General features: G+C 62.0%; 41 protein-coding genes and 1 riboswitch (1 of these 42 running past the window's edge). Of the genes, 12 read left to right on the top strand and 29 right to left on the bottom strand.

Annotation, left to right across the window (positions count from 1 at the left end; all coding sequences use genetic code 11):
* On the top strand, positions 1 to 203 hold the final stretch of the coding sequence (locus VJR29_12410; protein ID HKY64209.1) for a phosphotransferase. Its footprint begins 841 nt before the window's first position; 203 of the gene's 1044 nt are visible here — the last part of the coding sequence; its start codon lies beyond the left edge, outside the window; its stop codon occupies positions 201 to 203.
* 8 nt (positions 204 to 211) lie between these two features.
* Positions 212 to 1057, top strand: a complete 846-nt coding sequence (locus VJR29_12405) for an NDP-sugar synthase (GenBank protein ID HKY64208.1) — start codon at positions 212 to 214, stop codon at positions 1055 to 1057.
* A 9-nt stretch (positions 1058 to 1066) separates the two neighbouring features.
* On the opposite strand, the gene VJR29_12400 is transcribed toward VJR29_12405, so the two are convergent.
* Positions 1067 to 2599: a diguanylate cyclase gene (locus tag VJR29_12400; GenBank protein HKY64207.1), complete on the bottom strand. Its 1533-nt coding sequence runs from the start codon at positions 2597 to 2599 to the stop codon at positions 1067 to 1069.
* 49 nt (positions 2600 to 2648) lie between these two features.
* On the opposite strand from VJR29_12400, the gene VJR29_12395 reads away from it, so the two are divergent.
* Positions 2649 to 3386, top strand: a complete 738-nt coding sequence (locus tag VJR29_12395; protein HKY64206.1) for a biotin--[acetyl-CoA-carboxylase] ligase — start codon at positions 2649 to 2651, stop codon at positions 3384 to 3386.
* Positions 3387 to 3499: 113 nt separating this feature from the next.
* Complete coding sequence (locus VJR29_12390; protein ID HKY64205.1) at positions 3500 to 4315, top strand: type III pantothenate kinase; 816 nt, start codon at positions 3500 to 3502, stop codon at positions 4313 to 4315.
* Positions 4316 to 4455: 140 nt separating this feature from the next.
* Here VJR29_12390 and ald read toward each other — a convergent pair whose 3' ends face one another.
* Together ald and VJR29_12380 are read right to left on the bottom strand one after the other, a co-directional pair.
* Positions 4456 to 5553 carry an alanine dehydrogenase gene (gene ald, locus VJR29_12385; GenBank protein ID HKY64204.1) on the bottom strand — a complete coding sequence of 366 codons (1098 nt, stop codon included), beginning with the start codon at positions 5551 to 5553 and terminating at the stop codon, positions 4456 to 4458.
* 95 nt (positions 5554 to 5648) lie between these two features.
* Positions 5649 to 7454 (bottom strand): hypothetical protein, encoded by a 1806-nt coding sequence (locus VJR29_12380; protein HKY64203.1) that lies wholly within the window; start codon positions 7452 to 7454, stop codon positions 5649 to 5651.
* Between the two features lie 106 nt (positions 7455 to 7560).
* On the opposite strand from VJR29_12380, the gene VJR29_12375 reads away from it, so the two are divergent.
* Positions 7561 to 8439: a hypothetical protein gene (locus VJR29_12375; protein ID HKY64202.1), complete on the top strand. Its 879-nt coding sequence runs from the start codon at positions 7561 to 7563 to the stop codon at positions 8437 to 8439.
* A gap of 12 nt (positions 8440 to 8451) precedes the next feature.
* Here the strand turns inward: VJR29_12375 and VJR29_12370 are convergent, their stop codons facing one another.
* The 11 genes from VJR29_12370 to VJR29_12320 all read right to left on the bottom strand — a co-directional run bounded on the left by VJR29_12370 (position 8452) and on the right by VJR29_12320 (position 26087).
* Positions 8452 to 8784 (bottom strand): hypothetical protein, encoded by a 333-nt coding sequence (locus VJR29_12370; GenBank protein ID HKY64201.1) that lies wholly within the window; start codon positions 8782 to 8784, stop codon positions 8452 to 8454.
* The gene (locus VJR29_12365) at positions 8781 to 9227 is read right to left on the bottom strand and encodes a PaaI family thioesterase (GenBank protein ID HKY64200.1); all 447 of its coding nucleotides are present in this window, start codon (positions 9225 to 9227) and stop codon (positions 8781 to 8783) included. The genes VJR29_12370 and VJR29_12365 overlap by 4 nt, the downstream gene beginning before the upstream one ends.
* A gap of 27 nt (positions 9228 to 9254) precedes the next feature.
* Positions 9255 to 10979: a hypothetical protein gene (locus VJR29_12360; GenBank protein HKY64199.1), complete on the bottom strand. Its 1725-nt coding sequence runs from the start codon at positions 10977 to 10979 to the stop codon at positions 9255 to 9257.
* Positions 10980 to 11208: 229 nt separating this feature from the next.
* On the bottom strand, positions 11209 to 12105 hold the full coding sequence (locus VJR29_12355; GenBank protein HKY64198.1) for a hypothetical protein: 897 nt from the start codon (positions 12103 to 12105) through the stop codon (positions 11209 to 11211).
* A 170-nt stretch (positions 12106 to 12275) separates the two neighbouring features.
* Positions 12276 to 15569 carry a hypothetical protein gene (locus VJR29_12350; GenBank protein HKY64197.1) on the bottom strand — a complete coding sequence of 1098 codons (3294 nt, stop codon included), beginning with the start codon at positions 15567 to 15569 and terminating at the stop codon, positions 12276 to 12278.
* Positions 15570 to 15601: 32 nt separating this feature from the next.
* On the bottom strand, positions 15602 to 16822 hold the full coding sequence (locus VJR29_12345; protein HKY64196.1) for a HEAT repeat domain-containing protein: 1221 nt from the start codon (positions 16820 to 16822) through the stop codon (positions 15602 to 15604).
* A gap of 198 nt (positions 16823 to 17020) precedes the next feature.
* Entirely contained in the window at positions 17021 to 17488 is a 468-nt protein-coding gene (locus VJR29_12340; GenBank protein HKY64195.1) for an Hsp20/alpha crystallin family protein, read from the bottom strand.
* A 24-nt stretch (positions 17489 to 17512) separates the two neighbouring features.
* A complete protein-coding gene (locus VJR29_12335) occupies positions 17513 to 21430 on the bottom strand; it encodes a hypothetical protein (protein ID HKY64194.1) in 3918 nt (1305 codons plus the stop codon).
* A gap of 224 nt (positions 21431 to 21654) precedes the next feature.
* Positions 21655 to 23919, bottom strand: coding sequence for an arylsulfatase (locus VJR29_12330; protein ID HKY64193.1), 2265 nt, complete (start codon positions 23917 to 23919; stop codon positions 21655 to 21657).
* A gap of 261 nt (positions 23920 to 24180) precedes the next feature.
* Complete coding sequence (locus VJR29_12325) at positions 24181 to 24831, bottom strand: transposase (GenBank protein HKY64192.1); 651 nt, start codon at positions 24829 to 24831, stop codon at positions 24181 to 24183.
* A 158-nt stretch (positions 24832 to 24989) separates the two neighbouring features.
* Positions 24990 to 26087 (bottom strand): helix-turn-helix transcriptional regulator, encoded by a 1098-nt coding sequence (locus VJR29_12320; protein HKY64191.1) that lies wholly within the window; start codon positions 26085 to 26087, stop codon positions 24990 to 24992.
* Between the two features lie 166 nt (positions 26088 to 26253).
* Between VJR29_12320 and VJR29_12315 the strand changes: the two genes are divergently transcribed.
* Both VJR29_12315 and VJR29_12310 read left to right on the top strand, forming a co-directional pair.
* Positions 26254 to 27291, top strand: coding sequence for an alpha/beta hydrolase (locus VJR29_12315; protein ID HKY64190.1), 1038 nt, complete (start codon positions 26254 to 26256; stop codon positions 27289 to 27291).
* Positions 27292 to 27376: 85 nt separating this feature from the next.
* Positions 27377 to 27946: a hypothetical protein gene (locus VJR29_12310; GenBank protein HKY64189.1), complete on the top strand. Its 570-nt coding sequence runs from the start codon at positions 27377 to 27379 to the stop codon at positions 27944 to 27946.
* 175 nt (positions 27947 to 28121) lie between these two features.
* On the opposite strand, the gene sat is transcribed toward VJR29_12310, so the two are convergent.
* The 7 genes from sat to VJR29_12275 form a co-directional block, all read right to left on the bottom strand.
* Positions 28122 to 29285 carry a sulfate adenylyltransferase gene (gene sat / locus VJR29_12305; protein HKY64188.1) on the bottom strand — a complete coding sequence of 388 codons (1164 nt, stop codon included), beginning with the start codon at positions 29283 to 29285 and terminating at the stop codon, positions 28122 to 28124.
* 369 nt (positions 29286 to 29654) lie between these two features.
* Positions 29655 to 30515, bottom strand: a complete 861-nt coding sequence (locus tag VJR29_12300) for a DUF481 domain-containing protein (protein ID HKY64187.1) — start codon at positions 30513 to 30515, stop codon at positions 29655 to 29657.
* A 15-nt stretch (positions 30516 to 30530) separates the two neighbouring features.
* Positions 30531 to 31304 (bottom strand): polyphosphate kinase 2, encoded by a 774-nt coding sequence (gene ppk2 / locus VJR29_12295; GenBank protein HKY64186.1) that lies wholly within the window; start codon positions 31302 to 31304, stop codon positions 30531 to 30533.
* The gene (locus tag VJR29_12290; GenBank protein HKY64185.1) at positions 31301 to 32746 is read right to left on the bottom strand and encodes an efflux transporter outer membrane subunit; all 1446 of its coding nucleotides are present in this window, start codon (positions 32744 to 32746) and stop codon (positions 31301 to 31303) included. The genes ppk2 and VJR29_12290 overlap by 4 nt, the downstream gene beginning before the upstream one ends.
* On the bottom strand, positions 32743 to 35883 hold the full coding sequence (locus VJR29_12285) for a multidrug efflux RND transporter permease subunit (protein ID HKY64184.1): 3141 nt from the start codon (positions 35881 to 35883) through the stop codon (positions 32743 to 32745). The genes VJR29_12290 and VJR29_12285 overlap by 4 nt, the downstream gene beginning before the upstream one ends.
* A 2-nt stretch (positions 35884 to 35885) precedes the next feature.
* Positions 35886 to 37001: an efflux RND transporter periplasmic adaptor subunit gene (locus VJR29_12280; protein HKY64183.1), complete on the bottom strand. Its 1116-nt coding sequence runs from the start codon at positions 36999 to 37001 to the stop codon at positions 35886 to 35888.
* Between the two features lie 69 nt (positions 37002 to 37070).
* Positions 37071 to 37631, bottom strand: a complete 561-nt coding sequence (locus VJR29_12275) for an HdeD family acid-resistance protein (GenBank protein HKY64182.1) — start codon at positions 37629 to 37631, stop codon at positions 37071 to 37073.
* Between the two features lie 109 nt (positions 37632 to 37740).
* On the opposite strand from VJR29_12275, the gene cax reads away from it, so the two are divergent.
* From cax to VJR29_12260, 3 genes are read left to right on the top strand one after another with little or no spacing between them, the layout of a single operon-like run.
* A complete protein-coding gene (gene cax / locus VJR29_12270; protein HKY64181.1) occupies positions 37741 to 38823 on the top strand; it encodes a calcium/proton exchanger in 1083 nt (360 codons plus the stop codon).
* Entirely contained in the window at positions 38820 to 39503 is a 684-nt protein-coding gene (locus VJR29_12265; protein HKY64180.1) for a hypothetical protein, read from the top strand. The genes cax and VJR29_12265 overlap by 4 nt, the downstream gene beginning before the upstream one ends.
* 11 nt (positions 39504 to 39514) lie before the next feature.
* Positions 39515 to 40303 (top strand): hypothetical protein, encoded by a 789-nt coding sequence (locus VJR29_12260; GenBank protein ID HKY64179.1) that lies wholly within the window; start codon positions 39515 to 39517, stop codon positions 40301 to 40303.
* Here VJR29_12260 and VJR29_12255 read toward each other — a convergent pair.
* From VJR29_12255 to cysK, 6 genes are all read right to left on the bottom strand, one after another.
* Complete coding sequence (locus VJR29_12255) at positions 40300 to 40578, bottom strand: ubiquitin-like small modifier protein 1 (protein ID HKY64178.1); 279 nt, start codon at positions 40576 to 40578, stop codon at positions 40300 to 40302. The two genes, VJR29_12260 and VJR29_12255, sit on opposite strands and share 4 nt — an antisense overlap.
* Before the next feature lie 14 nt (positions 40579 to 40592).
* Complete coding sequence (locus tag VJR29_12250) at positions 40593 to 41063, bottom strand: Mov34/MPN/PAD-1 family protein (GenBank protein ID HKY64177.1); 471 nt, start codon at positions 41061 to 41063, stop codon at positions 40593 to 40595.
* 1 nt (position 41064) lies between these two features.
* Positions 41065 to 41952: a pyridoxal-phosphate dependent enzyme gene (locus VJR29_12245; protein HKY64176.1), complete on the bottom strand. Its 888-nt coding sequence runs from the start codon at positions 41950 to 41952 to the stop codon at positions 41065 to 41067.
* 12 nt (positions 41953 to 41964) lie between these two features.
* Positions 41965 to 42216, bottom strand: coding sequence for an NIL domain-containing protein (locus VJR29_12240; GenBank protein HKY64175.1), 252 nt, complete (start codon positions 42214 to 42216; stop codon positions 41965 to 41967).
* 8 nt (positions 42217 to 42224) lie between these two features.
* On the bottom strand, positions 42225 to 43460 hold the full coding sequence (gene thrC, locus VJR29_12235) for a threonine synthase (protein HKY64174.1): 1236 nt from the start codon (positions 43458 to 43460) through the stop codon (positions 42225 to 42227).
* 116 nt (positions 43461 to 43576) lie between these two features.
* The gene (gene cysK / locus VJR29_12230) at positions 43577 to 44485 is read right to left on the bottom strand and encodes a cysteine synthase A (GenBank protein ID HKY64173.1); all 909 of its coding nucleotides are present in this window, start codon (positions 44483 to 44485) and stop codon (positions 43577 to 43579) included.
* A gap of 101 nt (positions 44486 to 44586) precedes the next feature.
* Positions 44587 to 44684, bottom strand: a riboswitch (SAM riboswitch).
* Positions 44685 to 44821: 137 nt separating this feature from the next.
* Between cysK and VJR29_12225 the strand changes: the two genes are divergently transcribed.
* Together VJR29_12225 and VJR29_12220 are read left to right on the top strand one after the other, a co-directional pair.
* Complete coding sequence (locus VJR29_12225; protein HKY64172.1) at positions 44822 to 47977, top strand: hypothetical protein; 3156 nt, start codon at positions 44822 to 44824, stop codon at positions 47975 to 47977.
* Between the two features lie 179 nt (positions 47978 to 48156).
* Positions 48157 to 50268 (top strand): transglycosylase SLT domain-containing protein, encoded by a 2112-nt coding sequence (locus VJR29_12220; GenBank protein HKY64171.1) that lies wholly within the window; start codon positions 48157 to 48159, stop codon positions 50266 to 50268.
* Here the strand turns inward: VJR29_12220 and VJR29_12215 are convergent.
* Together VJR29_12215 and VJR29_12210 are read right to left on the bottom strand one after the other, a co-directional pair.
* A complete protein-coding gene (locus VJR29_12215; protein HKY64170.1) occupies positions 50253 to 55973 on the bottom strand; it encodes an FHA domain-containing protein in 5721 nt (1906 codons plus the stop codon). The two genes, VJR29_12220 and VJR29_12215, sit on opposite strands and share 16 nt — an antisense overlap.
* 246 nt (positions 55974 to 56219) lie before the next feature.
* Positions 56220 to 57671, bottom strand: a 1452-nt coding sequence (locus VJR29_12210) for a hypothetical protein (protein ID HKY64169.1), incomplete at its 5' end; no start/stop codon positions are given.

The following is a 57671-nucleotide window of genomic DNA, read 5'->3' as shown; positions in this document are numbered from 1 at the left end:
TGCGCCAGTTCCACCAAGTCACCCTGCAGCGCAAGTTGAAGGACGCCGGCCGCTTCCAATTCATCAAGACGGTGAAGGGCAACCCCAACTTCCTGCCCCACGTCCCGGCCTCCTTGGCCTACGTCAAAGAGGCCTTCGCCGCTCTGCCCGAATTCAACGGCCTCGCCGAAGCGCTGGCCAAACACGTCCCGGAGCTGCAATAGTCCGCTGAATGTCGTCGTTGCCGAAACAAGCCATCGTCCTCGCCGCCGGGCTAGGCACCCGGTTGCGGCCTTTGACCCTGCGAATTCCCAAACCGGCCCTGCCGGTCGGCGGCGCGCCGATCCTGCTCTACAATTTATTCCTCCTCAAGGAGGCCGGAGTCGACCGGATCACGCTCAATCTCCATCACCGGCCCGAAGTCATCCGACGCCTGCTCGACAAAGGCCGCCCTCTGGGCTTGAAGCTGGGCTACAGCTATGAGCCCAAGATTCTCGGCACCGCCGGCGGCATCGCCCAAGCCCTCGACGGATTGGACGGCTCGCCGACCTTCATCTTGAACGGCGACATCCTGATGGATCTGGATTTGAAAGCGATGGCAGCCGAGCATTTTCGGGTTGGAGCCCAGGCGACACTGGCTTGCGTCGGAAAGGAAAAAGCTCCGGTCACAAGCTTTGTCGAATACGACAAGCTCGGGCGGATTTGGCGAATCGCCGGGAATCCCGCCCGTATAGCAAAATCATCTCCCCCCTTTGAAAAAGGGGGGTCGGGGGGGATTTCTCCCAAGTCCGGTCCAAAGCTGACTTCCGCCATCTTCAGCGGCGCCCATCTACTCGATCCCAAGCTCTTCGCCGACTATCCCCGCGGCCGCTTCGGTTGCATCATCCGCCAAGTCTATCAGCCGGCCTTGGAGCGCGGCGAAAGGCTGCAGGCCTATTCTCACCGAGACGCCTGGTGGGACTTGGGAACCCTGGAAGAGCTGGCGCGGGTCGATGCCGCCCTCTGGCGGCGCGACTACCCACCGGCCGTCCTGCGGCTGTGGCAAGAGGTGCGTCGCTGGTCCCGGAATTTGCTTTGAGCGAGAGGCTTACTCCACCGCCCGCAAGGTGGGATTGGCTTCCTTGCGGTGCAGGACCACACAGTTCCTGCCTTCGGCCTTGGCTTGATAGAGCGCCATGTCGGCGTGATTGAGGATTTCTTCCGGCGAGTCTTTTTCGAACTCCAATTCGGCGGCGCCGATGCTGACCGTCACCTGCTGGCTCGGCGGCCGACCCTGCTTCAAATGGAGCTTCTCGACGATGTCTTTGAGCTTGAAGGCGACGATCCGGGCCTCCTCCACCGCGGTGTTGGGCAAGACCACCGAAAACTCTTCGCCGCCATAGCGGGCCACGGTGTCAACCTCGCGGAGATTGTCGGCCAGCGCCGCCGCCAAGTCGGAGAGGACATGATCGCCCTCGAGGTGGCCGAAGGTGTCGTTGAAGCGCTTGAAGTAATCGACGTCGATCATCAAGAGCGAGAGCGGCCGGCGGAAGCGCTTGGCCCGCTTGACCTCCATCTCCAGGATTTTTTGGAAATGGCGGCGGTTGTAGACCTTGGTCAGGTCGTCGATCAGCGTCATCTCCTTGGTCTTGGCGTAGAGCCGCGCGTTTTCCAAGGCGATCGCCACTTGGCCGGCCACCGTCGTGAGCAGCCGGATCTCGCCCTCGCTGAAGGCATCGATCTCTTGGCGCGAAAAATTGATCGCGCCGAGGATCAAGCCCTTGGCGACGATGGGCAAACAGAGAAAGGAGCCGTCCTCGACCTTGGCGCCCTTGTAATGCATGTAGGCCGGATCCTTCGAAGTGTCCGGGATGTAGATCGGCTGGCGGGATTTGGCCGCCCGGCCGCTGATCCCCTCGCCCAGATCGAAGGTCAGCTCCCGGACTTGATCGTTGCGCTTGAAGCCGCGGGCCGCCTTGACCTCCATCTTTTGGGTTTCCTCGTCGAGGAGGAGGATCGCGAAATCCTGGATGCCGATATTGCGGACGATGACGTCGCAAAGCAAATTGCAGAGCTCCTCGGGATCGATGCTGCCGGTCAGGGCTTGGGAAATATTGTAGAGCACCGAGAGCTCGTTCATCCGGTCTTCGAGCTTGCGGTTGGTCGAGGTGATGATCTCGGCTTTCTCCTCGAGCATCGCCTTGAACTTCAGCTCCTCTTGCATCGCGGTGATTTTTCGCTCGGTCTCGAGCTTCAAGCCCTCGAGGTCGTGGATCTTCCCGAGCATGGCGTTGAACTGGGTGGCCACCTGGCCGATCTCGTCCTCGGTGTCGACCCGGGCCTTGACCTTGAGGTCGCCGGACTCGGCTTGGCGGATCGCCGCCATCAGGCGGCTCAAGGGCCGGTGCAGAAAAAGATTGGTCGAAATCGCGATCATCAGGATCGAGAAGGCCGCGATCACCACCGCCAAGGCAAAGAGGACCTGGAGCATCGTGAACTTGCTGATCAGCGGCACCTGGACCATCGCGAGGACGCCGAGGAGGAGCATCACGACGACGAAAATCGAGGCCCCGGTCACGACGCCGATCTTTAAGCCCAGATTTTCTTTGAGATTTTCCCGCAAAGCGGCGAAAAACTTCATAATAAGGCTGAATGATAGGAAGATAGCCGCAGCGTGTCAAGATAGCGAAATGAAGCATTTCCACCATTTGGAACAAATCGGATCGACCCAGGAAACAGCCATGGCGGCCGGCCGGGAGGGGGCCCCCTCGGGCTCGCTTTGGCTGGCCGACAGCCAAAGCGCGGGCAAAGGCCGCTTGGGCCGGCATTGGGAATCCAAGCCCGGCCTGGGTCTTTATTTCTCCCTTTTGCTGCGGCCGGCGATGCGGGCGGCCATGGCGCCGCTGACAACCTTGGCGGTCGGCCTGGGGCTGGCCGAAGCCCTTCGCGGCCAGGGTCTGCAGGATCTGATCGTGAAGTGGCCCAACGACCTTTTGGTCGGCGGCCGCAAGCTCGGCGGCGTCCTGACCGAAATGGTCCACCGTGGCGAAGCCGTCGATTTTTTGGTGATCGGCGTCGGGATCAACGTGGCTCACGAGATGACGGATTTCAGCCCCGAGCTCCAAGGCAGCGCAACCTCGCTGCGCCAAGCCCAAGGCCGAAACTGGGATCGCTTCGAGCTGCTCGAAATTCTCCAACCTGCGATCGTGTCGGCCGTCGACCGGCTGCTCGACCAAGGTCCGGCCGAGCTCTGCCGGCTCTGGGAAGAGCGATCGGGGATGGCCGGAAGGACCGTGGCTTACGCCGGTGACAAGGGCCTGGCCCGGGCGGGCCGAGTCTTGGGCCTCGATCCCGAGGGCCGGCTGCGGGTCGGTCACGCCGACGGCAGCGTCGCGGAATTGATTGCCGAGGACACCACCCTACTGTAGAGGAATCGGCATGATGGGGCGTTTGCAGGGTTTTCGCCGTGAGCGCCGGAAAAATCGCAAGGCCCGGCTTTTGCCGGGCCGCGCAACAAATTCGCAGAATTTGTGGAGTGTCAATGCTACTCGCCATCGACGTCGGCAACACCAACATGGTCATCGGGGTCTTCGAGGGGAAATCCCCGAACACCCAAAAGACGGGCTTCAAGGGCAAAGCCCGGCGCCTGCTCCAGCATTGGCGGATGGAGACCAAGAAGGAGCGGACCTCCGACGAGTTCGGCATCTTCTTCAAGGAGCTCTTCCAGTTCGCCGGCTTGGCGATGGACGAGGTCGAAGCGGTCATCATCTCCAACGTCGTGCCCCAGCTCGAGTTCAACCTCGAGCGGATGTGCGAACGCTACTTCAAGCTCAAGCCGCGCTTCGTCAACTCCAAGCTGAAGCTGCCCTTCAAGATCGGCCTCAAGACGCCGCAGGAAATCGGCGCCGACCGGCTGGTCAACAATGCCGCGGCCATCCTCAAGTACGGCAGCCCCTTGATCGTCGTCGACTTCGGCACCGCCACCACCTTCGACTTCATCGACAAGTCCAAGGTCTATCGCGGCGGCTGCATCTGCCCGGGCATCGCGATCTCCAACGAGGCCCTCTTCCAACACGCTTCCAAGCTGCCGCGGGTCGAGATCCGCAAGCCCAAGAAGATCGTCGGCACCGACACCGTCGAGAGCATCCAGGCCGGAATTTTCTACGGCTACGTCGGAATGGTGGATGAGATCGTTCGCGGCGTCGAGAAAGAGCGGAAATTGAAATGCAAGGTCGTCGCGACCGGCGGCTTCATCGGCCTGATCTCGCAGGCCAGCAAGACGATCAAGCACTACGATCCGTTTTTGACGCTGGATGGACTTCGACTGCTCTACGAAACGAACTTCTTAAAACGGTAATACGATTGTGCTCGAAGGGGCGCCGCGGCTGGGAACGAACGGGTCCTGTCCGGGCTGCACCCCCACCGTCCTCGCTTCGCTCCGGGCGGCGGGGGCCCCCGCCCGGCCACCCGTTCGTTCCCAGAAGTAGCTTGGCCACACTACGAATAAATTTTCTTTAATTCGGGATGGACGATTTCGCCTTCCCAGAGATTCACGGCCGAGCTCAGCTCGGGATCGGTGAGGAGGCGGCGTTCGCTAATTTCGGCGACTTGTAGGACATAAGGCAGGATGACCTTCGACAGGGCTTGAGAGGCGGTGCGCGAGACCAGCGCCGGCATGTTCGGCACCGCGTAGTGCCAAACGCCGTGGGCTTGGTAGACCGGCCGGGAATGGGAGGTCGGGCGGGTCGTTTCCGAGGCGCCGCCTTGGTCGACGGCGACGTCGACCAGGACGCTGCCCGGCGGCATGCCTTGGACCATGGATCGCCGAATCACCCGCGGCGCCCGGGCGCCTGGAACGTAGACTGCCCCGACCGCCAAATCAGCCTGACTCAGGGCCTTGGCAATCCGAACCGGGGTAGCGCCTTGCAAAACCAGGTTGGAATGGAGCCTGGCCCAATCCCGGAGCGGCTCCGGCCGGGAGTCGAAGACCGTCACCCGGGCGCCCAAGCCGGCGGCGGTTTCGGCCGCGGCCCGGCCGACGTTGCCTCCGCCGATCACGACCACCGAGGCCGGCGCCGAGAAATCGGTCGGCGAAAGCAGGACGCCGCGCCCCCCGCGGTCGCTTTGCAAAAAATGAGCGCCGATCGTGACGCTGAGCCGGCCGGCGATCTCGCTCATCGGCTTGAGCAGGGGCGTCGCGCCGTTTCGCTCCAAGGTTTCGAAAGCCAAGGCCTGGACTCCGCTCTTTTGGAGAGCCCGGGCGAGCCGCGGCGCCGCCGCGAGATGCAGATAGCAGAAAAGCCGCAGGCCATGGCGAAAGTAGCGATGCTCGGCCGGCAGCGGCTCCTTCACCTTCACGATCAGCTCCGAGCTCCCCCACAGGCGGGCGGCCGAGGGGACCATGGTCGCACCGGCCGCGCGATAATCGGCATCCGAGTAGCCGGCTCCGACTCCGGCCCGGCTCTGCACCAGGACCCGGTGACCTCGGCGGCGCAGCTGGGCGACCGCCCTGGGAAGCAAGGCCACCCGGCTTTCGCGGTCTTTCACTTCCCTGGGAATGCCGATGATCATCGCTTCATCGTAAAGAAGGGCCATCGATCCGGCAAGTCTTCCCCCCTTTGAAAAAGGGGGGTTGGGGGGATTTGGCAGTCGTTGCAAAACCAGTGGGTTCGATTTCGGGGGAAATTGGCTCAACGGCCAGCTAAAGAAGCGCTGGTGAAGCGGCGAACCTCGGTTCCCCCGAGGTTGACGGTCCACTCGCCTTCCATCCCACTGCGTTGGACCCGAACCAGGCCGCTGGGCGTCACGTTGCCCAAGTCCCGGACGATGGCGCCGGCGAGATCGATTTCGGCGCCCAGATCCGCCCGGTAGGGCAGGAGCACCAGCCGGGTGCCCTCGGCGCCGCGATCGATAAAGGCGATCTGATCGTTGTCGCGATCGACCTTGAGGCTGTAGGGCGAGGTGTAAGCCGAAAGATCGAAGGCATAAACCAGGGTCCGCTCGACGTAGCGGCCGTTCTCGCGGCCCATGAAATCATCGACCAAATAAATCTTTTTTTCGGCCGCCGCCAGAACGGCGAAGACGCTGCGGGTGAGGTCCCAGTTGCGCTCCACGATCGCCACTTCCAGCGGGACCGGCGAGCGAAAAATTTCCTTCGGCCGGTTGCTGAAGATGAACTCCAAGCTGCTCGACCCGGTCAAGATCCGATAACCCTCGGCATAGCGGCCGGCCATCGCGAACTGACTCCCCCAAGTGTCGACCGAGACCACTCCCTGAAGACCCTGGTAGACCACCATGTCCTCCTCAAGCCCCATCGAGCTGACGCAGCTCGAGCCGAAATTGCCCCAAGAGACCTTGGAGATCAGATAAATCTTGGAATCGCTCTCCGGCAGCGCATTGCCGTTCAAGGTGACGTAGATGTCATCGCCCAAATCGTCGGCGCTGAGCGGCTCGCTAGGGAAGACGATTCGCTTGACGATCTGGCCCGGGACGGCATCCACGTTGACGACGTAGATCGAACGACGAATCCCGACCAGGATGTAATTGTGCGGCACCGCCGAAGCGTCGTGCTTCTTCACCGGTCGGATGAAGCGGATGTCGTCTTGGCCGCAGCCCGGAAAGGAAACCACTGTTTCCGGCGCATCCGAGCCCGCCGCCAGGCGCTTGACCTCACAACGGGTCGCAACACTGCGGTCGGCGCTTAACTCGGCGCCGGTGTCGGCGGGGGCGCCGCAGAAGGCGCCCTCGGGATTGCGCTCCGGGAGGAGCACCGCAGCCATGGCGACCTCTTCCCGAACCGAGAATTGCGGCTCTTGAGCCAAATTCGGTTGGGAAGCGAAAGTCGCCGCCGGCGATTCGAAGGCGGGAGCCTCGGGGGCCGGCGCGGCCTGAGCCTCCGAGAAAAACAAGGCGGTCCAGCGGAAGCCGATTTTCTTGGCGGGCGCCGGCCGGCTCGAAAACCAAATATTGCCGTCGGAGTCGACCGTCATGTTCTTCATCGTCCCGGTCGAGCCGCTGACCGAGCCGAGCTCCTCGGGAACCTTCAGGAGCAGTCGAGCGCCGCCCACTTGAATCTGGATGACCTCGTCCTTGCTCGCCTCGACGGTCGCGCTGAAGGCCCCGGTTCCATCGGCGTTGACGATGATGGAAAAACCGGCGGCGTGGGCGGTGCCCAAGAAAAGCGATTGAAGCTTGCTACCCCAAGAGGCGAAACCGGCCGGATGGACGCTGACCGTCACCCGGGAATAAGGCGGAACGGCGCCGGCCGAGCCGCGGCACTCGACGTTGGGACCGGCGATGTTTTCGCAGACGATGAGGTTCTTATTGATCGTGACCGGCGAAGGCAACGAAACCGGTCCGGCGGCGTAGTTGCCGCCGCCAACCGGACCGCCGACCGAGGCCGAACCGTCGAGCGGCCCGGCTCCGGGACCGGAACCGGCGCAAGCCAACAAGCTCAACAAAAGCAGGGATTGAAGAAGGATTTGCCGGACAGACATACACCGACGCGGTGTGCCCGGCCGCGTTTCGCTATTAAGTATTTATCGCTCGGGAGCGACCTGAAGTTGTGCTAAGAAAGACTGCCATGTCCTCTAGGAGAACTCCATGAAAATATTAATTATTTTGACCGCCTTGGCGAGCCTGGCCCTGCCCTTTTCCAGCCCGGCGGCCGAGACCGATCGGCTGGCCGCGGCGGCCCGGGCCATTTCGGTCTACCCGGCCGACATCCGGCAGGCGACCCAGACAACCCTGAGCCACCCTTCGACCCTGGTGCAAATCGGCCAAATTCTCGCCAAAAGCCGGGCCGACTTTCAGGCGATCAGCTCCAGACTGAACCCCGATCTCCAGAAAAAACTTTGGCAAGTCGTCCGTTACCCCCGCCTGCTCCGGAGCTTAACGGCCCTGGGGCCGAACGGCGACAACGCCTCTTTGATTTCGAACTATCCCAAGGAAACTCAGGCGGCCGCCAAGGAGTTGGCAAAAAGCCATTTCGATATCCTGAGCCAGAGCACCGAGATCCTTAAGCAAGCTCTCGGCCAAATGGCTTCGGCCATTCAAGGCCTGCCGGCGGCGACCCAGTCGGCCTTCCGAAGCGTCGCCGTTCACTCCGCCATATTCCAGGTATTGAACGAAGCGCTGGGGCTGTCGAAAACCGATCCCCAAAGCTTCAAGAAAAATCCCCAAGCCCTCACCCAAGAGGCGCAAAAATTGTCGGGGCTCATCGCCACCGCCGCACCGGCCACGCCGCCCAAGACGATTCAAGCCGTCGCCGGCGACGATCCCGAAGCCGTGGCCGCTCTGAGCAAGGCCAATCAAGAATTCAGGGCTAAAAACGACGAACAGCTGGATCAAGTGCCTTATTCCAAGGATGCGACCCAAGTGAATGTCGGCTATACGCCAAACTCGGCGCTTTACTCGCCCATCGGCTGGGCCTATCCCGTTTGGTTTGGCTGGCCGGCCTGGGATCCCTTCCCCTATTTTTAATCCAGCGGGAAATTATTTAGGACAAGCCTTGGTCGCGCCCGAAGCGCAGTCCTCTTGCCACGTCGTCGGCGAGGTCTGGCGTTTTTCGGCTCGGACACAATCGGGATCGGTGCTGCCATCGGGGCAATACTTTTGAGTGTTGGCCGGGCCCTGGTCGGTCCGCTGGCTCACGCCGCTTCCACCGACCGGATCGCCGACGGCCGGACCATCGTCTTGATGGATGTGGGTGGTGGGAACGCCGCCCTCGCTGGTGGTGGTGATCGTCTTGGTGAGCGGCTTGGCCCCAGCGGCGGCTGAAATAAAAACCAGGGCCGCGGCCAGCAGCGATGTCAGGATGCTTTTCATGGATTCTCCTCCTTTAAATTTTCAAGAACGGCCAGGGTCACGCTGGCCTTGGCGACCAAGGCCTCGCCCTCGCCGTCCCGGCAAAAAACTTCCGACTCGACAAAGCTGAGCCGAGCGCCGGCCTTAAGCACTTGGGCCCGGCAACGCAGAGCCCGGCCTTGGGCCGGTCGCAGCAAATTGACCTTGAACTCGACCGTCAAAACGTATTGCGAGGGCTTGAGCAAGGTCGTCGCGGCGCCGCCGGCGCTATGGTCGGCCATGGTGGCCAAAACACCGGCATGGACCAAGCGGTTCTGCTGCTTGTGGTAGTTTTGAATTTCGAGATGGGTTTCGCAATAGCCGGCGCCGACTTCACCCGGCTTGAGGCCCAAGTTCTGAATGAAGGCGGCCTTCTGGAAGAGTCGGTCGAGGCGTTGGCGCCATTCGGGGTCGAGAAACTCCATGGCCATTTCTAGCACGGCCGGGCGAAATTAAGGAGTCCTTTGATAGGCCGCCGGATTGCCCTTGTCGAAGGTCTCGATTTGAGTCCCCTGGGTGTTGACCAGCCAGGGGACCGCCTCGTCTTCGACTTCGGCATTGTCCGGCGCCGGCGGGGCCGGCGGCGGATCCACCGGCGCCGTGTAGACTCGGGCGGCGATGGGAGCTTGGGGGGCCGACTCCGGCGAAGGCGCCGACTCCGGCAAAGTCGAGGCCGGCGGCGCTTCTTGGAGGGCTTGATAGACTTCGTCGGAAATCCTCACCAAGGCGCTGGGCACGACATTGCCCAGCTCCTGGAACTTGGCGGCCGCCAAATCGAGCTGGACGCCGTCGGTGAAACGCAGGGGCACGACCGCCATCCGAGCTCCAGCCGGACCGTGATCGAGGAAGGCGATCCGCATCAGGTCTCGATCCACCGCCAAGCTGTAAGGCGCGACGTAAGCCGACAAATCAAAACTGTAAACCTGGGTCCGGCTAAAAGAGGAATCGTCGAGCGAATTCTCGTCCTCGATGATGTGGAGCTTTTTTTCCTCCGAGGAAAGCACGGCAAAGTAGGTCCGAACGATGCCTTTGTCGGAGAAACCGAAATTCCCGGTCACGACCGCCGCCTCCAGCCGATGGACCGAACGAAAGATCTCCTTGGGGCCGATCTTGAATTGATCGCCCGATGAAAGGGCGCCGGTCAGGACGCGGTAATCCCCGGTAAAGCGGCCGACCGAGACGAATTGACTGCCCCAGGTGTCGCTCGACACCACTTCCTGGATTCCCTGATAGACCGCTAGTTTCCCCGGCAAACTTTCGCCGAGGACGCAGGCCGGTTGAAAGCCTTCGCTGCCCGGCCCGCTGATGCGAAAAAGGCTCAAGGCGGCGGCTTCGGCGCCGCCGACCGTGACGTAAAGATGACCGCCCATCGGTGATCCGCCGAGCACCGGGGCCGGAAAGCGGATCCGCTGCGTCACCTTGGGCGGAACCGCTTCGAGGTCCACCACATAAACCGAATCCCGAACGCCGGCCAAAACCCAACGATCGTTGCCTTCCCAAGGTCGGATGAAACGAACGTCGGCCTGAGTGCAGCCCTCGAAAGAGGCGACGGTTTCAGGAGAGTCGGCTCCGGGCGGCAGCCGCTTGATCTCGCAGCGCGAGCTTGGCTCGCCGGCCGGCGCGACCGGCGGAACGGTGCCCGGGCAGCTGGCCGCGATCTCGGAGATCGAGCTCGAGGGCGAGGCGGTCTCGGCATGGGCTTCCGAAATGAAAAGCTTGGCCAGCGAAAAACGCGAGGCCGGCTTGGCCGGCGGCAGCACTCCCGAAAACCAGACGCTGCCCTTCGAGTCGACGGTCATGTTTTTCATGAGTCCCATGACGCCGCTCACGCTCTCGCCTTCTTGGGGGACGGTCAGGACCAGCCGCGAAGCCGCGCTGCGAATCTCGATGGCTTGGCCCGGGCCCGCGCCGACCGCGGCCTGAAAGAAGCCGTTGGCGTCGGCGCTGACGATGGCCGACAAGGGAGCGGCGTGGGCCACTCCGAGGAACAGGCCTTCGAAGAAATTTTTGGAGAAACCCGGCGCGTGAACGCTGAGCTGGACCTTGGCGTGGGGCGAAACCCGGCCCCGGCAACGGACGTCGGGCCCGGCGATGTTCTCGCAAACGATGAGATCTTTGTTAACGGTGACGGGAGTGGAGAGCGAAACCGGGCCGGCGGCGTAGTTTCCACCGCCCATTCCGCAAGACGCCAGAAAAGCAATGATCAATGAAGGAAGTAATGTGCCCCTCAAGGACATGCGATGACACGGTGTGCCCAACCGTGGCCCCTATTTCCTGTTCAAGCTTATCGTAAGGCCTCGCGCCGCAGTTGCTAAAGTCAAATTTTCGGCGACCCGCCCCCAAACTCAAGAAACCCCGCCTCGGGCCGAGGCGGGGTTTGGAGATCCTGCCGTTGCCGGCGAAATCCTAAGTCTGTTCCAGCGTGTAGACGAGGGTCGCGGGGATGTCCGTCGACACCGAGTCGTTGTCGAAATCCCGGCTGGAATCGTAAATATAAATCACCAAGACCCCGTCGATCAGGCTGAAAACGATGGTTTGGGGCTCGTCCTCGACGGTGAGGGTCAAATGAAAATTGTCGTCGAGCGTGTAGGAAGCCTCGAAGTTGTCCTCGCCGCCGCCTTCAAAAGTGTTGAAGACCTGCAAAACGCCTTCCTGGGTGAAGACGACACGCAGGGCCGCGCCGTTCTGCAGCAGGCTTTCGGCGAGGAAAAAATCTTCATTGCTGAAAGCCGTCCCCAGGACCGCGTTCCACTCGCCGGTCAAGTCGGCGCCGGTGATGGCCTGCTCGTATTTCTGCATTTCGAATTCGGTGATGCTGTAAGTCGCCGACTCGTCGCCCAAAATTAATGGGGCCCCGCTGCTTTGGCTGCCCTGGAAGGAAACCTCGCCTTCGGCCGATTCGCTCAAGGTTCCGGTGATGGTCCGGACATTGCCGTCGCCGTCGGCGAAGATGAGGCTCAGATTGTTGCCGTCCTGCTCCCAAGTCCCGGTGAAGGGCGAGGCGGCCGGCGGCTCGCTTGGCGTCTGACCGGCGCCGCTGAGGCTGCCGTCGGCGTTAAGCACGAAATAGATGCTGAGGCCGATCGCCGAGCCTTCGACGAAGTCGCCGGCGTCGGCGTCGTTGGTCGCCACGAAGCCGCTCACGAAATAGTCGCCGGCCGCCAAGACCGAAGGGCTGGGGGTCGGAGAGGGACTCGGATCGGGTTCGTTGCCGTTGCCGCTCCCGCAAGCCACTGAAATTGCCATCAATAGGGCCAGGGCCGCGAAGCGCCCTGCCTTAGCCAAAGCCGATGCAGCTGTCATTGGACTCTCCTTATTTTTGTTTGAACCGAGGTGGAGTGCCCCCGTACTCCCTTCGATAGCAAGGATGATGCCACAAAATTTTCCGAATTTTTAAAGGAAATTTTTAAAACGGCTCATTTCATTCTGAGAAGGAAAGGAAGCCCTGTCAAAGGAATGACGCTTGGCCGATTTTATTCAGCCAAAGGCGACTGGCCGTCGCGGATGAACTTGGCCTGGAAGCCGTTGCCGTCGACGTCGACGAAGATGGGGTTGGTGAAGGCGAAGGGACGAATGCCGCCGATCGCCACCGGGTTGTTGTCCAGGGTATCGAGGAAAGTGGCTTGCTCCACGGTCGGATCGGCCCCCTTCGTCACGTAGGGAAAGAGCGAGCGCACGCCATTGGAGCCCCGGACCACCACGACGATCCAAGTGTCCTCGCTGAAATTGAAGCTGCGCGAGAGCGTCGCCTTGCGGGCGCCGCCGCTGACGGTTTGATTGAGCGCGGCGTCGCCGCCGCCGCCGCGGGCGAACTGGAAGAGCGGCGTCATCATATACATCTGGGTGTGGTCGCGGCTGTTGGCGTGGTAATCCTTGGCCGAAAGATCGGTCAGCTCGGGCACCAACTTTCCTTCGGCGTCCTTGGCCGGAACCGGCACGGTGTTGGCGAAGATGTCGACCCGGTCCCAGTCGAAGAATTCATTGCTCTGGATCTCGAGCTCGAGGGTGACGTTGCCGCCGGCGATCGTGCCGCCGACGCTGACACCGCCGGGGTTCTCGGCCGAATGAACCTTGGCCTTGACGAAGATGCCGTTGCTTGCCACGCTGCGATGGGCGTTGACGTTGACCGCGATCTCCTCCTTGTCGATGGCTTGGTAGGAAGAGCCGACACCGTCGCGGGGATCGGTCGAAGACAGAACGTAGTTGCGGGGCGTTCCCATCGGCTCGCGGACTTGGGTGTGACTGTCGCTATTGGTGGTCGCGGTCGCGAGCAAGCCCAGGTTGAGCATGTTGAAGTAGACCGGCAGCGCGGTCTGCATCAAATGATCGAGGGTGTCGGGATAGGCGCCGATGGTCAGCTCCAGCGCGGTGAAATTCTTGGTGAAGAGCCCGCTGGTGCCCAAGGGAAAAGGCCCTTGGAAGCCGCCGCCCTCGTTGGTGTTGGCCGTCATCCGGAAATTGACCGGATCGGCATAGCTCGAAAGCGGCTCGACCTCGTCGAAGGCGGTGGTGGTCACTAGGCCGATGATCGAGAAATTGCCGGTGGCCTTATCGAGGATGTGGTTGATCGTGATGACCTGAGTGCCGGGATTGGCCTCGTCAACGCCTTGAACGATCTGATCCATGGTCTGGACCATGTCATGATCCGAAGTCGGCAGGTCGTCGTTGGACGCGACATAGGTGTAATCGTAAGCCCCGCCGGTCGTCGAGCTGGGATCGGGGGTCAAGGGGAAAACCCCAAAGTGGCCGAAGGCCAAGGCCGTGAGCTCGTCGCCGACCATTGAGGTCACCATCCCGGAATAACCGAGCTTCTCGATGACCGGACCGTAATCGGTGACGTAGTCGTGGTCCGAGGAAACCAAGATATCCATGCCTTCGGCCAGCGAAGCCCGGACCCGCGACTCCAAGCCCCAAGCCGAGTCGGCGCTCTTGATGCCGTGCAGGTGGAAGTCGGCCGCGACGTAGCCCGAGGTGTCGACGACCTTGCTCAGCTCGGCGTTGACGTCGACGTTGCCGCCGGCCGGAACGGTCACCCGCTGGTGAAAGACCGAGTATTCCGGCCCCCGGGTGACGTAGATCTCGTACTCACCGGGCTCCAAACGAAATTGGTTGCCGCCCATCACCCGGTGATGCCCGGCCGGTGCGAGATTGCCGGCGGGGTCGATGTAGAGCAGGTCGACGATGCCGTAAGGCCGCTCTTCCAAATTGACGTCGCCGTAGACACCGTTCACGCCCGAAGCCGGCAGCGGCATGGCATGAATCGGGCTGGGCTCGAAGCCGACGACCGTAACTCGGGCCGGGATCGGCGAGCCGCTATCGCTGGCGGTGACGGTGACGCTGCCGCTTTGGCCCAGCGTGCATTCGACGCCGGTGATCGTCTTGGCCGCGGTGTCGACGCTGCCGCCGCTGCACTTGCCGGCCTTGGGACCGCCGGCGAAGACGTAGCCTTCCTTGTAAACCTGAAGGGTGTAAGTCCCGCTGCCGAAAACCTTGTCCTTGACGTCGTTGCCGCTGGAGAGGTCGGCCGTGAAGCTGCCGTCGGCCGCCGACATCGCGACGGTGGCCGGGAGATGAGTCGCCGGACTCTCGTCGCCGGTGTCGAGCACCACGACCCGGGCCTTGGCCACCGGCTGGCCGTTGGAATCGACGACTCGCCCGCTCAGCCGCAGCTTGGCCACGCCCAGAGCGCTGTAACCGGCATCGATGACGCTGGCGACGTCGCCCTTCCCCACCGCGAAATAACGGGTGATGGTGCGGGTGCCGGGCTGAACTTCGAACTTGATCTTGGGCTCGCCGCCGCCGATCGGCAGGACATCCAAGAGAGCCTCGCCCAAGACCATCGGCGTGACGCCGGAGACGGTCAACGAGGTCGAGGTGTTGATCGTGCCGTCCTCCTTGAGGAACTGGACCGGATTGTAGAAGTAGCCGTAGCTCACGCCGACATCGTCCTGCATGCCCTGATAGATGAGGGCGGCGGCCGGCTCGACTTGCGGCGTCTTGACGAAGCCCTTCTTGGGCACGAAGGGCTCGAGGGTGCCGGAGCCGTTCACCCAGTCGCCGACCGGCATCTTCACCGGCACTTCGCCGTCGTTTTGGAAACGAGTCTCGATGATGACGTAATCGGCGTCGGGCTTGAGGCTGTATTCGGTCACGACGACCGGATTCAGGCCGCGCAGCTCGGGGACGTTCTTGAACGGGTTGTAGATGTCGTCGAAGCGGGTTGCGAAACCGAGGTCGACGCCGACCACGGTCTTGGCGAAGGGAACGATGATATTGGTCTGAATGTAGTCATAGACGTCGAGCACGCCGGTGGCCCGAACCACCACCGGGCCGCCGCCGAAGTCGGCGTTGACGATCTCGAGCCGCTGGTAGTTGACGGTCCAGGAAAGGTTGACCAGCGGGAAAATCGTGCCGAATTGATCCTGGCCCGGCTCGGCCTCGGGACGAAAACGGTCGGCGTCCAGGATGTTGCCGCCGAAGAGGCCCACGCCGGTGTTGCGAGTCGGCTTTTGCAAGATGACGCGGATCTTGTCGTTCTGGAGAAGGACGTCGCCGTTCTGGCCTTGGGCCAGCGGGCCGCCGATCAGGAACTTCTCGTCGTTGACGATGCCGGCGCCGCGAAAGCTGTCGGGCGTGCCGCTGACGTTGGGGCCGAAAACGCCGGGCTCGATGTTGAAGCCGCCCTCGGAGCCACCCCCGCAGGCCGCCAGCGAACAAAGCCCGGCCACTGCGAAAAACTTCAGCGATTTAGCGATTTTCCCGAACATACCGCCACGACTCCTGCACCAAACCCCTACCATTAATATATCGGCTTTGGCTCCGCTATGTTGTGGAAATGTGGGTTTTTGTTCCATCCGCCGTGGTGGTCCCGCTCATAGCGCTGGCTCATCAGGGCTTGGGCCCGAGGATCGGGGCTGTCCATGAGCATGAAAAATGCTGCGCCGCGTAATTTTTCCGAGGAACTGTCGAGCAAGGGCAAAATCCTGGGAACGGCTTCGGTGCTGCCCATTCGGCCCAAGGCGAGGATCGCCTCGGCTTGGATCGACTCCTCGGCTCCGCCGATCTGCCCGATCAGGAGCCGCTCGTAGGCCGGCGTCTTCTTCTCCGCCATTTTTTGGATGGCTTCACGCTTGGCTTCGAAAGCCGAGCTGCCGGCCAGGAGGTCGGAGAAGAAGGCGGCGGCTTCGGCGTCCCGCTTGGCGGCGATCAGCGATAGGGCCTGGGCTTGGCCCCGAGCGTCGGCGCCCCGGTAATCTTCGGCCAAGGCGGACACGGGACGGGGCTGGCCCTTCCGTTCCAAGGCCCGAATGGCTTCCCACTTCGCCGGCGAGCTGGGACCGGCGGCCAGCTTGAGCAGAGCTTGGCTCGAGGCGGCGTTGTTGGCCTTCTCCATAATTCCCACCGCCGCGGCGGCCAATGGAGCATCGGCGCCTTGAGCCAGCGCGGTCAGGCTCTGGGCTTCCTCGCCGGTGAGCGGCAGCGGCCCCCGCCGAGCCAAGAGCAGGACCGCTTCGCGCCGCATGGGATTGGCGGCATCGGAGAGGAGCTTCAAGAGGACGGCATTTCGCTCGGCCCCGGCGGCCGCCAAATAAGCCTGAGCCGTGGGAATCGCCGCCGCCGGCCAAACGCCGCGCTTGCCGCCGAAGCTCCGCCAAACGTAGCCCCGGGAGCGGAATTCGCGGTAAGCGGTGAAGTCGGGAACCGGCGCCAGCAGCACCAAAACCTCTTCCTTCCCGCCGAAGGCCGGTTTCTGCCCCGGAACCAGGACTTCCTCGGCGACCTTGAAGCGGTCGCCCGAAAATTCTCCACGGAGCGGCGAGATTTTCTTCAGCTCATGCAGGTAAAAGGGCCGGTTCGGCGCCGGCGCCTCGGTCGAAGCCCATTTGGCGGCGGCGACGATCGGCGCGCTTTCGAGAAGCAGAAAAAAATTGTCCGGATCGGCCGAAGCCAGGAAGGCCCGGGCCGGGCTTCCAAGGAAAGCCAGCAGGAGCGGGAGGAGAAGGCGGAGCGCGAGTTTCATGACTTCATTCTATCACGTCGATGCTAAATCTCCCCCCTTTGAAAAAGGGGGGCAAGGGGGGATTTGAAAGCCCTTGCAAAACTAATGGGGTTCGGTTTTTTTCAAAGGGGGAAATCATCGGGGACGTCGATAGCACAGCAAAAAAAAGCGGGGCAAACTCCCGGTTGCCCCGCTCCGTCGGATGACGCATCGGAAAAATCAGCTATTTTGCACTTCGACCTGGATCTCTTTGGGCTTGGCCTCCGGTTTCTTCGGGATGACCAGCTCAAGGATGCCGTCCTTCATCGTCGCCCGGATCTTCTCGGTGTCGACGGTGTTGGGCAGGGTGAAAGAGCGCAGAAAGCTGCCGTAGTTCCGCTCCACCCGGTAGAAGTTATCCTTCTTCTCCTCATTCTCGAATTTGCGCTCGCCGCGCAGGGTGAGCACGCCTTCGCGAACGTTGATCTTGACGTCTTCCTTTTTCAGGCCCGGAAGCTCGGCGTGGAGCCGGAGGGCCTCATTGTCCTCGTAGACGTCGACCGCCGGGGCCCATTCGGCCGCGGCTTCGTCCTCTTCGGGGGTGGCTCGGCTCAAGCCCCAGAACAATCGGTTGACCTCCTCGGGCAGGTTCCAAATGTCGGATAAAGGGCTGCGGTTTCGATGGCGGTATAATTGCAATCGAGTCATAAAATCCTCCTCATTTGATAAAGCCTAGTTTTTTTTCGGCTGTTTTTGAGATGAGTCCAAGGCCGGCGATGTCAAGAGGGGAACTTCCGCCTCCAGCTCCAAGATTTCCCGGAAGCGTCCGGGAAATGGTTGAAAACGGTAGAGCTTTTCGCGGCGCCAAAGCCCAACTTTATCGAAGAAAACCTCGCGGGCCTCGGGTCCCAGATGGCTGGAGGCACCCAGCAAAGAACGGAACAATACCGAGATCGTCGTGAGCATCCGGCGGGCCCCCTCGGGATCGGGATTGGATTTGAGCCGGGTCACGACATCCAGATAATATATTTGCAGCGCGCTCCACAATTCGACTCGGAACGATGCCGCTTCCTCGGCCTTGAGCTCCCGGCTCTGGGAGTAAATTCGGGCCAGGCCCGGGCCGCCCCGGATGGAATCCCAATGCGGGATTCCGCGAAGCTGCTCCAGATTTTTCCGTAAGTCCGCCAGCAAATCCGAATCGCCGGGCCGCTTTTCGAAAATTCCGTCGCGAGCGGCTTGGGAATGGATCGTCCTGGAATAGTTAAAAGCCAGCATCTGCTGGAAGGCTCCCGGCAGCCGCATGAGTTGGTCGGCCAAATCGCCGATCCGCAGGACGAATTCGGAGCGGACCTCCGGATGAACCGAGGGGACCAAGCTTTCGGTGACGTGAAGCAAAGGAAGGATCCGAGACCAATCCTTGGACTGGATCGCCTCGGGCATAAGGGCCAAATATTTTTCAGCCAGCTCTTGAGCTTCGGCGGAGCTAAGCCGTGCGATCAACTTGGAAATGTCTTTGGTGAGGCTTAGCTGGTAGCTTTTCTTGGCCTGGGGGCGCAGGAAGATTTGAATTTTCGCATCGACGGCTTCTTGGGGGCTGGGGACCGGCTTGGCCTTGGACTCCGGTTTGGCGACCGGGGCGGGGGCCATCGGCTTGATGGGCGCCGCCGGAACGGCCGGCGCGAGCTTTTCGGCAGCGGGCCCTTGGACCGGAACCGGCATCGGGCTGGGTGGCGGAGGCAGCGAAGGCAAAGCCGGCGCGGCCTCGATCAAGCTCGCAACGCCGAATTGAGCTTCAAGCTCGGCCAGGACCTTCTTGGCCATCGGGTTTTGCCGGGCCGAGTCGCGGAAAGCTTCGCCGATTTTCTCGCGCAGCCGCACCAAATCAAGGCCGCCGAAGTCCTCGGCCTTGATCCCCGGCTCCCAAGTCATCTCGAAAAGATCCTTCAGCTCCCACAGGGCGGCGTCGTGAGCCCGGCCCAGCCGGCCCATCTCTTCGACCGCCTGGAGCTCGCCGTAGAGCGCATCGGCGGCCAGGCCTCGAATCGAGGCTTCGGCCTTAGCCGAGTCGAGGATGGCCGATTTGGCGCCTTCGCTCCAACGGAGATGATTCGGCGGCGGCGAATCCAAGACCTCGAGCCGGGTCCATTCCGGCCGCCAGCGTTCCTTGCCGCCCTTCGGAACCTGGATTTCGAAATCGAAGCGATAGCCGGCCGGGTCGCCGAGCAAGATCCGGAATTGGCCGGAGCGAATTCGGCTGGTGGAAACTTCCAGCGCTCGCGCAGAGTCGGCCGGCTCGCCGAAGCGCCGAAGCCCGGCCTGCTTGATCTCGAGCTGGCCGCTGCGATTGCTGGTTTGACCGAGCAGCTCCAGCAGATCGCCGTTGGAAAGGTAGATTTGGTAGCGCAGCTGAATTCCGGATTCGCCGCGAAGCGAGCTGTGGGAAATCACCTCGGCGTGCTCGACCTTGACCCGCTCGAGCTTCGGCGGCTGGGAGGAAAAGTGCTCGGTGATGTCATTTTCCCCTTGCGGTTGATTGGGAGCCAGCTCCAAGCGGGCCAAGGCTCCGCTGCGGTCTTGGATGCTCTGGAGGTCGAGCAAGAGGCTCTTGGAACCGAACCGGACTCGGAAGCGTGCCGAAAAGCCCGCCACCTTTTCGACTTCGAGATAAGCCTGCTTGCCGTTGGGGCTGCGCCATTGGCCCCTCCCCTCCTCCAAGAGGCTCAGGTTTCCTTGGGCATCGGCCCGGATCTTCCAAGTCGCCTGGTCGAGATTGGGCAAGATCAGGCGAACTTGAAAATCCCGGCTGCCGCCGCTGGGGCTGCCGGCGAGGGTGAAAAGGCGGAGCGCCGAATCGAGATTGGAAACCGCCACGACTTGGCTGGAGGTGATTTTCCCTCGCGAGGAGGAAGCCTTGGCCGGGGGCGGCGGCGCTTCTTCGGGCAAAGCGGCCGGAAGAGGCGAATCGATCTTCAATCGTGGATCGAGGGCTTCGAAGTTTTCCCAAACCCGCTCACCGCGTGTCGCCTGCTCGAAAGCCTTCAGCCAGCCTAGGGCCAGCGGCGGAGTCAGTTCGGCGCCGAGCTGGGCCATCTCCAAGCTACGCTCCATCAAGTCGATGAGCCGGTCTTGCCAGAGCTCGCGGCCGGCTAAATCCCCATAAGCCCGATGGAAGTTTTCGGCCATTTGCCGCCAGGCCGGCATCCGTTGAGCGAAGAAATCCAAGGTGCGAAACACCAGGGCGTGTCCGGTGTCGCCGCTTTTTGGCGGCAGTCCCGGCTTCTCAATGGGCGCAGCCGGTTTGGCCGTGAAGCTGAGCTTGCCGTCCCGCGCGAGCCGCACGATCCGATTGTGATACTCCCATTCGGTCAGCTTGAGCGCCTGGACTTCGGCCAACTGGGTGAAAGCGTCCCAAGCCAATTCGGGGTTGCCTTGCTCCGGCCCGAAGCGGGTCAAGATATCGGCGAGGTTGGAGAGCTGGCGAGCCCGGCCGGCGCCGGTCCAGCGGCGGTCTTGGCGAATGTCCACCGCCATTTTTTCCGCCAGGTCGGCGATGGGACCCCAGCCGGCGCCGGCATTCTTCACCGCCCGCAGAGCTCGGCGAACCCGGATTTCGCTCGAGCTCACTTGAACCAAGGAGCCGGCCGGCGGCGCCGGCCGATCGCCGGAATGTCCATCCTCCCCGCTCATCATCATCGGGCTCGGCGCGAAGCCGGCCGGCGCCGGCTTTTCCGGAAAAAACCGAGGCCGATTGAGCGTCGCGGCTCGGTCTTGGATTCGAAAGTCGAGCTCGGCCGAACGCCGCGCGTGGCCCGGCCCCAGGAGCCTCTTCCCGAGCTGGGAACCCAGGCCGAGACTCAGCATCGAGGACAAAATGTCAGTCGCCGCGGTCTCGCCCCCGCGGGCTTGGCGCAGGCCGAGCTTTTCCTCGATCCGGTGGGCCGACCACAGGCCGGCGAACATCGCGGCTTGGCCCGTGGCGAAACGCAGGCCCGGCGCCACGGCTGGGCCCAAGGCGCGGCTCAAGCCCGATTGAGCCAAAGCTCCGCCGCTTTTGAGCAGGCCCAAGGTGATGGCGGCGCTGGAAAATTCCTGTCCCCAGGAAGCGGCTGGAGCCGCGCCGCCCAAGCCATGCAAGAAGCGCGAGGAGAGCGCGAAAGCCGGCACTTCGGAGAAATAGCCCAGCGAGGCGGCGCTGAGCCGGCCCGGCGCGCCCCGCATCCACCACAAGGGGCGGGAAGCCGCCGCGAAGCGCCCCAAGGCCGCGCCTTTGGCCAAGCTGTAGACCGAGCTGCCGGCCATCATCGGCAGGATCATCTTGTAATCGAAGGCATCGCGAGCCAGCCGGCTCAGATGAAATTCAACTCGGGCGCCGACCGCTCCCCGGCCCTCAACCGCATCGAGCCGAGCCTGGGCCTTGGCGCGAAGTCTCTCCGGCGCCTTGGCGACAGCCATGCCGTAGAGCGAGACCGCGGCCTCGAGCTTGTCGCGGCTTTCGAGCCGGCTCGCGAGGCGAAGCAAGCCGTCCCAGAAAAGCTCGGCATCGCGCTCGGCCTGGAGCGAATTCAGCTCCCGCCGCTCGGCCGGCGAGAGCGCAGGTAAATCTTGCGGCAAAACGGCGCCGTGCGCGGCGCCGCCTCGTATCGATTCCATGAAAAGCAACCTGAATTGTCACGGGGAATAGGTCGAAATAAGAACGGCCCAGACACATCCGTGCCCGAGCCGTTCAAGCTTATCGAAATCGAGGTCGCAAGGTTGCGAAATCTTTAGCTCAAAATGTCATTCCGAGGAGCTTTAGCGACGAGGAATCCCTGCGGAGGCTTTTGGCATCAAGAACCTCCGCAGGGATCCCTCGCTTCGCTCGGGATGACGGAATACTACTGCGGACTGACAGCCGATTCGGCGGGCGCCAGCCGATAGGTGATGTCGACCTTGCCGATCTCGCCGTCGTACTTGAAGGGCGCCCGGTCATAGTAGGCCTCCGAAACCGGCGAGTAGCTGTCCATGCCGACGTCGAAGGCGTCATTGGCGGTGAAGGCAAACGGCGCGGTGACTGGGACGGTCCCGCGCAGGTATTCCTCGCCGTTGATTCGGGCGACGACCTCGGCCGGGTCCCGAGGCTTGGGACCAAGGCGGGTCTCGACCTCGAGGGTGACCTTCCCGACCGGAAGCGGCTTGGTCGAGTCGAGGCGGGTGCGGGCGATCTCGAAAAGGTTGTATTCGTAGCTCAGCTTGCCTTTGTCCACCCACAGCGCCAAGCCGCCGGAAAAGGCGCCGAGGGCGTAGAGGACGCCCGATGCCCCGGGCTTCAGCTCGACTTCCATCCGGATCCGATTGGACCGGGCTCCCAGCTTGGGGGCGGTGAACTCGGGCAAGGCGGTCACGTCGCGATTGTAATGGAATTCAGTCGCCGGGTTTTGAGGGCTGAATTGAGGATGGATCAAGTCCCAAAGCCCGCCGCCGATCGGGTAGACTTTATTGTCCCGTGCCGTCTCATCGAAAGCCCGCTTAAGCTCGGTCAGTTTTTCCGAATTCTGGGAAGCCAGATCGCTGGCTTGGGAGAAGTCCTTGGCAAGGTCGTAGAGCTCCCAAGTGTCCTTGTCCGGCGTCCACTCGGCAAGACCGGGCGGAACTCCCGGCAGCCAGGGGGTGCGCGGACCGAAGACCGAGGCGATCCATTCGTCTTGATAGATCGCCCGGCTGCCCATGATTTCAAAATACTGGCTCTTTTTTCGGCCGGGCTCGCCGGCGGCGGCGAAGCTGTAGGCCAGGCTGACGCCGTCCATCGGGTCCTGGCTGATCCCGTCGACCTGTTTGGGAGCCGAGATTCCGACGGCTTCATAAATCGTCGGCACGATATCGTTGACGTGGTGAAACTGGCCGCGCGGCGCCGGATCGGGCTTGATCTTGGACGGCCACGAGACGATCAAGGGCGTGCGGGTGCCGCCGAAATGGGAGGCCACCAGCTTGGTGGCTTGGAAGGGCGTGCTGCCGGCCCAAGCCCAGCCGGCGTGATACATGTTGTCGACTTTCGGTCCGCCGAGGGCATCGAGGCCACCGAGCTGGTTCAAAACCCGGATGTGATCCTTGATCTCGGTGGGAATGCCGTTTTGGGCCAGAAGCTCGCTGATCGTCCCTTGCTGGCCCTCGGCGCTCGACCCATTGTCGCCCCAGACATAGAAGATCAACGTATTGTCGCGAAGTCCCAGCTTCTCCAAGGTGTCGATCAAACGCCCGGCTTGGGTGTCGGTATGCTCGACGAAGCCGGCATAGACTTCCATCAAGCGTCTTTGAAAGGGCTTCTCGTCCTCGGGGATGTCGCTCCAAGCCGCCAAGGTCGCGGGACGAGGCGTCAATTGAGCGTCGGCCGGAATCCAGCCCAGCGCCTTCTGCTTGGCGAAGATCCGCTCGCGCATCGCGTCCCAGCCCTCGTCGAACTTTCCTTTATACTTGTCGGCCCATTCCTTGAAGATGTGATGGGGGCCATGGGCCGCCCCCGGCGTCCAATACATGAAGAAGGGTCGGTCGGGATGGTAAGCCTGGTGCTGCTGGAGCCACTTCACCGCCTTGTCGGTCATGTCGACGGTGAAGTGATAGCCCTCGCCGTGGGGAGCCGGAATTCGGCTGGTGTTCTCGACCACCGCCGGCTCCCACTGCGAGCTTTCGCCGGCGAGGAAGCCATAGAAATAATCGAAGCCCACCAAGCGGCCGGTCGGCCAAAGCTCAAAGGGTCCGGCCGAGGTGGTATCGGTGGCCGGCGTGTTGTGCCATTTTCCGAAGGCCGAAGTGTCGTAGCCGTAATAGCCGAGGACCTTGGCCACCGAGGCCGCGGTGGCCGGCAAGCGGCCGGAATAGCCGTCCCAATCGTTGGCGAACTCGGCGATCTGGCCGGATCCGACCCGGTGATGATTGCGGCCGGTCAAGAGGGCCGCCCGGGTCGGCGAGCACATCGCCGTGTTATGGAAGCGGTTGTAAGCGATGCCGCTGTCGCGGAGCCGAGTCAGGGTCGGCGCATGGATGTCGCCGCCGAAAGTGTCGGGCAAGGCCGGCCCGGTGTCGTCCAGCATGATAATGAGGACGTTAGGTGCGCCCTTCGGAAGATGGTCGACCGGTTTGTTCGGGCTGTAGGTCGACTCCTGCATCGTCCGCCGAGCGATCGAGCCCGACGGCGTGGGCGGAAAAGGCAAGCTGTCGCCGATCCCGGCCGTGGGCTGGGATTCGGCCCGGGGAGTCGGGGCCGGCGCCGGAGTCGCCGCCTTTTGCGGCTCCACTTTGGCCGGCCCGCAGCCGAAGAGAAAAGAGAAGATCAAAAACAAAGAGGCGAATCGCAGCATGAATGGCTCCTTTTCCTTTTCCCGGAAAGGGGATCATGAAAGAGGAATCCGCCCCTGGCAAGAAATGCTTTAGGAGGCCATTTTCTTTTGGCGACCGGTGATCTTCCGGCCGAAAGCCGCCGAGCCGATGAAGCGGCGGTAGGGATCGGGCCGCGACTCCGCTCCCATCGGGATCCCGTCGCTTAAGACCAATGAACGATAATTTTGTCGCCGCGCCTCCAAGTCCTCGGCCAAGCCGAGATAAGCCGAATGCGGGTCGAGCAAGGGATTGTCGGCGCCCAGGGCCAGCGCCGAATGGGCGCTCCACTTCCAGGCGCTGGGACGATCGGCCAAGCCTTCGCGGAGCGGAGCCCGGTCCATCTCGGCCATCAGCTCCAAGGCCGGGGCGCCCGGCTCCACCGCGGCGCTCCGGTAGCGCCGCAGCCAAAAGCGTCCGCGCTTGCCTTTGCGCCGATTGTGCAGCAGGGCGTACTGCCAATTCAGCCATTGCATGGTTCGGGCGATGGGGGCTCGAGGGCCGGGCTTCAGGAAAAGATGGGCCGCGTTCGGCAGCAGGACGTAGTGAAAGACCCGCAAGCCGTGACGGCTGCGAATTCGGGCCAGCAAATCGAGGTAGATGGAAAAATCTTCCTCGGTTTCGAAGCGAAACTCCGGCGAATTGCACTCACTGACGAGGTAGTAATGCAGGCGAGGCGCCTGAAGCCTTAGTGGACGACCCATGGACTGGGCTAATGCAAGCCCTCGACCAGCCGGCGGTGCCAGGGCCCGAAAAAATCCTTCGCAATGACGATGGTTTAGAGGACGGCCTTTTGGTGAATTCCGGAAAATGGAACGATTGGAAGCTCGCCCGCAAAAAATTCCCTTCGAAATTTTCCAAATCAATCAGCCGAATCGAGCTCCGGCTTCACTCCATGGGCGAGTAAGGCCGCTTGAACTCGAGAATGGACGCCCATCTTATCCAAGATCTTGCCGAGATGGCTGCGGACGGTCGGCCGGGAGATGAAGAGCCGGCGGCCGATCTCGCGGTCGGAGAGGCCCAAGGAGACGAGACCGAGAATTCCCTTTTCGGCGACAGTGAGCTCGAAGCGCCGGGCCACTTCCTCCAGCCGCGGCGACACCTCGGGGCTCTCGATCTCGGCAAGGACGAAAGGATTGGCTTCGGTCCGCGCCAAGCGAAGGTCGATTCGAAGCGGTCCGGCTCCTTTTCGGGCGAGCATCAGCTCGGTGGGCGGAATTTCCTTGGCGGCGCCCCTGCGAAGCGCGGCGGCCAAACGGCGTGAGGCCTGGACCAAGCTTTCGGGCAGGGCCTTCATTCCGCCCCGGGCCAATTCCAAAAGCTCCTCGGCTCGGGGCGAAGCCCATAACAAGCTCCCGCTCAGGTCGAGCGCGACCTCGGGCCGGCCGTCCCGCGCCAAGATCGCGTCGAAGCATGATTGAAGACGACGGCGCTCGGCGGCCCGCTCGCTGCGCCGGGCCACCGCCCCCAAAGCCGGCAACAGGGTCGCCATCAGCTTGACCTCCCGGGGACCGAAATCAGCTTGGCGCGAAGACCGAGCGAAAAGGATTCCGACCATTCCCGGATCCTCGTGCCGGTCTTTCAAAAGTCGAAAATGCAAAAAGTCGTGGACTTGGCGCGGCCGCTGGAAATCGAGATAGATCGGGGATTTGAGATAGGCCCGCCAATCCGGAAGCTGACGCGAGCGGAACACCGGCAAATTGCACCGGCGCAGCTCGATTTGAGTCGGATCCTCCGGATAGTAGCGCTCGTAGTACTCCCGCGCCGATTCGGCCAGCGAGCCGGCCACCGGCAAGGCGGCCCGGTTCTCGTTGCAGCGATAGAGCAGCGAGGCGCTGGTCCCGATCAGCTTTTCCAGCATGGGAAAGACCTGGGCTCCGAAATCGTCCAGCGTTTCGGACTCGCAAGAGTCCACGAAGATTTGGTGCAAGATTTTTTCTTGGCTCGTCGACGTCAGCATTGCCCCCACCTGCTTTCGTGACCACCGATTCTAAGAGAAAGCCCCATCGATACCAACCTTAAAATTCATCCTTTGGGACGATGCCACCGCACCCGAAAGCGCCGGACAATGGCCGAACCATTGAAAAGGAGGACATATGGTCTCACGCAGAAAAATGCGACTAATCTTGCTCGGCCTGCTGATCGCCACCGCGGCGCCGAGCCTGGCCTCGGCCAGCGGCTGGTGGCCTAACGGCCCCGGAAAATGCCGGGCGATGCACGTGCCGGTGACAGTCGCCGGTGTGGAGGACGCTTACCTCTACGGCGAACTCTGCCTTCCGAAGGGCCCCGCGCCGGAGACGGTGCAGTTTCTGGTCCACGGCAGCACCTTTAACCACCACTACTGGGACTTCCCCTACAAACCGGAGAAGTATTCCCACGTACGCGACGCCCTGGAGGACGGTTACGCCACCTTCAACATCGACCGGATTGGAGTCGGCAAAAGCACGATTCCTCCCAGCCATCTGGTAAACCTCAACAGCACGGTGGACACGCTTCATCAGGTGGTGACCAAGCTCCGCAACGGAGAGATCGCCAACGGTCATGCTTTTTCCAAGGTTGTCTATTTTGGGAGTTCCTTCTCGACCGAATACGGCTGGTTATTGGCGGATCAACACCCGGAGGACATCGACGCCTTTGTCCTTACCGGGCTGCTGCATTTCACGCGGCCCGCCTGGATCGACCTTGTCACCCTTTACCATTTCGATCTGGCCTGCGAAGCTCCGAGGTTCGCCGACCTAGTCCCCGACTGCGGATACAGCACGACCACGCCATTCAAGCGGCACCTCATGTTCTACCACGTGCCGAATACCGAGCCAGCAGTGCTTTTGGTGGACGAGCTGGTCAAGGACTTCATTTCGACGCCCTTGATTGTGGAAAGCATCCCCTACGTGTTCCTGCCGCCGCCCGAGACCGCTCCGTCCCGCTCGATCCAGGTCCCCACCCTCATCGCCCTGGGTGAGTTTGACGGGACCGCCTGCGGCGAAACCGGCCTGGTCTGCAATGAAGCCAATGTCCGGGATATCGAGGCGCCCTACTACACGACGGATGTTCTGGACGTGTATATCGCGCCCGATACCGGCCACGCCCTACCCCTGCAAAAAAGCGGACCCCAAACTTCAGCCTTCATCCATGACTGGCTGGACGAATACGTGGGGGCAAATTGAGCACAAGAGCGGCGAGACCAACACCGCCTTCATTCACGATTGGATCGAGGAACATCTCAAAAAAAATGCCCAAGGAGGTAATTTCATGAACTCATCAAGACTCACAAAGCTTTCGATCGGCTGGCTCGGTGCGCTGGGCTTGGCATTGATCGGCGCGCCGGCCCTGGCCGGAAATCTTCAAATCGTCCCGGTCTTCGCCCGAGCCGAAGTCGTCCCGACTTCGGTGGTGCCCTCGACCTGCCAAGGGCTGGACGGGACTTACAACGTCGTCCGGATCGCCGGGCAGGGCCCGATCACCAGCGAGGATCCTCGAATGGAAGGGACTTTCTTCGCCGATGCGATCGTCCTGACCAATGCCCAAGGCAAGGGCGTTTCCCGCGATAATTTCAAGATCCGCGATTCCCGCGGACGCTTGAAAGTTCTGGGTTCGGCCATCGGCATCCACAACGATCCCCAGGCGATCCATGCCCAAGCCAAGGCCTGGCTGGCCGACGGCAGCCGCTTTCATTCGGAATCGACGGTCCGGCTCCCGGCGCCGGGCAGCCAGGATCCGATCGTCGTCGAATACGGCGGCGAAGGATCGGGCGACCCGGCCGACCGCGGCGTCATCCTCAGCGGAACTTGCGGAGCCATCTTCGACGCCTTCGACGATTAAGGAGGTTAAGGGGGATTTAAAGCGGTCGCCGGAAAATGAATCGAACCGCATTGCCTGGCTAGGGCTTTCAAATCCCCCCTTCCCCCCTTTTTCAAAGGGGGGATAAGATCGTAAAAAAAAGCCCCTCGCCGACCGGCGAGGGGCTTTTTAATGCTGGAAAATCGACGCCCGGACCTCAGCCCTGCCCCTTCATCGCCTCGATCAGGATCTTGGCGACCTCGGGGCGGGAGAATTCCGGCGGCGGCAACTGGCCGGCGCGGAGCATCTCCCGGACCTTGGTGCCGGAGAGAGAGATTTGCTCGTCGGGCGTGCTGGGGCTGGTCTTGGCGGTGGCCATGCCGCCGGTGCGCTTGCACCAGAAGGAATTCTCGAACTTCAGCGGCATGATGCCCAGCTCCTCGATCTCGAAGCGGTCGAAAAGCTCCTGGGCCTCGTAGGTGCCGTAATAATTGCCGACGCCGGCATGGTCCCGGCCGACGATGAAGTGGGTGCAGCCGTAATTCTTGCGGGCGATGGCGTGGAAGATGGCCTCGCGGGGGCCGGCATAGCGCATCGCCGCCGGAAAGACCGCCAGATGAGTCCGGTCCAAGGGATAATAGTTTTTGAGCAGGGCCTCGTAGCATTGCATCCGCACCGAAGCCGGCACGTCGTCGGACTTGGTGGCGCCGACCAGCGGGTGAACCAAGAGGCCGTCGACGATCTCGAGCGCGCATTTCTGGATGTACTCGTGGGCCCGATGGATCGGGTTGCGGGTTTGGAAGCCGACGATGGTCTTCCATTTCTTCTCTTGGAAGATCTTGCGGAGATCGGCCGGATCCTTGCGGTACTCATTGAAGTCCGCGTACTTCACCCGATTGAGGACGGTGATCGGGCCGGCCAAGTAGATCGGACCCTGGGCATAGACCGCGGCGACGCCGGGATGCTTGTCTTCCTTGGTCTTGTAGACCTTCTCGGCCTCGTTCTCCATGCTGTATTTGTATTTCTCCTTCAGGTGGAGGATCGCCAGGACCTCGCCGGTCGGCGCGTAAAGGGCGACGTCGGCGCCGACATCGTATTTGGGAGCATTCTCTTCCTTCACGCTGAGCGTGATCGGGATCGACCAAACCAAGCCGTTGGCCAAGCGCATCTTCTCCACCACCGACTCGTAATCGGCCTGACCCATGAAGCCCTTCAAGGGCGAGAGGGCGCCGCAGGCCATCATGTCGATGTCGGCCATCTCGCGGTCGTTCAAGGTCAGGCGCGGAAGGGAGGCCGCCTTAGCCAACCCTATTTCGCGCTCGGCTCCCGAGGCTTGGATGTTGATCAGCTCGCCGCCGTGCGGGGGAAGAGGGAAATGCATCGAATACTCCTAAATATTTAATAATTTCAATATGTTATCGAACGACCGGGCGGAGCGCCAAAGGCGTGCGAAACTTCAGGTCGGAACTATCGGGTTATCAAAGCATTGGCAAGGCTCTTTGGCAAAAAGCTACACCGCGGAGCAATCCCTTATTGAAGGGAGCCTGGGGGTGGAGCTTCCCTAAGTTTCCTGCAGGAGGGCGGGCGTAGGAGGGTCAAAAAATCCGACGGAGCAAAAAACTTCGGGGCTGACGAAGGAAGCCACGAAGTTTTATTGCGAAGCGGATTTTTTGCCCCGACTAGCCCGACCGGGCAGAACTTAGGGAAGCTCCACCCCCAGGCTCCCGCCCGGCAAGGATCCCGCACAAGATCAGGGACAAGGCTTCGCGACATCGCCACCGAAGGTGATCGCCAGCGAGATGTCGCTGATCGTGTCCAGCTTCTCGAAGCCCGGCACCGGCTCATTGTCGAAGCGCAGATGAAAGCCGAAGACCAGGCCGAAATGCTTGGTCAGATCGACTTTCAGCTCGGTGTCGCTGTTGACCCGGACGTCGCGGCCGTTGCCGCCGTTCTCCAGGACGATGACGTTCTGGGCGAAGCCGAGATAATCCTTGAATTGGTGCTGGTAGCTGATGCTGAAGAGGATGGCGTGAATGTCGACGCTCGGCGCCGGGAAGACCCGGTCCTCGTGGGTGTAATCGTAGCCCAGCGCGGTGTTGAGGGAATACTTCGGCGTCCGCAGCCAATAGTGGCTGATGCCGGCGAAGGCATTGGCCGCCAAGTCGATGCCCTTGATCTCGTCGACGTAACCGCCGCCGCCCACAAAGAAGGTGGTTCGCTGCAGGAAGTAGTAATCGAGCCGGTAGAAGCCGTAAATATAGTTGGCGATGGTGCCGGTCGCGGTCGGATTGGCGTTGTTCGAGTCGACTTTGTTGAAGTAGAAGCCGAGGCGCCATTTGTTTTCGAAGCGCTTCACCCGGTAAAGGGTGAAGGAATTGCCGGTGGCGCTGATCGACTCGGTGTTGCCGGTGGTGAAGATGGCTCCGGCCTTGGTCTCGTGGCGGAACTCGTTCTTGGTCAGGTCGAGGTCTTCCATGTAGGAAGTCTTGGTGCCGTTCTTGTCGTTGGCCAAGGCGTCGGCGGCCTGGGCGGCGGCTTCCCGCGTCGAAAGCACCCACAAGGCGGCCAGGATACAGAAAGCCGCGGCGGCTTTTTGCGCTAAGATCCTCATCCGTCGATCTCCTATTCAGTATTTTTCGGGAATGAATTTTCTTTTTTTCAGGCTGGCCTGATCGTCGTATTTCCCCCGGCTCGAAGGCCGGGGCAAGGCCACCCTGTCCCGCCGGACCTTCTTATAGGGAATTTTTTTCAAAAGGAAGGATAAGGTATTGAGCCGCGCTTTCTTTTTGTCGTCGGAGCGAACCACGTACCAAGGCGCATGAGGCGTGTCGGTGGCGTCGAGCATCCGGTCCCTGGCCTTGGAATATTGGTACCACCGGCGGATCGATTCCAGATCGGTCGGACTGAGCTTCCACTGCCGCATGGGGTCGTCGATGCGAGCCAAAAACCGAGCCCGCTGCTCCTGCTGGCCGACCTCCAGCCAAATCTTGATCAGCTGAACGCCGCCGTCGACGATGAATTTCTCGGCGACCGGACAGTCCCTGAGAAAGACTTGGTACTGCTCCTTAGTGCAAAATCCGAGCACGTGCTCGACGCCGAGCCGGTTGTACCAGCTGCGGTCAAAGATGACGACCTCGCCGGCCGCCGGAAAATAGGGAAGATAGCGCTGCATGTATAATTGGCTTCGCTCGCGCTCGGTCGGGGTTGGCAAGGCGATGACTCGGAACACCCGGGGACTGACCCGCTCGGTCAAAGCCCGGATCACCCCGCCCTTGCCGGCGGCATCCCGCCCTTCGAAGAGGATGATCACCCGCAAGCCCTTCGCTTTGACCCAGTCTTGCAGCTTGCAGAGCTCGGTTTGGAGCTTGCGCAGCTCCTTCGAATATTGCTTGGCCTTCATCGCGCCTCGGTTTCCTTCACGTCGGTCGTCTCGGCGGGCATCGCCTGGCTCCAGCCGCCACCCAAGGCCCGATACAGCTGAACCACCGCCAGCAATTGATCGCGGCGAACCTGGGCCAGCGAGAGTTGGGAGCGGAACAGGAGGCGCTCGACGTCCAAGACCTCGAGATAGCTGGAAACCCCGCCCTCATAGCGGGCATTGGCCAGCCGATAGCCGTCGCGGGCCGAGCTCACCAAGCGCTCCCGGCTTTTCCGTTCCTCAGCCAGCTTGTTGATGGAGATCAGCGCGTCGCTGACCTCGCGGAACGACTGCTGGATCACCTGCTGGTAACGCTGCGCCGCTTGCTCGAAGCGGGCCTTGGCGGCCTCGAGGTTCCCTTTTCGCTTTCCGCCGTCGAAAATAAATTGGAAGAGGCTCCCACCCAAGGAGGCGACCGCGGTCCAGCCGCCGGCCGGTCCCGTCAAAAAAAGTCCGCCCAAGAAAGTATTCAGGTTCACTTGGGGGAAGAACAGGGCCTTGGCCTCGCCGATCCGGGCATTGGCCGCGACCAGCTTTTGCTCGGCCTCGCGAATGTCGGGCCGGCGCTCCAGCAGCGCCGAGGGCAGATCGACCGGGTGCTCCGGCGGCAAGTATTGCTGGGTCAGGGACTTGCCCCGCGCAACCGGCCCGGGGTTCTGGCCCAGCAAGAAACTGATCTCGTTCTCCTTCAACCCGATCAGCCGCTCGATCCGCGAGATCTCGGCTTGGGCGATGGAAAGCTCGGCCTCGGACTGCCGCACGTCCAGCAGCGAAATCACGCCGGCCTTGAGCCTCTGCTGGGTCAAGCCGAGCAATTGGCGGCGGGCCCGGGAGGTGCCCAGCGAGATCTCCCGCTCCAGATCGAGGGCCCGCAACTCGAAATAGGCGGCGGCGACATCGCTGACCAAGGTCATGATGACGGTCTGCCGAAAATCCTCCTGGGCGAAGAGCTCGGCCCGGGCCGCTTCGCTGCCCCGGCGATACTTGCCCCAGAGATCGGCCTCGTAGGACATGTTGACGCCGACGGCCGCAAAAGTGCGGTTGATCGATCCGGCATTGGTGGCGTCGCCGACGTTCGATTGGCTGGTGAAGGTTTGGGCGCCGGTGGTCCCGAAATTGAGCTCGGGGAATTGCTCGCCTCGCTTCATGCGGTACATGCCGCGGGCCTCTTCGACCCGGGCTGCCGCGATCTTGACGTCTTTGTTATTCTCCAGCGCGGTCCGGATCAGGGCTTGCAGCTCCTCATCCCGGAAAACCTCCCACCAAGGAAAATCGGCGAAGGCGACATTGCTTGGCCCGCCGGCCTGGGTCGCCTGGCCTCGATAATTGGGCGGCACCTCGATCGACGGCCGGCTGTATTTGGGGCCGACGGCACAGGCCGAGAATAGCGACGCTGCCAAGATCCCCGAAATCGCCCGCTTCATGGGGCGCTCCTTTCCGGCTCGGCCGCCGGCTTCTTGAAGCCAAATTCGCTGAAACCTTGAACCACCTTGTAGAGGACCGGGATGAGGAAAATTCCCAAGGCGCTGGCGACCACCATGCCGCCGAACACCGAGAATCCCAGCGAATGGCGGGCGTTGGCGCCGGCGCCGCTCGACAGCATCAAGGGAACGACGCCAAGGATGAACGCGAAGGAGGTCATCAGGATGGGACGAACCCGGAGGCGGGCCGCCTCGATCGCCGCCTCGACGATGGGGACGCCCTCTTCCCGCTTGGCCTTGGCGAATTCGACGATGAGGATGGCGTTCTTCGCGGCCAGGCCGATCAAGGTCACCAGGCCGATCTGGGCGTAGACGTCATTTTGGAGCCGAGCCAGCCACAGGCCGAGAAAGGCGCCGAAGACGGCCAAGGGCGTTCCCAGCAAAACGCTGAAAGGCAGGGACCAGCTTTCATAGAGCGCCGCCAGCAAGAGGAAGACGAAGATGAGCGCCAGGAAGAAGACTTGGGCGCCCTTCCCGGCGGCCAATTTTTCCTGGTAGGACATGCTCGTCCATTCATAGCCCATGTCCCGGGGCAGGACTTCCTTGGCCACGGCTTCCATCGCGGCCATCGCTTGACCCGAGCTGTAGCCGGGCGCGGGCCCGCCGGTGATCTCGGCGCTCCGGTAGAGATTGTAACGGATCGTATATTCCGGCCCCTTGACCTCCTTGACCCGGACCAAGGTGGAGAGCGGGATCATCTGACCGGTGTTGCTGCGGACGAAGAAGCGGCTGATGTCCTCGGGCTTGACCCGGAATTCGGGTTCGGCCTGGGCCATGACTCGGTAAACCCGCCCGAAACGATTGAAGTCGTTGATGTAGCTCCCGCCCAGATAAGTTTGCAGGGTGGTGAAGACGTCGGCGACGTTGACGCCGAGGGTGCGAGCCTTCTCCCGATCCAGCTCGGCCGACATCTGGGGAACGTTGGCCTGAAATCCGGTGTAAAGGTTGGCCAGCTCCGGCCGCTTTCGGGCGGCATCGATGAAGCGCTGGGTCTCGACCATCAGCTTCTCGATGCCGCCGCCGCTCCGGTCCTGCAATTCGAAAGTGAAGCCGCCGGAATTGCCGTAGCCCGGAATCGGCGGCGGGGCGAAGGGGAACACTTTGGCCTCGGCGATCTTGCCGAATTCGGCGTTGAGCCTTTTCATCACTCCGACGACGTCGCTTCCATCGGCCTGGCGTTCCTCCCAATCCTTGAGCGAGACGAAAAATCCGGCGACGTTGGAGCCCATCGAGTTGGTCAGGATGCTGTTGCCGCCGACCATCGTGTAATAATCGATCTCCGGAATCTTCTTGAGGATCTCCTCGACCTTCTTGGCCACCGCATCGGTCCGTTGCTGGGAAGCCGCTTCGGGCAATTGAACCTGGATGAAGAAATAGCCCTTGTCCTCGTCCGGAACGAAGCCGGTCGGCAGAATCTTGCCCAGCCCGACCAGCCCCACCACCAAGATCCCCATGATCATCATGCTGCGCATCGCCCGCCGGACCAGGAAGCGGACTCCCTTGGTGTAACCGGCGGTGAACTTGTCGAAACCCCGGTTGAAGGCCCCGAAAAAGCGCCCGAGGATACCTTTGCTGGGCGAAGGCGGCTTTAGCAGGATCGCACTCAAGGCCGGGCTGAGGGTCAGGGCGTTGAAGGCCGACAAAAGCACCGAGACGGCGATGGTGACCGCGAACTGCTGATAGAGGCGGCCGGTCACGCCGCCGGTCATCGCAACCGGAATGAAGACGGCGGTCAGGATGAAGGCGATCGCGACGACGGGCCCGCTGACCTCCTTCATGGCCAGGAAGGTCGCGTCGCGCGGCGATTTCCCGTGCTCAATATGGTGTTGGACCGCCTCGACGACGACGATGGCGTCGTCCACGACGATACCGATGGCCAGGACCAAGCCGAAGAGGCTGAGGGTGTTGACCGAGAATCCGAGCAAGGGAAAGGCGGCGAAAGTGCCGACCAGCGAGACCGGCACCGTCAGGAGCGGGATCAGGGTGGCCCGCCAGCTCTGCAGGAAGAGGAAGACGACCAAGATGACCAAGAGGACCGCTTCGCCCAAGGTGTGGACGATCTCGTTCATCGAGGCCTTGATCGGCAAGGTCGAGTCGAGCGCCACCGTGTATTCCATGTCCGGCGGAAAGCGCTCGGCCATCTCCTTCAGCATGCCGCGGATATTGGCGGCCGTTTCCAGCGCATTGGCGCCGGGGGCGAGGTAGATGCCCATGACGCCGGCCGGGACCCCGTTCATCCGGGTGAAGGAGTTGTAAATCATGGCGCCGAGCTCGACCCGAGCCACGTCCCTCAGCTTGACCTGGGAGCCGTCGGGGTTGGAGCGGACGATGATTTCCTCGAATTCGGCCGGCTCTTTGAGCAAGCCCCGCGAGCGCACATTATATTGATACTGCTGGCCCGGCGGGGCCGGCTCGGAGCCCAATTGACCGGCCGGCGCCTGAATGTTTTGGTCCTTCACCGCCTGAATCACCTCGGCGGTGGTGATCGCCATGCTGGCCATGCGGTCGGGGTTCATCCAAATCCGCATGCTGTAGTCTTGGTTGGTGAAGTTCTTGACGTCGCCGACGCCGCGGACCCGGGCCAGCGGGTCGATCATGTTGATCGAGGCGTAGTTGCTCAAGAAAACCGAGTCGTAGGTCCCCTTGGGCGAATACAAGTCGATGACCATCAGGATGTCGGGGCTCTTCTTCTCGACGGTGATTCCCTCACGGGTCACCTCTTGGGGCAGCTGGGGCTGGGCGAGCGAAACCCGGTTCTGGGCGTTGACTTGGTCGATATTGGGATCGGTCCCGATGTCGAAGGAGATCTGCAAAACCATCCGGCCGTCGTTGGCGTTGAGCGACTTCATGTAGATCATGTTCTCGACGCCGTTGACTTGGCTCTCGATCGGAGTGGCGACGGAATCCTCGACCGCTTCGGCGTTGGCGCCGCGGTAAGTTCCGATGACCTCGACGAGGGGCGGGCTGATCTCGGGATATTCGGAAATGGGGAGGCCCCGGAGGATGACCACTCCCAACAAAACCATGAGGATCGATAAGACAATCGCGAAAATCGGGCGATTGATGAAGAAATTTGCCATGGTTATTTCGCGGGGAAGGGAATCTCCTTGGCCTGAACTTTCATTCCGTCTTTGACGGACTTCAAGCCTTCCACGACGACAAGATCCCCGGCCTTCACGCCTTCCTCGATGACCCAAGCGCCTTCGAATTTTAAGCCAGGCTTGACCGGACGAAAAACCGCCTTGCTATCCGCGTCGACCAGCATCACCGAATATTTGCCCTGAATTTCCTGGACCGAGGCCACCGGCACCACCAGGGCGTCGGCCCGCTCTTCGAGCAAGACCCGGACTCGGCCGAATTGTCCCGGCCGCAGGATGTTGTTGGGGTTGGGAAACTCGACCCGGACCCGCAAAGTCCCGGTTTTGGGATCGATGCTGCGGTCGGCGAAATTCACCCGGCCCGGATGGGAATGGACCGAGCCGTCAGCCAAGATCAGCTCGATCTTGAACTGTCCGGCCATGCCCGGATTCTCGGCCCGTTTCTTCGCGAACTGGAGGTATTCAACTTCGCTGATGCCGAAGCTCACCCAAATTTGGTCGGTGTTGGAGATGGTCGCCAGCAGGGTCGGCTCGCCCTTTCCGACCAAAGCCCCCACTCGAGCCGTGGTCGAACCGATGCGGCCCGCGACCGGAGCCCGCATCGTCGTGTAACCCACATCGAGCTCGGCGCTCTTGACGTCGGCTTGAGCGGCGTCGACCACGGCCTGAGCTTGCTGCTCCAAGGCGACCGCGTTGTCGAAATCGCGCTGGGCGATGGCCTGGATCTTGGCCAAGGGCCGGAAGCGCTCGACGTCTTGGTGAGCCTTGAGGAAGTTCGCTTGGGCCTCGGCGTACTTACCCTTGGCCCGGGCCAGCTTTTCTTCATAAGGCTTGGGGTCGATGACGAAGAGCAAATCGCCTTCCTTGACCTCGCTGCCTTCGACGAAGGCCACCTCTTGGATGAAGCCTTCGACCCGGGCCCGGATTTCGACGCTCACCGGCGCCTCGGTCTGGCCGACATATTCGACGTAATTGGGAATGTTCCTTTGAATGACCTTGGTCACCTGGACCGCCGGCTCGGCGGCGGTGGTCTCCGGCGCTTGCTTGTCACCGCAAGCCGCGACGAGGGCGAACAATAGAAGCAGGACCACCTTGGGCATAGGGCGTTGGTACCTAATGGGACTGAGACGGATTATGGTTGGGGCCCTCGATTAATAACAACGATTTTTTTAGGCCAGCTTTCGGGCGGTGAGCGCGAACATCATCCAAGACCACCCATGGAAAATGAGATCGATGCCGACGTAGAGGCCGATGAACCAAAGGCCGGTCGCCGGCCAGCCCTGCCAAAGCAGGATGCCGAGGCCCAAGGTGACCAGGCCGCCGAAAAGCGCCCAACCCCAATTCGGAAACCGCATTCCGATGGCCGAGATGGCCCGGTAGAGCCCGCCGACGATGAAGAAGATGGCCATGACCAGGGTGATGCCGACGGCGCCCAGCTCGGGCCGGCTGACCAGCAGCCACCCGACGATGAGGTTCAGGATCCCGGCGAGCAAGTAGAGAAGGAAAACTCCCCAGCCCCGCGACCAGAAGGCCCCCAAGATGTGGAGGACGCCGCTGGCCATCAGGAGGTAGCCGAAGAACAGGACCGAGACGATGGTGAAGAGGAAATTCGACCCCAAGGCGACGGTGCCCAGGATCACCATCAGGATTCCCAGCGCCAGGAACCAGCCCCACTTGCTCCGAACCCCTGAAATATCGCCCAAGCGGGCGTAGACGGTCGCGTTCGTCATGCATCCCCTCCTTCGATGGGTGAATTACCCGGCGGGAGAAATGTAACACTTAAATTTTCATTGTCAAACGAAGGCCCCTTGGCTGTAATTCTTTTGAAAGCCGGTGAAAATGATCAACGCCCTACTGATCTTCGTGCCGACCACCGTCCTGCTCGAGCTCTTCAAACCGCAGTGGCACAGCGTCATTTTCCTCACTTCCTGCTTGGCGATCATTCCGCTGGCCGGCTGGTTGAGCCACGCCACCGAGCATATCGCCTCGCGCACCGGCGAGGGGGTCGGCGGCCTGCTCAACGCCACCTTCGGCAATGCCGCCGAGCTTATCATCGCGATCGCGGCCATGCGGGCCGGGCTCTACGGAGTGGTCAAGGCCTCGATCATCGGGTCGATCATCGGAAACATCCTGCTGGTCTTGGGGGCCTCGATGCTGGGCGGCGGCCTGTTGTTTCGTCAGCAGAAGTTCAACGCCTCGGCCGGCCGCTCCCAGGCGGAAATGCTGTCGCTGTCGATCTTTGCCCTCATCATGCCCGCGATTTACTATTCGGCCCTCAAAACCGAATCGACCGCGCTGCAGCAAAAGCTCAGCCTGATCATCGCCGCGATCCTGTTCATCGTTTATCTCTTTTACCTCTATTTCCAGCTCGTCACCCACAAAGGGCTATTCGCCGGATCGAGCGATGAAACCGCCGGTCACCCGGCGCCGGCCGCCTCTTGGTCCATCGGCAAGTCCCTCCTCGTCTTGGCCCTATCCACCGCCTTGGTCGCCTGGATGAGCGAAATCCTGGTCGGGACGGTGGAGCCCGCGGCCCAGGCCTTCGGGATGAACACCGTCTTCATCGGCGTGATCGTCGTCGGCATCATCGGCAACGCCGCCGAGCACACCGCCGCCATCGTGATGGCCCGAAAGAACCGGATGGACCTGGCGATCTCGATCTCGATGGGCTCGGGCGTTCAAATCGCCCTCTTCGTGGCTCCGCTCCTGGTGTTTTTGAGCTATTTCCTCGGCCCCCAGCCTTTCGACCTGATCTTCGGCCTCCAACTGGTCCTGATCCTCCTGCTGGCGGTGCTGATCATCGGCCAGGTCGTCAACGACGGCGAATCGAACTGGCTGAAGGGGATGCTGCTGCTGACCATTTACCTGATATTGGCGGTCGCCTTGTACTTCATCCCGCCGGAGTCGGTCGCGGCCCGATGATATCCAAGCATCATCCAAGCCTAGCCCGGAATTCCGTCACCCGCCGGGGCTTGCTCGATCCGCTGGATCGCTTCTCCGAGATCTTCTTCGGCCTCCTGATGGCTCTGACCTTCACCTGCACGATCAGCGTGGCCGAGGCCGGCCGAGCCGACGTCCGGACCCTGTTGGTCGCGGCCTTGGGCTGCAACCTGGCTTGGGGATTCGTCGACGCGGTCATGTATGTCATCGCCCGGTCGGCCGAGCGAATCCGCAATTTCGAGTTGGGAAAATTGATCCTGGCGGCCCCGGATCGGACGATGGCCCGGAGCCACTTGATGGAGGGCATGCCCGAGCCCTTCGATTCGCTGATGGACGACGAATCGCTCGACCGGGTGATCGACCGGATTCAGGAGCGTCGGTCGGCCGCCGCCAGGACCTTGATCACCCGGGATGACGTCAAAGGGGCGGTCGGAGTTTTCTTCCTGGTCGTGCTCTCCACGTTTCCGGTGGTTTTGCCCTTTCTGTTCACCGACCGGGTGCGGCTGGCCATGCGGCTCTCCAACGCCTCGGCGATTTTTCTGCTCTTCGTCCTCGGCGTCAGTATTACCCGCTATTCCAAGCAAAAAACACTGTGGCTGAGCTTGGGCATGGTCGGCATCGGCGTCGTATTGACGCTGACCACCATCGCCTTGGGCGGTTGATCGAGGGCACCGTGCGAAATGGCCTTGCTTTGCTTCTGATCCTCTCTCTGTTGGCACCCGGCGTGGGCCGGGCCGAGGAAGCGGCGCCGGTTTATTCGGGCGAAACCGGCGACAAGCTGATCCCGGCCGAGGAAGGCGAAGGCGTCGCCTGGGGACTCGAAGCCGACTTCGTTTCGCAGTACGTTTGGCGGGGGATCGCCTTGAGCGAGGGGCCGGTCCTCCAGCCCTCGGGGTGGCTCTCCTATCAAGGTGCCATTTTCTCGGTTTGGGGAAACTTCGTTTTGAACGATGAGGCCAACCAAGGCCGGCTCAACGAGGTCGATTTCACTTTGGGCTACGGCCGTCGGTTCAGGGACTTTTTCGTCGGCACCCTTTTTCTGTTTTATCTCTATCCGCACCAAGACGTCGCCGCCACCGGCGAAGGCTCGGTCATCCTCGGCTTTCAACGAGGGCCCTTCACCGTTTTCACCGCCCAGCTCTTCGACATGATCGCGGCGCCCGGCGCCTATTTCGGGGTCGCCGGCGGCGCTTTCGAATGGGAGCTCCACGAGAAGCTGTCGATGAAAGCCTCGGCCGGCTTCGCCTGGGCCAACGCGGCTTTCAACGAGGCCAATTTCGAAGTCTCGAAATTCGCGGCGAATCTGTTCGTCGGAAACCTGGAGTTCACCTGGACCGTGAAGGGGCCGCTCTACCTGCGCCCTCACGTGAAGGTGAGCGTGCTGCTGGACGAAGGCCTGCGGAGCAGCGTCGACGAGGCGACGCTCATCAATGGCGGGCTGGCGGTCGGAGTGGAGTTTTAGCAGCCGCCGGCGATGGCCGGGACCACCGAGAGCTCGTCGCCGTCCTTGAGCGGGGTTTCTTCGCCCTTCAGAAAGCGGATATCCTCATCGTTGACGTAGAAATTGATGAAGCGGCGCAAGGTGCCCTTCTCGTCGTAGAGGCGCTCGCGGAGGCCGGGATGCTTCTCTTCCAGCGCGGCCAAGACGGCCTTGACGCTGGAGCCCGAGACTTCGACCTCCGATTGGTTGTTGGTCAGCTTTTGCAGCGGGGTGGGGATGCGGATTTTGATCGCCATAATGGTCCTTTCGATTACCGTAATTTTCTCTCTTCGAAATCCTTCTTTTCGGGATTCCAAAAAAACTCGCTGGCGGCCACGGCCTTGCCCTTCTCGACCGAGATGACGACATGGCCGACCTCGGGGAAGCTCGGCTCGCCCCAGGGACAGGCGATGGCCTTGTCCTCTTCCGAGAAGTAGACGCCGTGGTCGGGATGGGAATGGTAGAAGAGCTTGGTCTCGAATTCCTTGCTCTGGGCCTCCTTCTCCACGACCTTCACTTCCTTGGGATCCATCTGATAAGCGGTCTTAGCCTGGCGCGGATAGCGCTGGGGATCCTGGGCGTGGAGCTCGTCCTGGATGTTGCGGATCGGAAAGACGCCGATGGCTTTGTGGATGCCCTTGGGCCCGATCACGATGCCGCAGGCCTCATTGGGGTACTCCTTCTCGGCCCGAAGGATCATCATGTCGAGGACGTAGCTGGAAATTTGCAGGTCGCGTTGCATATTACAGTGGCACGTAGCGGTCGCCGTGATCGCAAAGGATCGTGACCACCACTCCTTCCTTCAAACGTTGGGCGATTTCAAGGGCGCTGGCGACGTTGCCGCCGCTGGAATGGCCGACGCAAAGCCCCTCTTCCTTGGCCAAGCGCTCGGCCATCGCGTAGCCGACTTCGGTCTCGACCGGGAAAACCCCGTCCAGGATCTCGGGATGGTAGATGCCGGGCACGATCGAGCTGGCCATGTGCTTCAAGCCCTCCAAGCCGTGGAGCTGCTCGGCCGGCTCGCTGGCGTAGCATTGGATCGCCCGATTGTAATCCTTCAGCCGCCGGGACACCCCCATCACCGTCCCGCTGGTCCCGATGCCGGTGATGAAATGGCTGATCCGCCGCCCGGTCTGCTCGTAAATCTCGACCCCGGTGGTGTCGTAGTGGGCGCCGGGGTTGAAGGGATTGTTGTATTGGTCGGGCATGAAATACTTGTCGGGGTTTTCGGCCTTGAGCTTGCGGGCCAGCCGGATTGCGCCGTCGCTGCCCTCCATCGCCGAGGAATAGGTCAGGCTGGCGCCGAAAGATTGGGCCATCTCCTTGCGCTGGCGGCTGACGTTCTCCGGCACCACCAGCTCGACTTGGTAGCCGAGGGCGGCGCCGATCAGCGAATAGGCCACGCCGGTGTTGCCGCTGGTCGGGTCCATGATGATCTTGTCCTTGGTGAGCTGGCCCGATTTGACGGCTTCGCGGATCATCCGCAGGGCCGGCCGGTCCTTGACCGAGCCGCCGGGGTTGAAATACTCGACCTTGGCGTAGACCTCGACCTTTTCGGGCAAGCCGCGGGTGACCTCGCGGAGCCGGACCAAAGGCGTGTTGCCGATCTTTTCAATGATCGAGTGAATCAAGAAGGTGTTCCCTCAGCCCGCGATGACGTTCATCTCGATCGGCTCGACGGTGAGGCCGCGGGAGCGGAAATACTCGATGGCTTCGCCGATCTTGTCTTCCTCGCCCTCCAACTCCAACGCGATCAGGCCGACCGAATCGTTGACCGAGGCGCTGCGGATGTTGAAGCGGACCTTGTACTTGTCGTACATGTCGCAAATGATGGCGTCTTTCACCGTATCGGTGGGAAAGGTCAGGTAGACTTTTCTTTTGACTTTCGAGGCCATAAAAACTCCTATTTCTTCCCCTTTTCATACAAAGCGTCGAACTCCGCAAGCTTCGCGTTGATGATCTTGGGCTCGCCGACCTTGCCGACCAGGACTTCCTGGGTCTTGAGGCCGTTGCCGGTGATGCAGAGGACGATGCTTTCGTCCTTGGGAATCCGGCCCTGGGCGATCAGCTTGCGGGCCACCCCCAGGGTCACGCCGCCGGCGGTTTCGGCGAAGATTCCTTCGGTCGAGGCCAGGAGCTTCATCGAATCGACGATCTCCTCGTCAGTGACGTCCTCGCCCCAGCCGCCGCTCTTCCGCATCACGTTGGCGGCGTAGAAGCCGTCGGCCGGGTTGCCGATCGCCAGCGACTTGCAGATGGTGTTGGGCCGGACCGGCTTGAAGAGGTCCCATTCGCTCTTGACGGCGGTGGTGATCGGCGAGCAGCCGGTGGCTTGGGCGCCGTAGACCTTGGTGTCGTTCTTGGGAAGAAGCCCGATCTTGACCAGCTCGTCGAAGGACTTGTGGATCTTGGTGATCAGCGAGCCGCCGGCCATCGGCACCACGATGTGTTGGGGCAGCTTCCAGCCGAGCTGCTCGGCGATCTCGTAGCCCATCGCCTTGGAGCCCTCGGCGTAGTAGGGCCGAATGTTGATGTTGACGAAGGCCCACTTGTACTTGGCCGCGACCTCGCTGCAGAGCCGGTTCACTTCGTCGTAAGTGCCCTTGATGCCGACCAAGTTAGTGCCGAAAACCAGGGTGCCGAGCACCTTGCCCTGCTCCAGGTCGTGGGGGATGAAGATATAGCTTTCCCAGCCGCTGGCGGCGGCGTTGGCCGCGACCGAATTGGCCAGGTTGCCGGTGGAGGCGCAGGCCACGGTCTTAAATCCGAATTCCTTGGCCTTGGACATGGCGACCGAGACCACCCGGTCCTTGAAGGAGAGGGTCGGGTAGTTGACCGCGTCGTTCTTGATGTAGAGCTCCTTCACGCCCAGGGCCTTGGCCAGCCGGTCGGCCTTGACCAGCGGAGTCCAGCCGACTTGAGCGCCGACGGTAGGCTCGCCGTCGATCGGCAAGAGCTCCTTGTAGCGCCACATCGTGGTCGGGCGGCCGCGCAGCGACTCCAGCGTCAGCGAAGCTTTGATCTCGTCGTAATTGTAGACGACCTCGAGCGGGCCGAAGCAAAACTCGCAGACGTGCAACGGCTCCTTGGGATAGAGGTGATGACATTCTCGGCATTGCAGCCCTTTGACGAAACTCACGTTGGCTCCTTAGTTTATTCCCTCCCCTTTGTAAGGGGAGGGTCAGGGAGGGGTAGAGCGTCCGCTTTTGCAATGATCTTGCACATCGCCAACGCCCTACCTCCCCTACCCCCTCCTTACAAAGGAGGGGGGATGCTGAAATAACGCTCGCCCTTGTCGGGAAAAATCGTGACGACCCGCTTGCCCGACCCCAGCTCGGCGGCCAGCCGCCGGGCCGCGACGAAGGCGGCGCCCGAGGAAATCCCCATCAGCAAACCTTCATGCCGGGCCAGCAGCTTGCCGGCCTGGTAAGCCTCTTCGTCGCTCACCGTCTCGATCCGGTCGATCAGCTTCCGGTCCAGGATCTCGGGAACGAAGCCCGGACCGATCCCTTGGATGCGGTGAACTTGGGGCTTCCGCCCCGAAAGCACCGCGGCCGCCGCCGGCTCGACCGCGACAATGCGGCAGCCGGGATGGCGCTCCTTCAAGACCGAGCCGACGCCGGTCAAGGTGCCGCCGGTGCCGACTCCGGCCACGAAAGCGTCGATCCCGCCTTCCGGAAACTCGGCCAGGATTTCGGGCCCGGTGGTCCGGCGGTGGGTCTCGGGATTGTCCGGGTTGCTGAATTGCCGGGGCATGAAGCTGCCCGGATTCTGCTTGGCCAGCTCCTCGGCCTTGGCGATGGCCCCGGGCATCTCGTCCTCGGCCTTGGTCAGGACGATCTCGGCGCCCATTTCCTTCATTAAATAGCGCCGCTCGACGCTGTAATTCTCGGGCATCACCAGAACCAGCCGGTATTTCTTCACCCCGCAGACCAGGGCCAAGCCGATGCCGGTGTTGCCGCTGGTCGGCTCGATGACGGTGTCGCCGGGCTTGAGCTGGCCCCGCCGCTCGGCGCCCTCGATCATCCCCAGGCAGATCCGGTCCTTGACCGAGCCGCCCGGATTGAAGGACTCCAGCTTGGCGTAGATTTCGGCGCCGGCCTCGGGCGAGGTCTTGAGTTGGATCAGCGGCGTGTGGCCGATGGCTTCGAGAATGGAGTTCATCTTAATGCATCAGCTCTTAAATCCCCCCTGCCCCCCTTTTTCAAAGGGGGGAAAGAGCAAAAAAAAACCTCTTCCGGCTATTGAAGAGGTCGTCTCTAATCTGCTCATCTCATCCCGAAAGGGTCGGAAGGAGCACCCGCCTGTTAACGGGTTGCTGTGGGGTCAAAGGGCCGGATCCCTCGCCCACTCTGGATAAGCAGCTCAAATTGTCTAGCCGGCGAATTATCGCGGCGGAGAAGCCAAGTCAATACAAAATCCTTGGCAGAAACCCTGAAAATCCGTAATCTTTCGGCTTCGAGCCTTCATTTTCGGCAAACCTCAAATTCGGGTAATTGAGTGCGAGATCGATCCCCTTTCCGCCTTTTATTCGCCACCTTGATCCTTATTTTCGGTTTTTTGGCCCAGCACGAGGCCCGGGCCGGCTATTTCGACCCCAAGCTCAAGTGGTACACGCTCACGACCGAGCACTTCAACATCCACTACCATGAGGGCACCGAGGCGGTGGCCCACCGGATGACCGGGATCGCCGAGAAGGTCTACGCCGAGCAATCGCCCAAGTTCCAGTGGAAGCCCTGGGGCCGGACCGAGGTGGTGATCACCGATACCACCGATTTGAGCAACGCCTTCACCACGACCCTGCCCTACAATTACATTCTATTGTTCGTGGCGATTCCGCCCGGCGACTCGACGCTGAATTATTACGACGATTGGCTCCACGACCTCTTTCTCCACGAGTTCACCCACACGATCCACCTCGACATGTACGGTGGCATCGCCAAGCCCTTCCGCTGGGTGCTGGGCCGGATCGTCACGCCCAACGGCCTGACCCCGGGCTGGGTCCGCGAAGGCATCGCGGTCCAGCAGGAGTCGCTGGACGGCAAGGGCCGGGTCAATAATTCCTTCTCCGACATGATGCTGCGGACCGACATCCTCAACGACCAATTTTTGGCCATCGACCAGATGGCCGGCCTGCAATTCGAGTGGCCGGGAACCAACGCGGCCTACATCTACGGCGGAAAATTCTGGGACTACTTGGCCACCACCTACGGCCAGGACAAGATCGTCGAGTTCTCCAAGCGCTACAGCAATTCGATGTGGCTTTTCTCGCTCAACAACAAGGCCCGCAAGACCTTCGAGGACAAGAACTTCTACAAGCTGCACAAGGAGTGGAAGGAATTCCTCACCAAGAAGTACCAGGCCCAAAAGCAGGAAGTCGAAGCCAAGGGCCTGACCTCGCTGGGCGACTTGGCCCATGTCGACCAAGGCAGCTTGGGCGAGCCGACCTTGAGCCCCGACGGAAAGTTCGTCCTCTATTCCAAGACCGACTTAAGCAATAAGGCCGAGATCCGGCGGATCAACCTCGACGGCAGCGGCGACGAGCGGGTCTACAAGGGCCGGATCGGCACCCAATACAGCTTTTCGCCCGACGGCAAAAAAGTCGTCTACAGCGCGATGGGCAGCTACAAGCACTATTACAAGTACTTCGAGCTCTTCGAGCTGGACCTGGCCACCGGCAAATCGAGCCAGATCACCTCGGGCCAGCGGGCCTTCCATCCCGATTATTCGCCCGACGGCAAGAGCATCGTCTTCGTCAAGAACCACCTCAACGGCACCCAGCTCGCGATTTGGGACGTGGCCGCCAAGAAGGCCAAGCTCTTGGGCCAGGCCGAGACCGCGGTTCAATTCAGCTTTCCTCGCTTCTCGCCCGACGGCAAGACCATCGCGGTCAGCGCCTGGCGAAACGGCAACCGCGACATTTACCTCTATGACCTGAGCGGGACGATGCTCAAGCAGGTCACTCAGGACAAGGCCATCGATCTGAATCCGGCCTTCTCCAAGAATGGCGCCGAGCTCTTCTTCACCAGCGACCGCAGCGGCATCACCAACGTCTATCGCTACAATCTCGGCTCCGGCCAGACCGAACAGGTCAGCAACGTCCTGACCGGCCTCTTCGCACCCCAGTTCAGCGGCGACAAGATGATCGTTCAGCATTACTACGGTCGGGGCTACGACCTGAAGGTCTACGATTACAACCCGGCGCCAATCGCGGTGGCCAAGCCCGAGCCGGCCAAGCTGAAAGGGAAGAAGGGTAAGAAAAAGAAAGTCGCGGTGGCTCAAGCCGAAGCGGTCCCGGCCGCGCCGGCGCAAGGCGATTTGGCGGTGGGAGATCCGCTGGCACCGAAATCGCCCTCCCCCCTTGCGGGGGAGGGTGGCCGAAGGACGGGAGAGGGGGGCGACGCGACCTCCACCAGCGTCGCTAGCGCCGTGCCCGCACCCTCTCCGCCTGGCGACATTAAGTCGCCAGTTTCCCCTGATGGCCCCCCCGCAGGGGGGGAGGGCGAAGAGACCGCGACGCTCGAACCGCCTCCCGCTGAACTGACTCCCAAGAAATACAACCCGTTCAAGAAGCTCTTCATCCCGCGCTACATCATGCCGAACATCTACTTCGGCGACAGCGTGACGATCACCGCTGACATCGGCAGCGCCGACCCGCTGGGCTGGCACCGTTGGACCGGCGGCATCAACTACCGGACCGACGCCAACTTCCTTGGCGGCCAGTTCATGTATTCCTATAACCGGCTGAAGCCGTCGCTCTTCGTCAATTTCTTCGACTTCGTCGTCGACTACGGCGACATCTTCGGCATCGGCGAAAGCTTCTTCGAGGAACGCCGCCGGGTCGCGGCCGGCGCCACCCTCGGCACCGGCCGGCACAGCCTGTCAGGCTATTATTTCTTCGAAAACCGCTCGGCTGAGTCGGCGATCCCGCCCGGCGCGATCTTGCCCCCGACCTTGGGCAATTTCTCGGGCTTCGGACTGCGCTATAGCTTCACCCGGGTCGATCAGTTTCCGAAGAGCATCAGCTTGGAGGGCGGCCCTCGCATCCAAATGAACTTCGAGGCCACCGACCAAGCCCTGGGCTCCTCGCCCAACAACGAGCAGATCATCTTCCAGGGCGACCTCCGGGAGTACGTCCCGCTGCCGCTCGACGGCCACGTCCTGGCCTTCCGCTTGGCCGGCGGCATCGCCTGGGGCGACAAGCTGCTCCAGGGCACCTTCCGCCTCGGTAGCGCCTTGGGCGAAGGTACCCTGGCCGCGGTGACCCCTCGGCTCTTCACCCTCCGCGGCCTCCCCAACATCACCTTCGCCGGCGAGCGGGGAATGCTGATGAGCGGAGAATACCGCTTGCCGCTGATCTACCCCCAGCGCGGCCTGGGCACGACGCCGATCCATCTCAACAAGATGTACATGGTGTTCTTCGCCGACTATGGATCGGTCTGGAACGGCGACATCGACTTCGACAACTTCCTCTTGGGCGTCGGCGCCGAGCTGCGGGGCGACTTCGTGCTGGGCTACGGCCTGCCGATCACGGCCCGGCTGGGCTACGGCATCATCGTCGTCGGGCGGCAATTCATCCGCGGCTTGAATGACCCGATCACCAACAGCGCCATCACCAACGGCACCATTATCTTGTCGCTGGGGACCTCGTTCTAAGTGTCATCCTGAGCGAAGCGAAGGATCTGCGACCTGCCAAGGTCTTCGAAGGGCCTTAATCACTTCGATCCAGTAATGGGAATTCCGAGGGAACGAAGGAGCGCTGGAGCCCTAAGCTTCTTGGCCAGTCACAGATCCTTCGCTTCGCTCAGGATGACATTGATGGTAAGAAGGCGGGCATGCGTGCAGCCCTCTTGTCCCTCCTCATCCTGTCCCTCTTGTCTCCGCTGCCGGCGGCAGCCAAGAAAAAGCCGGCCGAGACTTCCGAGCTCACCCTCACCGGCCTGGTCTTCAGCGGCCGTTTCAGCGATGCCGAATCGGTCTTGGAAGGCTTGCTCGGCAAGAAAGCCAAGGGCCCCTGGAAAGAGAGGCTGCGGTTCATCCAAGCCTACGTCGAGCTCCACTCCGGCGACAAAGCCAAGGCCGCCAAGCTCTTCGGCGAGCTCGATCCCAAGGGACCGCTCAAGGATTACATCGTCTATTACCGGGCGCTGGCTTTGCGCGAATCGGGTCAAGCCAAGGAGGCGATTCCGCTTCTCACCGAGCTGTCGAGCCAAAGCTTGCCGCCCAATTTGACGGCCAAGGTCTCGCGCGATCTGGCCCTGGCCTATTGCAAGACCGGCGATCGGGGCCAAGCCGTCGACCGTCTCAACGCCCTCATCCAGACCGAGCCCTCGCCGGCCAAAACTTATCGGCTGCGCTTCGACCGGGCCCGCTGCCTGCTGGAGCTCGGCGACAAAGCCGAGGCCATGGCCGGACTACTCTCGCTCTATCGCTCCGAGCCCGAAGGCGAGCTCAGCGGACAAATCCTCGCCGCTTTAAAAGAAGCCGATCCGGAGTACCGCGTCGGCGCCGGCGAGCACATAGCTCGGGCCGAGCTGCTCTTGGAGCGCAAGCGGCCCGATCTCGCCGCCGTCGATCTCGAGGAAGCCGTCCGGCTCTCGGCGCCGGCCCCGCTCTCCCTCAAGAAGCAGCTGGCCCAAGCCTATTACAAGGCCCGGCGCTACCGCGAAGCCGCGGTCCTCTTCGAGGAGATGCGAGCCGATCCGGCCTCGGGCTTCGGCGGGGAGGACGACTTGGGCGACCTGGCCCGCTCCTATTCGCGGAGCGATCAATTCGATTCGGCGATCGCGGTTTACCGCGAGCTCGGCGTCGACGCCGAAAACGCCTACAAGATCGCCTTCCTCAAGATGGACCAGGGCAAGCTCGAGGACGCCAACCAGCTCTTCGTCGAGCTGCTCGCGGCCTATCCGACCCATCCCCGCCGCGCGAGCGTCGAATGGTTTTTGGCCTGGAACAATTATCGGCTGGAGAATTACGCCGAGGCCGAAGCCCGCTTCGGCGAGCTGCAGGCCAAGGCGGCCCGGGAAAAATCGGAAAAGCGGGCGGCCTATTGGCGGGCCCGTTCGTTGGAGGCCTTGAACCGCAACACCGAGGCCAAGGCGATCTATTCGGACTTGGCCGATGACGAAAATCTTTCCTATTACGCCCTGCTCAGCCTGAAGCGGCTGGAAAAGCTCAACGAGCCGACCCAGGCTCCGCGCCGCGGCGCCGTTCAGAGTCTGCCTCGGCTCAAAGTTCCCGAGCCCTTCGCCATGGGCGAGCTCGATTCGCCGGGTGGCAAGGAGTCGCTGCGACGATTGAAGGAGCTGCTCTTGGTCGGCTTGTGGGAAGACTTCCTAGCCGAGCTCGACTTCGTCGCCGCCCGCGAATCGGTTTTGGAGGATTTCTCGGAGATCCGCAACGGAACCGGAGCCACCGCCCAAGACTCCGGCTCCTGGAACCTGAAGTACCCTCCGGCCTACGCGACCCTCGTCACGCTTTTCGCCCAGACCCGCCACATTCCGCCGGCCTTGGCCTGGGCGATCATGCGCGAGGAAAGCCGCTTCCGGCCTCAGGTCGTCAGCCCGGCCAACGCCATCGGCCTGATGCAGATCATTCCGCCGACCGGCTCCGAGATCGCGGCCTTTCTCCGCCGCTCCGCCTTCAGCCCCGAGGACCTTTACCGGCCGGTGGTCAACGTCGAGTACGGCGTTCAATATTTGGCGATGAACCTCAAGCGCTTCTCGGGCAATCTCATCGAGACGATCGCCAGCTACAATGCCGGACCCGAGGCGGTGGAGCGCTGGAAGAAGGCCCGGCCGGGCCGCGATTGGCAGGAATTCGTCGAGGAAATCCCCTACGCCGAGACCCAAGACTACGTGCGCAAGGTCCTGCGCTCCTATTATCTCTACAGCTTGATCTACGGTTTGGACGAGAAGGTGCCGGCCGAGTTCTATTCGGGAAAGTAGAGCTCGGTCCGCAATGGCGCGTGGGTGCCGTCGAGGCTGCCCGCACGGAAACCGGCATTGGCCAGGTCGTAGCCGGCTTGCTGGTACAAAGCGAGGGCGGTCTGGAAGTGTTTTAGCTGCTCGTACTTGTTTTCGGCCTGGGCTTTTTTGGCGTAGGAGTTGAAGCTACCCAGGACCATGGCCCGGAAGCGATGATCCAAGGGGTTCGGCACTTTCCCATCGACGAAGTATTCCATCACGCCGCTTCCGGTGATCGGCCGGCCATTCTCCCCCCGCAGCATATGAGTGAAGGGCAAGTTGCCCATGCCCAAGGCGGCTGAATGATCCTGGGCGAAGTTCCGCACCGCCTGGTGGACCTTGGCCGCGTCTTGGGCCCGGTAGAGGATGCCCAAATAAGTCGAAGGGGCCTCGGTGCTAGTCGAGAGCGGCGCCGTGATCTGGACCGGCACGTCCAAGGTCAGGAGCTTTTCATGCAGGCCCCGCAAAACCTCGGCCTCGGCGCCGGGCTTGATTTTCAGGGTCAAGGAGGTGTTGGGGTCGCTGAAGCCTTGGGAACCGTAGAACAAGGTCTTGCCGTCGAAGCTGACGTCGTAGACTTGGCCGAAATCCCCGCCGACCTTGGCATCGATCAACCCCTTGAGGACGGCCTTGGTCGGATCGGAGAATTTCACCTCGCCTTCCCGCTTCAGGACTTGGCCGAGGAACAGGGGCAGGGTCACCGAGCTGGAAGAAAGGGAATCCTCTTTCGGTTCATGTCGCGGGAACGTCTTGATCTCATTGACTTTTTTCTTCAGCCTCTCCTTGTCGGAAGTCAGCCAACTCGAGATCGAGTCGAGCAGATTCTGGGAGCGAAGGTCGGGGTGCACCGTGGTCAAGCTCGGGTCCACCGGCTTGGGCGGCTGGGCGGCGGCGATGGCGGCCTCCAGCGGGCTTGGGCTGGGAGCAAGCTTGACGTCCGCCGCCGGGGGCGCCGGCGGAATCGGCTCGGAGTGCAAAGCCTCTTTGGGCACCGGCGAGTGGCGCGGAATCACCGGTTGAGTCAGGTCGGGGGCCGGCGGCGGCATTTCTTGAGAGGCGGTTTGTCGGGCACCGCTGGGCGCCACCGGCGCGGCCGGAGCCTCGGTGTTGAGCTCGCCGAAATCGGCCTCATTGCGCGGGGCCGGAGCCGCCGGCTCTTTTGGCTTTTCGGCCAGGGGCGGCGCCGGGGGGCGCTTCGCCGGCGGTTGGGGAGGCTGGCTACGGCGCATGATGTGGGGGCCGGAGCCGCCGGTCTGCGGAGGCCGGGAAGCTTGCCGGGGACGCTGCGGCGGTGGCGGCGGCTCTTCCATCTCCACCGACTGACGGGCCAGCTTTTCGGTGGCGGAGGCCTGCATGATCAGAGTGTCGCTGACACCCCCGCCGTTGAAATCCCCTTCCGATGGGGCCCGGCGGGGAGGCGGGGCCGCGGCGGGGCGGGCGGCCTTGCCGTCCGGCGGCGCCGGCCGCACGGTCGGCGTCTCGCTGTCGGACTCGGTGGCGTAATTTTCTTTCCGGAGCCGGAAGGTGATGCCGTGGCCCTGCCTCTTGTCCTTCTCACCGCCTAGGGCGATCTCGGCTTCGGGCCGAATCGGAACGGTGGCTCCCGGGATCACTTCCTGGCCGTCGATGTAGATCTTTTCCTCGAGTGTCAGCGAGCGAAGGTACCAGTTCCCGGACTCCGAAACGAAAATCTCGCAGTGTTCGTCGGCGATTCGAGACGGGTCCCGAACGTAGTCCAAGCTGACCGTCCGGGTGTTGGGAGTCTCGCGGGGGTCGGGATTCTTGCCAAAGATATAACGGGTGGTCTTGCGATCGGCGGTGAAGACCACGTTGCCGAAATTATCGATCAATTCCATCGGCGCCTGGTTGGGAGCAAAATCTCGAAGGAGCTTGAGCGGAAACACCTCGGCCGGCTTGGCCGGATCGATGCTCGTCGCCGACCACGGCAACCGGAAGGTGAGCTCGATCGCGTCGTTTTTACCGGCCGGAGCGCCGAGACTGAAGGTGCTGCCGGATTGGAGCGGAATGAATTCTCGGCCGGCTCCGGAGTCGAGCTTCCGCCCGTCCCGACCGCCCAGAAAGGTCCCTTGAGCGCTGTCCTTATCGGTCAAATACCATTGATAACCCTCGCCGCTCGGCGTTCGGGCCAGGAATATCTCGGCATGAGTCGCCTCCAGAAGGCGGCCGCCGATCGCAAAGGAGGATTGGTAGGATCCGTGGACGTCGGGCTTGTGACCGATCAAGTAGCTGGTGTTGAGCGGATCGCCGGAGCCGATCACCTCGCCGTTGAGCAGCAGCTGGAAGACCGGCGTGTTGGCCGGGATGCCATTGCGGTATTCATCGGGCAAGGGGCCATTGAGGCGATCGACGTTGGTCAGCCGAGGCCGAATGGCTTGGGTGATCTCGGAATTTTCGGAATGAGTGCCGTCGGGCGAAACCGGCTTGAGGTTGAGCTCGGTCACGCGATCGCCCATCGGATCCAAATCGGGGTCGCGCTTGAGATTGATCTCGGTCACGCGATCGCCGTTCGGATCCAAGTCTTCGGGCGGAACCGAGTCCCGGGGGGCCGGGGGCCGCTCGCTATGGCCCAGGGCCCGCGAGGACGCTTGAACTTTATCGGCGATCGGAAGGTCGTGGGCGATGAACTCGACGCTCTGGTTGCCCATGCTGATGATGTCGCCGGACTCCAAAAAGACCCAGTCCTGACGGCCCGCCACCCTCTGCTCTTCGGACATGAACTTGGGGTCGGTGCGAATCAGGTTCCAGCGCTCTTCGGCCTGCTGGCCCCGGGCCGGACGATGGACCTCGATCGGGGTGTCGAAGCTCAAGTTTTCCAGGACGAAACGGCCTCTTTTGTCGACGTAAATTTGCAAGGTCGACGACTTGCTTCGCCAGAAGGTCGTCGCCGAGGTCAGTTTCACGCCTTCGCCGCCTTTGACCGAATTAAGCTGGGCCACTTCGAAGGCCAGGGGCTTGACCTCCTCGTTTCGCCTCCCCATGGCTTCTTGGATCTCCTTGGAGGGCATCGGATCGAAGCCGGGGTAAAGCGCTTCGAAGGGGAAGGTCTCGGCGGTGGGCGGCGGTCCCAAGCGCTTTTGGGCGGGCGATTGAGGAACATCGACCACGATATGAGCTCCGCGATCGGGCGAAAGAAGCTTGCCGTCGACGCCGATCCGCAGCTGAAAGCTATCGCCCAGCTGCAGGACTTCATTGTTCTTGAAGCGGGCGTGCTCGCCCGGCGCCAGCCGGCGGGTGCCGACGAAGGTCCCGTAGGTGCTGCCGGCATCGGCGACGTACCAAAAGCTGCCGCTGCGGTCGCGGACCAGGACCGCGTGGTATTCCGAAACGGTGTCCTCGACCCCGACGTTGAGCTTGGCGTAGCCGTCGAGATACTCGACGCCTTTGCGGCGGCCGGGGCTGCTGCCGATCCAGATCGCTTTTTGCTCGCCGGCCTTTTCGATCTTCCATTTACCGTTGAAATTGAAGGCCTGACCCGGAGCGAGCCCCGTCTTTTTGACCGGTTCCCGGCCGAAGCTGTCCAACCGGAGCTTGGCTTCGCCCAAGCCGCCCTGAAGGCGGCCCATCGTCATGCGGTTGGCCAAGTTGAAGCCGATGGTGGCTTGAGCGTAAGCCAGGCCGCTTTCGAGGAAATGGGAGAAACCGTCCTTGCCGTCGTCGGGCATCAAGTCCCAATGGCGCGCCAGGCTGTTGGCTCCGTGCATCGCGAGGACGCCGGTGCCGTGGTTGACGAAGGGAATGGCCACGTTGCGGGAGAGCCAGTTGGCCTCGCCCCCGCCCCAGCGCGGATTGAGCAGCACCCGGCCGGTCGGCGAAGTGAGCAATTGGGTTTCGGTCGGCGTCTTGGTGAAGACCCGGGCGCTGAGCGGGTTGACGACGGCATGGCTCATCCGCATCGCGCCGAAAAGCATCAGGCCCGAAAGAAATTCGTTGCCGAAGTTGGCCATGACCTTGTTCGGGTCGTGAACCGCCGAAGCTCCGGCTTGATGGAGAGCGGTGAAAGCAAAGGCTTCGCCGGCAAGGCCACCGCCGCCGGCCAGCCAGCGGCCGGCGAAGTTGACTCTTCCGCTTCCGCCCAAGACTCGCGCGAACCTGCTCAAGCCAAGCAAACCCGCACCCTCGGCGGCGGCGCCGAGGAAGGGCGCTCCGCCCATCGCGATCAAGGTGGCGGGATGGGCGACTTGCTCGGTGAAATGGGGAAGAAAGGCCTCGACCTTCGAGCCGAAGGTCCCCTTTCCGCCCATCGTTTCGAGAAGAGCCTTGGCCTTGGCCTGGACAAATGGCGAATTCTGCAGCCCGTTCAGGATACTTTGGGCCGAAGCCAACATTTGGGCCCGCCGGAACAGCCGCCCGTCGGCGAAATGCAAGAGCGCGGTGGCCCGCAGCTCGGCGTCGGTTTCGACGCCGATGGAATTGAGCTCGATGGCGTTCGGGCTGGAGAGCATCCAGTCGCGGGCCTGGGCCTCGTCGCCCTCGAGGCTCAGCGACTTGAGCACTTCGAAAGCGCTGGCCGCGGGCTTGGACTTGGCGGCCGCCAGCGCCTTCTTGACGACATCGATATTGGACTTTTGCAACTGCTCCAAGTCGATCGCGCCATGGCGCAGCACCCGCCGGTTCCACCAGCCCGATTCGGAATCCTGCTTGCGGGCCATCGACTCATTGGCCAGCACTCCGATCGCCTCGAGGATTTGAGGAGTGGCCTCGCCGCGGCGGGGATCCTTCTCCGAGCGCTTGGCGAAGACCGAGGGTTCGGCCGGCCCGGTCACCGAGTTGGCGTTGGGCAAAAGGGCCTTCCAGGCATCCTTGGGCTCGACGTCGTTTCCGGTCAAAAGCAGCGACGCCATGTTGACGACGAAAGCCTGGCCCTTCTCGGCCACTTTCGCCTTCTCGTCGGCCGGCGTCTCGGCCCAAATTTGGTTCATCCGCTCGGCGGCGGCCTTCCATTCTTCGGAATCGGCCAGCTCATGAGCCGGCTTCCATTGGCGGGTGAAATTCGTCAGCTTCCAAGTCTTTTCATCGACGCTGATCGTGTCGCTCAAGATCAAGCGGCCGTTGGCGGGATCGTCGTCGCCGTCGATGGTCATGTTGAAAGTGATGTGGATCTGGCCGTCCTTGCGCACCAGCGTGTAGTGATTGGCCTTGTCCTTGAGCTTATAATTGAGGTCCTGCCAATTGACCTCGACCATGTGATGGTTGAGATCGAGATATTCATGCTCGCGCTTGTAGGCCTTGGCGAAATCCTCCAAGGTCTTGCCGTCGGCGTCGGTGAGCGCCCGGCCGAAAGAAGTGCCGGCGCTGAAGGCGAAGTCCTGAACGGTCTTGTCGTCGATGCCGCGGGGCTGCTTCAAGGTCTCGCGGTACTTCTCCAGCCAAGCGGCCCAATTCCCCTCGCCCTTGCCGTTATAGTCGAAAGCCCGCTGGTAGGATTTCAGCTTCTTTTCGGAGGAGTCGAAGACGAAGGTGTCGCGGAGGTAGACCCGGCCGTTTTCCGGGTCGGCGTCGCTGTCCAACGGGATGACGAAGGACACTTCGACCTCTCCGTTCGGATGGACCACCGCCTCGGAACGCGACTCGGGATCGCCGCTTTTGAACTTCAGAGGGATTTTCTCAGGGTCCTGGGGATCGAAAAGATCGAGGACTTCCTTAAAAAAGGCCTGATTCTCCCTCAAAAGATCGCGGGTCTCCCCGGATAAATGGAACGTGCCCCCGTGCTTACTCATTTCAAAGGATACCGCGCCCCCCGGCGAGGTTCTTTCACGAGGCTAAGGCGAATGACGAAAGCTCGCCGGCCCCTTTTCACAATAATAATGTCGTCTAAACCGGCAAAGCCGCGAAATTAAAGGGTTTCAAGGCGCCGGTTGGGTTTGAAAGCTTATCGCTCCGCCACCGCAAAAGTTGTCTGACCCAAAGGGAAATTACTCAGGTTTCCGGAAAATCTGGGTCGTGTCGTCGTCCGTCCGACTGTTGTTCGAGGGCGGCTGGATCCCGGGGTCGGAATCGGCCTTGGGCTTCGACTCAGCCTTGGGATTATGGACATAAGCCACGCCGCTCCAGTTGTCGGCCTCAAGATGGTCGATGGCCTTGCCGCCTTGGGGCGCCTCGAAGACGTTCCCGTTGGAATCCACGAAACGCTGGACGCCGTCGACAAACACACCCTGCCGCCGATCGCGGGGATAGGTGCCTTTTTCGTAGGTTTCGTCGACCTCGTTCGCCTTTTTCATCCGCTGCCCGACCCAGGCATCGATGGTCTTGATGATCTCGTCCGCGCCTTCCTTGCCTTCGATCAGGTCGATCAGGACTTGGGGGTCCTTGAGGTTCTTGCTGGTGCCGTCGGGCAGGACTAAAACCACGTCGCCGGTTTCGAGCGGGAGGCGGTCGATGCCCTTGGCCGGCACCGGGTAGCCCGAGGCGTCGGGCACGTAGCCCTCGTTGGTGCTGTGGGGACCAAAGCTTTTGGGGCTGCCGACGGGATTGAAAATATTGCTGGCGCGTTCGTGGGTGATGATCGCCAGATCGCGGTCTTCCTTCGGCGTCTTGCCTTGGTTGATATCGAATTCGACGGCCATCCGGGCCAGGTTGTCCTCGGCGTTCTGGTAGATCCAACGGCGCTTGCCGTCGGATCCCTTCCGCAAAACATAAATCTTCACATCGCCGCCCCAGTTGGCTTCCAGTGTATGGGGGCCATTGAGGGTATCGGGCCGGCGAATCTTCACCGCGCCGATGCAAGCGCCCGGCTCCCGGCCCTTGGGGGCGGTGGGATGAAGCTGACTCTTCACCGCGTCATTAGCTTTGTGCATGGCTGCTGAGAGGTCGCCATTGACCTGGACCGCTTCGGTCACCGTCGTCAAAGTCAGGTTGGCGGCTTCCTTGCCGCCGGCATGGCCGCCCATGCCGTCGACCGCGACCAAAACCAAGTCGCGCTCGTTGGTGTAGGCCATGCCGATGCCGTCCTCGTTACGCTCGCGGCCGACGCCTTCATGGGTGAGGCCGGCGTATTCGCCCATCAGCTCGTTGGCCGATTGGCGGATCTCGCGGTTCGAGAGCGGAGCGTTCTTTTCGCCCATGCCGACCTGGGCGGGCGGGAACTTCAGGCCGTCGGGCAAGGTCGGACGCACCCCTTCGCTCTTGGGGGCGTTGGGGGGCGGAACCGGCTGGGCTTCGGGCTGGGTCGGCGCCGGTTTCGAATCCGGTTTTGGTGCCGGCTTCGGATCCGCTTTTGGAGCCGATTTGCGGGGACCGAAGCCCGGAATTTTGCCGAGCAGAGCCATGGCGCCGCGGGCGAAGGAGCGCTCCGAGGAGCTCGTCGCGGGCTTGGCGTCGGCGGCCGGCTTGGCCGCCTCGTCCTTGACCGCGGGTTTCGAAAAACG

The sequence above is a fragment of the bacterium genome (genome assembly GCA_035281585.1).
Lineage (GTDB): Bacteria > UBA10199 > UBA10199 > DSSB01 > DSSB01 > DATEDP01.
This window is presented reverse-complemented; position numbering and strand designations above follow the sequence as displayed.

Excerpts from the sequence above, each read along its gene's own strand:
- VJR29_12375 (HKY64202.1), top strand. The coding sequence starts at position 7,561 with ATGAAAATATTAATTATTTTGACCGCCTTGGCGAGCCTGGCCCTGCCC.
- VJR29_12365 (HKY64200.1), bottom strand. The coding sequence starts at position 9,227 with ATGGAGTTTCTCGACCCCGAATGGCGCCAACGCCTCGACCGACTCTTC.
- VJR29_12350 (HKY64197.1), bottom strand. The coding sequence starts at position 15,569 with ATGTTCGGGAAAATCGCTAAATCGCTGAAGTTTTTCGCAGTGGCCGGG.
- VJR29_12255 (HKY64178.1), bottom strand. The coding sequence starts at position 40,578 with ATGGCGATCAAAATCCGCATCCCCACCCCGCTGCAAAAGCTGACCAAC.
- VJR29_12250 (HKY64177.1), bottom strand. The coding sequence starts at position 41,063 with ATGCAACGCGACCTGCAAATTTCCAGCTACGTCCTCGACATGATGATC.
- VJR29_12330 (HKY64193.1), bottom strand. The coding sequence starts at position 23,919 with ATGCAGGAGTCGACCTACAGCCCGAACAAACCGGTCGACCATCTTCCG.
- sat (HKY64188.1), bottom strand. The coding sequence starts at position 29,285 with ATGCATTTCCCTCTTCCCCCGCACGGCGGCGAGCTGATCAACATCCAA.
- VJR29_12265 (HKY64180.1), top strand. The coding sequence starts at position 38,820 with ATGATATCCAAGCATCATCCAAGCCTAGCCCGGAATTCCGTCACCCGC.
- VJR29_12285 (HKY64184.1), bottom strand. The coding sequence starts at position 35,883 with ATGGCAAATTTCTTCATCAATCGCCCGATTTTCGCGATTGTCTTATCG.
- ald (HKY64204.1), bottom strand. The coding sequence starts at position 5,553 with ATGGCCCTTCTTTACGATGAAGCGATGATCATCGGCATTCCCAGGGAA.
- VJR29_12240 (HKY64175.1), bottom strand. The coding sequence starts at position 42,216 with ATGGCCTCGAAAGTCAAAAGAAAAGTCTACCTGACCTTTCCCACCGAT.
- cax (HKY64181.1), top strand. The coding sequence starts at position 37,741 with ATGATCAACGCCCTACTGATCTTCGTGCCGACCACCGTCCTGCTCGAG.
- VJR29_12370 (HKY64201.1), bottom strand. The coding sequence starts at position 8,784 with ATGAAAAGCATCCTGACATCGCTGCTGGCCGCGGCCCTGGTTTTTATT.
- VJR29_12380 (HKY64203.1), bottom strand. The coding sequence starts at position 7,454 with ATGTCTGTCCGGCAAATCCTTCTTCAATCCCTGCTTTTGTTGAGCTTG.
- VJR29_12275 (HKY64182.1), bottom strand. The coding sequence starts at position 37,631 with ATGACGAACGCGACCGTCTACGCCCGCTTGGGCGATATTTCAGGGGTT.
- VJR29_12290 (HKY64185.1), bottom strand. The coding sequence starts at position 32,746 with ATGAAGCGGGCGATTTCGGGGATCTTGGCAGCGTCGCTATTCTCGGCC.
- VJR29_12300 (HKY64187.1), bottom strand. The coding sequence starts at position 30,515 with ATGAGGATCTTAGCGCAAAAAGCCGCCGCGGCTTTCTGTATCCTGGCC.
- cysK (HKY64173.1), bottom strand. The coding sequence starts at position 44,485 with ATGAACTCCATTCTCGAAGCCATCGGCCACACGCCGCTGATCCAACTC.
- VJR29_12405 (HKY64208.1), top strand. The coding sequence starts at position 212 with ATGTCGTCGTTGCCGAAACAAGCCATCGTCCTCGCCGCCGGGCTAGGC.
- VJR29_12335 (HKY64194.1), bottom strand. The coding sequence starts at position 21,430 with ATGGAATCGATACGAGGCGGCGCCGCGCACGGCGCCGTTTTGCCGCAA.
- VJR29_12325 (HKY64192.1), bottom strand. The coding sequence starts at position 24,831 with ATGGGTCGTCCACTAAGGCTTCAGGCGCCTCGCCTGCATTACTACCTC.
- ppk2 (HKY64186.1), bottom strand. The coding sequence starts at position 31,304 with ATGAAGGCCAAGCAATATTCGAAGGAGCTGCGCAAGCTCCAAACCGAG.
- VJR29_12360 (HKY64199.1), bottom strand. The coding sequence starts at position 10,979 with ATGGGCGGTGGAAACTACGCCGCCGGCCCGGTTTCGCTCTCCACTCCC.
- VJR29_12400 (HKY64207.1), bottom strand. The coding sequence starts at position 2,599 with ATGAAGTTTTTCGCCGCTTTGCGGGAAAATCTCAAAGAAAATCTGGGC.
- VJR29_12355 (HKY64198.1), bottom strand. The coding sequence starts at position 12,105 with ATGACAGCTGCATCGGCTTTGGCTAAGGCAGGGCGCTTCGCGGCCCTG.
- VJR29_12280 (HKY64183.1), bottom strand. The coding sequence starts at position 37,001 with ATGCCCAAGGTGGTCCTGCTTCTATTGTTCGCCCTCGTCGCGGCTTGC.
- VJR29_12340 (HKY64195.1), bottom strand. The coding sequence starts at position 17,488 with ATGACTCGATTGCAATTATACCGCCATCGAAACCGCAGCCCTTTATCC.
- VJR29_12345 (HKY64196.1), bottom strand. The coding sequence starts at position 16,822 with ATGAAACTCGCGCTCCGCCTTCTCCTCCCGCTCCTGCTGGCTTTCCTT.
- VJR29_12395 (HKY64206.1), top strand. The coding sequence starts at position 2,649 with ATGAAGCATTTCCACCATTTGGAACAAATCGGATCGACCCAGGAAACA.
- VJR29_12390 (HKY64205.1), top strand. The coding sequence starts at position 3,500 with ATGCTACTCGCCATCGACGTCGGCAACACCAACATGGTCATCGGGGTC.
- VJR29_12320 (HKY64191.1), bottom strand. The coding sequence starts at position 26,087 with ATGCTGACGTCGACGAGCCAAGAAAAAATCTTGCACCAAATCTTCGTG.
- VJR29_12310 (HKY64189.1), top strand. The coding sequence starts at position 27,377 with ATGAACTCATCAAGACTCACAAAGCTTTCGATCGGCTGGCTCGGTGCG.
- VJR29_12220 (HKY64171.1), top strand. The coding sequence starts at position 48,157 with ATGCGTGCAGCCCTCTTGTCCCTCCTCATCCTGTCCCTCTTGTCTCCG.